The 57,671-nt window shown below is 63.2% G+C and carries 53 protein-coding genes (2 of these 53 only partly in view); 10 read left to right on the top strand and 43 right to left on the bottom strand.

Annotated features, from left to right (window positions below):
- The 29 genes from BMY52_RS10475 to prmB all read right to left on the bottom strand — a co-directional run.
- Positions 1-66, bottom strand: the beginning of a protein-coding gene (locus BMY52_RS10475) for a hypothetical protein (protein ID WP_177169931.1). The gene continues 141 nt to the left of window position 1, outside the view; only the first 66 of its 207 coding nucleotides appear in the window; its start codon is at positions 64-66; its stop codon lies off the left edge, out of view.
- Positions 67-152: 86 nt separating this feature from the next.
- Positions 153-428, bottom strand: a complete 276-nt coding sequence (locus BMY52_RS10470) for a hypothetical protein (RefSeq protein WP_090254150.1) — start codon at positions 426-428, stop codon at positions 153-155.
- A 250-nt stretch (positions 429-678) separates the two neighbouring features.
- A complete protein-coding gene (gene arsS / locus BMY52_RS10465; RefSeq protein WP_090254149.1) occupies positions 679-1,638 on the bottom strand; it encodes an arsenosugar biosynthesis radical SAM (seleno)protein ArsS in 960 nt (319 codons plus the stop codon).
- 31 nt (positions 1,639-1,669) lie between these two features.
- Positions 1,670-2,290 carry a TIGR04282 family arsenosugar biosynthesis glycosyltransferase gene (locus BMY52_RS10460; RefSeq protein WP_090254178.1) on the bottom strand — a complete coding sequence of 207 codons (621 nt, stop codon included), beginning with the start codon at positions 2,288-2,290 and terminating at the stop codon, positions 1,670-1,672.
- Between the two features lie 11 nt (positions 2,291-2,301).
- A complete protein-coding gene (locus BMY52_RS10455; RefSeq protein WP_245740781.1) occupies positions 2,302-2,979 on the bottom strand; it encodes a TIGR04283 family arsenosugar biosynthesis glycosyltransferase in 678 nt (225 codons plus the stop codon).
- Between the two features lie 142 nt (positions 2,980-3,121).
- Positions 3,122-3,463, bottom strand: coding sequence for a type II toxin-antitoxin system RelE/ParE family toxin (locus BMY52_RS10450; RefSeq protein ID WP_090254147.1), 342 nt, complete (start codon positions 3,461-3,463; stop codon positions 3,122-3,124).
- Positions 3,463-3,738 carry a type II toxin-antitoxin system Phd/YefM family antitoxin gene (locus BMY52_RS10445; RefSeq protein ID WP_090254146.1) on the bottom strand — a complete coding sequence of 92 codons (276 nt, stop codon included), beginning with the start codon at positions 3,736-3,738 and terminating at the stop codon, positions 3,463-3,465. The genes BMY52_RS10450 and BMY52_RS10445 overlap by 1 nt, the downstream gene beginning before the upstream one ends.
- A 305-nt stretch (positions 3,739-4,043) precedes the next feature.
- Entirely contained in the window at positions 4,044-6,212 is a 2,169-nt protein-coding gene (locus BMY52_RS10440; RefSeq protein ID WP_090254145.1) for a malate synthase G, read from the bottom strand.
- A gap of 33 nt (positions 6,213-6,245) precedes the next feature.
- Positions 6,246-6,797, bottom strand: coding sequence for a L,D-transpeptidase (locus tag BMY52_RS10435; protein WP_245740780.1), 552 nt, complete (start codon positions 6,795-6,797; stop codon positions 6,246-6,248).
- A gap of 112 nt (positions 6,798-6,909) precedes the next feature.
- Positions 6,910-8,418 carry an amidophosphoribosyltransferase gene (gene purF, locus BMY52_RS10430; protein ID WP_090254144.1) on the bottom strand — a complete coding sequence of 503 codons (1,509 nt, stop codon included), beginning with the start codon at positions 8,416-8,418 and terminating at the stop codon, positions 6,910-6,912.
- 50 nt (positions 8,419-8,468) lie between these two features.
- A complete protein-coding gene (locus BMY52_RS10425) occupies positions 8,469-8,963 on the bottom strand; it encodes a CvpA family protein (RefSeq protein ID WP_090254142.1) in 495 nt (164 codons plus the stop codon).
- Positions 8,964-9,046: 83 nt separating this feature from the next.
- Positions 9,047-9,622, bottom strand: coding sequence for an SPOR domain-containing protein (locus tag BMY52_RS10420; RefSeq protein ID WP_245740775.1), 576 nt, complete (start codon positions 9,620-9,622; stop codon positions 9,047-9,049).
- A 91-nt stretch (positions 9,623-9,713) separates the two neighbouring features.
- The gene (locus BMY52_RS10415) at positions 9,714-10,184 is read right to left on the bottom strand and encodes a Dps family protein (RefSeq protein ID WP_090254139.1); all 471 of its coding nucleotides are present in this window, start codon (positions 10,182-10,184) and stop codon (positions 9,714-9,716) included.
- Positions 10,185-10,266: 82 nt separating this feature from the next.
- Complete coding sequence (gene folC, locus BMY52_RS10410) at positions 10,267-11,580, bottom strand: bifunctional tetrahydrofolate synthase/dihydrofolate synthase (protein WP_090254138.1); 1,314 nt, start codon at positions 11,578-11,580, stop codon at positions 10,267-10,269.
- Complete coding sequence (gene accD, locus BMY52_RS10405; RefSeq protein WP_090254136.1) at positions 11,577-12,563, bottom strand: acetyl-CoA carboxylase, carboxyltransferase subunit beta; 987 nt, start codon at positions 12,561-12,563, stop codon at positions 11,577-11,579. Before accD ends, folC begins: the two co-directional genes overlap by 4 nt.
- Positions 12,564-12,636: 73 nt before the next feature.
- Complete coding sequence (trpA, locus tag BMY52_RS10400; RefSeq protein WP_090254135.1) at positions 12,637-13,452, bottom strand: tryptophan synthase subunit alpha; 816 nt, start codon at positions 13,450-13,452, stop codon at positions 12,637-12,639.
- Positions 13,449-14,669: a tryptophan synthase subunit beta gene (gene trpB / locus BMY52_RS10395; RefSeq protein ID WP_090254133.1), complete on the bottom strand. Its 1,221-nt coding sequence runs from the start codon at positions 14,667-14,669 to the stop codon at positions 13,449-13,451. Before trpB ends, trpA begins: the two co-directional genes overlap by 4 nt.
- Positions 14,644-15,288, bottom strand: coding sequence for a phosphoribosylanthranilate isomerase (locus BMY52_RS10390; RefSeq protein WP_090254131.1), 645 nt, complete (start codon positions 15,286-15,288; stop codon positions 14,644-14,646). The genes trpB and BMY52_RS10390 overlap by 26 nt, the downstream gene beginning before the upstream one ends.
- Positions 15,289-15,398: 110 nt before the next feature.
- A complete protein-coding gene (gene truA, locus BMY52_RS10385; protein WP_090254130.1) occupies positions 15,399-16,193 on the bottom strand; it encodes a tRNA pseudouridine(38-40) synthase TruA in 795 nt (264 codons plus the stop codon).
- Positions 16,194-16,234: 41 nt separating this feature from the next.
- A complete protein-coding gene (locus tag BMY52_RS10380) occupies positions 16,235-16,834 on the bottom strand; it encodes an energy-coupling factor transporter transmembrane component T family protein (RefSeq protein ID WP_338018681.1) in 600 nt (199 codons plus the stop codon).
- Positions 16,835-17,018: 184 nt separating this feature from the next.
- Positions 17,019-20,012 (bottom strand): FimV/HubP family polar landmark protein, encoded by a 2,994-nt coding sequence (locus BMY52_RS10375; protein WP_245740774.1) that lies wholly within the window; start codon positions 20,010-20,012, stop codon positions 17,019-17,021.
- A gap of 132 nt (positions 20,013-20,144) precedes the next feature.
- Positions 20,145-21,167, bottom strand: a complete 1,023-nt coding sequence (locus BMY52_RS10370) for an aspartate-semialdehyde dehydrogenase (RefSeq protein ID WP_090254124.1) — start codon at positions 21,165-21,167, stop codon at positions 20,145-20,147.
- 54 nt (positions 21,168-21,221) lie between these two features.
- On the bottom strand, positions 21,222-22,301 hold the full coding sequence (leuB, locus tag BMY52_RS10365) for a 3-isopropylmalate dehydrogenase (protein WP_090254122.1): 1,080 nt from the start codon (positions 22,299-22,301) through the stop codon (positions 21,222-21,224).
- A 96-nt stretch (positions 22,302-22,397) separates the two neighbouring features.
- Positions 22,398-23,039 carry a 3-isopropylmalate dehydratase small subunit gene (leuD, locus tag BMY52_RS10360; RefSeq protein WP_090254120.1) on the bottom strand — a complete coding sequence of 214 codons (642 nt, stop codon included), beginning with the start codon at positions 23,037-23,039 and terminating at the stop codon, positions 22,398-22,400.
- A 13-nt stretch (positions 23,040-23,052) separates the two neighbouring features.
- A complete protein-coding gene (leuC, locus tag BMY52_RS10355) occupies positions 23,053-24,459 on the bottom strand; it encodes a 3-isopropylmalate dehydratase large subunit (RefSeq protein WP_090254117.1) in 1,407 nt (468 codons plus the stop codon).
- A gap of 80 nt (positions 24,460-24,539) precedes the next feature.
- Positions 24,540-25,721 carry an MFS transporter gene (locus BMY52_RS10350; protein WP_090254114.1) on the bottom strand — a complete coding sequence of 394 codons (1,182 nt, stop codon included), beginning with the start codon at positions 25,719-25,721 and terminating at the stop codon, positions 24,540-24,542.
- Positions 25,722-25,857: 136 nt separating this feature from the next.
- Positions 25,858-26,922 carry a chorismate synthase gene (gene aroC, locus BMY52_RS10345; RefSeq protein ID WP_090254112.1) on the bottom strand — a complete coding sequence of 355 codons (1,065 nt, stop codon included), beginning with the start codon at positions 26,920-26,922 and terminating at the stop codon, positions 25,858-25,860.
- A 78-nt stretch (positions 26,923-27,000) separates the two neighbouring features.
- The gene (gene hemN / locus BMY52_RS10340; protein ID WP_090254111.1) at positions 27,001-28,389 is read right to left on the bottom strand and encodes an oxygen-independent coproporphyrinogen III oxidase; all 1,389 of its coding nucleotides are present in this window, start codon (positions 28,387-28,389) and stop codon (positions 27,001-27,003) included.
- Positions 28,390-28,550: 161 nt separating this feature from the next.
- Positions 28,551-29,450, bottom strand: coding sequence for a 50S ribosomal protein L3 N(5)-glutamine methyltransferase (gene prmB, locus BMY52_RS10335; protein WP_245740773.1), 900 nt, complete (start codon positions 29,448-29,450; stop codon positions 28,551-28,553).
- A 42-nt stretch (positions 29,451-29,492) separates the two neighbouring features.
- Between prmB and asd the strand changes: the two genes are divergently transcribed.
- Positions 29,493-30,386, top strand: coding sequence for an archaetidylserine decarboxylase (gene asd, locus BMY52_RS10330; RefSeq protein ID WP_090254108.1), 894 nt, complete (start codon positions 29,493-29,495; stop codon positions 30,384-30,386).
- On the opposite strand, the gene epmA is transcribed toward asd, so the two are convergent.
- Both epmA and efp read right to left on the bottom strand, forming a co-directional pair.
- On the bottom strand, positions 30,383-31,333 hold the full coding sequence (epmA, locus tag BMY52_RS10325) for an EF-P lysine aminoacylase EpmA (protein WP_090254106.1): 951 nt from the start codon (positions 31,331-31,333) through the stop codon (positions 30,383-30,385). The genes asd and epmA overlap by 4 nt on opposite strands.
- The gene (gene efp / locus BMY52_RS10320; RefSeq protein WP_025281169.1) at positions 31,330-31,893 is read right to left on the bottom strand and encodes an elongation factor P; all 564 of its coding nucleotides are present in this window, start codon (positions 31,891-31,893) and stop codon (positions 31,330-31,332) included. Before efp ends, epmA begins: the two co-directional genes overlap by 4 nt.
- 154 nt (positions 31,894-32,047) lie before the next feature.
- Here efp and epmB point away from each other — a divergent pair, with 154 nt between their 5' ends.
- From epmB to BMY52_RS10305, 3 genes are all read left to right on the top strand, one after another.
- Positions 32,048-33,055, top strand: coding sequence for an EF-P beta-lysylation protein EpmB (gene epmB, locus BMY52_RS10315; RefSeq protein WP_090254104.1), 1,008 nt, complete (start codon positions 32,048-32,050; stop codon positions 33,053-33,055).
- Between the two features lie 164 nt (positions 33,056-33,219).
- Positions 33,220-34,983 carry a hypothetical protein gene (locus BMY52_RS10310; RefSeq protein ID WP_090254102.1) on the top strand — a complete coding sequence of 588 codons (1,764 nt, stop codon included), beginning with the start codon at positions 33,220-33,222 and terminating at the stop codon, positions 34,981-34,983.
- Between the two features lie 115 nt (positions 34,984-35,098).
- Positions 35,099-37,195 (top strand): EAL domain-containing response regulator, encoded by a 2,097-nt coding sequence (locus BMY52_RS10305; protein ID WP_090254173.1) that lies wholly within the window; start codon positions 35,099-35,101, stop codon positions 37,193-37,195.
- Between the two features lie 113 nt (positions 37,196-37,308).
- On the opposite strand, the gene htpX is transcribed toward BMY52_RS10305, so the two are convergent.
- The 10 genes from htpX to BMY52_RS15855 form a co-directional block, all read right to left on the bottom strand.
- Positions 37,309-38,199: a protease HtpX gene (gene htpX / locus BMY52_RS10300; RefSeq protein ID WP_090254100.1), complete on the bottom strand. Its 891-nt coding sequence runs from the start codon at positions 38,197-38,199 to the stop codon at positions 37,309-37,311.
- A 184-nt stretch (positions 38,200-38,383) separates the two neighbouring features.
- Positions 38,384-40,630: a DNA topoisomerase IV subunit A gene (parC, locus tag BMY52_RS10295; protein ID WP_090254098.1), complete on the bottom strand. Its 2,247-nt coding sequence runs from the start codon at positions 40,628-40,630 to the stop codon at positions 38,384-38,386.
- 13 nt (positions 40,631-40,643) lie between these two features.
- Positions 40,644-40,877: a hypothetical protein gene (locus BMY52_RS10290; RefSeq protein ID WP_143050467.1), complete on the bottom strand. Its 234-nt coding sequence runs from the start codon at positions 40,875-40,877 to the stop codon at positions 40,644-40,646.
- Between the two features lie 246 nt (positions 40,878-41,123).
- A complete protein-coding gene (gene parE / locus BMY52_RS10285) occupies positions 41,124-43,019 on the bottom strand; it encodes a DNA topoisomerase IV subunit B (RefSeq protein WP_090254094.1) in 1,896 nt (631 codons plus the stop codon).
- A 119-nt stretch (positions 43,020-43,138) separates the two neighbouring features.
- Positions 43,139-44,002: a thioredoxin gene (trxA, locus tag BMY52_RS10280; RefSeq protein ID WP_090254093.1), complete on the bottom strand. Its 864-nt coding sequence runs from the start codon at positions 44,000-44,002 to the stop codon at positions 43,139-43,141.
- A 115-nt stretch (positions 44,003-44,117) separates the two neighbouring features.
- The gene (locus BMY52_RS10275; RefSeq protein WP_090254091.1) at positions 44,118-44,852 is read right to left on the bottom strand and encodes a DsbC family protein; all 735 of its coding nucleotides are present in this window, start codon (positions 44,850-44,852) and stop codon (positions 44,118-44,120) included.
- A gap of 108 nt (positions 44,853-44,960) precedes the next feature.
- Positions 44,961-45,857, bottom strand: coding sequence for a site-specific tyrosine recombinase XerD (xerD, locus tag BMY52_RS10270; protein ID WP_090254089.1), 897 nt, complete (start codon positions 45,855-45,857; stop codon positions 44,961-44,963).
- Complete coding sequence (locus BMY52_RS10265; RefSeq protein WP_090254088.1) at positions 45,854-46,738, bottom strand: slipin family protein; 885 nt, start codon at positions 46,736-46,738, stop codon at positions 45,854-45,856. The genes xerD and BMY52_RS10265 overlap by 4 nt, the downstream gene beginning before the upstream one ends.
- On the bottom strand, positions 46,735-48,216 hold the full coding sequence (locus tag BMY52_RS10260; RefSeq protein WP_090254086.1) for an NfeD family protein: 1,482 nt from the start codon (positions 48,214-48,216) through the stop codon (positions 46,735-46,737). The genes BMY52_RS10265 and BMY52_RS10260 overlap by 4 nt, the downstream gene beginning before the upstream one ends.
- 82 nt (positions 48,217-48,298) lie before the next feature.
- Positions 48,299-48,706 (bottom strand): PilZ domain-containing protein, encoded by a 408-nt coding sequence (locus tag BMY52_RS15855; RefSeq protein ID WP_143050466.1) that lies wholly within the window; start codon positions 48,704-48,706, stop codon positions 48,299-48,301.
- Between the two features lie 125 nt (positions 48,707-48,831).
- Between BMY52_RS15855 and BMY52_RS10250 the strand changes: the two genes are divergently transcribed.
- Positions 48,832-49,353 (top strand): RDD family protein, encoded by a 522-nt coding sequence (locus BMY52_RS10250; protein WP_090254084.1) that lies wholly within the window; start codon positions 48,832-48,834, stop codon positions 49,351-49,353.
- On the opposite strand, the gene lptG is transcribed toward BMY52_RS10250, so the two are convergent.
- Together lptG and lptF are read right to left on the bottom strand one after the other, a co-directional pair.
- Positions 49,350-50,411 carry an LPS export ABC transporter permease LptG gene (lptG, locus tag BMY52_RS10245; protein ID WP_090254082.1) on the bottom strand — a complete coding sequence of 354 codons (1,062 nt, stop codon included), beginning with the start codon at positions 50,409-50,411 and terminating at the stop codon, positions 49,350-49,352. The two genes, BMY52_RS10250 and lptG, sit on opposite strands and share 4 nt — an antisense overlap.
- A complete protein-coding gene (gene lptF, locus BMY52_RS10240; protein WP_090254080.1) occupies positions 50,408-51,517 on the bottom strand; it encodes an LPS export ABC transporter permease LptF in 1,110 nt (369 codons plus the stop codon). Before lptF ends, lptG begins: the two co-directional genes overlap by 4 nt.
- Positions 51,518-51,676: 159 nt before the next feature.
- Here lptF and BMY52_RS10235 point away from each other — a divergent pair, with 159 nt between their 5' ends.
- The 5 genes from BMY52_RS10235 to BMY52_RS10215 form a co-directional block, all read left to right on the top strand.
- Positions 51,677-53,170: a leucyl aminopeptidase gene (locus tag BMY52_RS10235; protein ID WP_090254078.1), complete on the top strand. Its 1,494-nt coding sequence runs from the start codon at positions 51,677-51,679 to the stop codon at positions 53,168-53,170.
- Between the two features lie 159 nt (positions 53,171-53,329).
- Entirely contained in the window at positions 53,330-53,749 is a 420-nt protein-coding gene (locus tag BMY52_RS10230; protein ID WP_090254076.1) for a DNA polymerase III subunit chi, read from the top strand.
- Positions 53,750-53,812: 63 nt separating this feature from the next.
- Positions 53,813-56,575: a valine--tRNA ligase gene (locus BMY52_RS10225; protein WP_090254074.1), complete on the top strand. Its 2,763-nt coding sequence runs from the start codon at positions 53,813-53,815 to the stop codon at positions 56,573-56,575.
- Positions 56,576-56,941: 366 nt separating this feature from the next.
- Positions 56,942-57,244: a N(2)-fixation sustaining protein CowN gene (gene cowN / locus BMY52_RS10220; protein ID WP_090254072.1), complete on the top strand. Its 303-nt coding sequence runs from the start codon at positions 56,942-56,944 to the stop codon at positions 57,242-57,244.
- A gap of 119 nt (positions 57,245-57,363) precedes the next feature.
- Positions 57,364-57,671: the start of an EAL and HDOD domain-containing protein gene (locus BMY52_RS10215; RefSeq protein WP_090254070.1), read on the top strand. Its footprint extends 937 nt past the window's final position; 308 of the gene's 1,245 nt are visible here — the first part of the coding sequence; its start codon is at positions 57,364-57,366; its stop codon lies beyond the right edge, outside the window.

Genomic DNA, 57,671 nt, shown 5'->3' with positions numbered 1-57,671 from the left:
TTTCACCTGCAGCGTGGTTGGGTGGGACGACGGCACGTCATCCTGCTCAAACATCTGGGCGAGCATCTCCGGATCATTGTGCAGGGTGAATACCAGATCACCGGCCTCGCCGAGGGTGACCCGGCAATGTTGGCCGGCTCGGCGGAGCTGGACTATGCGGCTGAACGGGGCGAACCCACCGGTTGGTCCTCCACCTTGCCCACAAAGGCCTGCAGGTGCGGATCATAGACCGAACCCACCACCACGTTGCCCGTTGAGGCACGCGCGTCGCTGGGTGGCGTGGTCAGGGTGGTCTGGTATGCCGCGCCCGCCGGCACATAGGTCTGCAACAGATGATCCCACTCGGAGCTAATGGCCTGGCCCGTGGTGGCGATGATCATCGTGGCGGTGCCGGCAATGAGGCTGTTTTTCAAGGTCAGGGTTTTCATGGTCATTCTCCTTCCAATCGCGGTTTCGGATCTCATCCCAAGGCGGTGTTGCCGTGTACCTTGAGCTTGATTTCAGAATAGGCCGCGTCACCCCTGACCAACATTCGGATGAATACCTACAGTGTTAATACTTAGGGACGCCGCCCATGACTGAGACGTCCGTTCAGTTGATGCGTGGAGCGCCTTGCCGATGCAGACCACCTGCTCATGGACCAAGGCCTGGGGTGTCCGGTGGGTCCTGACGACCCGGTCAGAGCGCCCCGCCGCAACTGGAACCCTGGCCGGCCGTGCACCCATAGCAATGATCCGCAACCGTGATGGATGCGCCCTCCAGGTCCCGGTGGATCACCTCCCGCAGATGGGTACGCTGCCGTGTGCCAGCCCCCAGGGGAAGGCGCAGCATCTGGTTGAAATCGCAATCGTACACGTAGCCCTGCCAGTCCACGCTGAGCAGGTTTCGGCACATGAGGCCTGCCAGGTTCTCATCCCGATAGGCGTCCTTCAGGAGCATCATGTAGGCCTCGTACTGACCGTTCTTGCGAAGCTGCTTTGCAAAACGGTGAATGGGCATGTTGGTGATGGCAAACAACCCGTTGAATACGATGCCATGGTCCCGCGCCAGGTGATCCTTGTAGTCGGCTTCCAACTGCGCCTGCGGGGGCGGCAGATCAGGCCCCAGCGGGTTATAGACCAGGTTGAGCACCAGGTCGCTGCCGGGTTGTCCGTAGCCCGCGGCGTTCAGTTGCCGCAGGCCTGCCAGGCTCTGCTCGAAGACACCCTCGCCGCGCTGGGTGTCCACATGATCCTGGGTGTAGCAAGGCAGGGAGGCCACCACCTCCACCTGGTGGGCCGCCAGAAAGGCCGCCAGATCGTCCTGGCCCGGCTGCTCCAGCACCGTGAGATTGCAACGGTCCATCACATGCACCCCCATCCCCCGCGCCTGCTCCACCAGGTAGTGAAACTGAGGGTTCAACTCCGGCGCACCGCCAGTAAGGTCGAGGGTGTGAATCCCGGCACCGCGAAGATAATCAAGCACCAGATCGGCAGTGGTGCGATCCATCTTCTCCCGACGATTGGGCCCTGCATTCACATGGCAATGAAAGCAGGTCAGGTTACAGACATAGCCCACGTTGACCTGCAGGGTTTCCAGCCGCCCACGCCGGATGGCCGGGAAGGTGGTGGATTGCGTTTTTTGCAGAATGGCGCTCATGGAATCTCCTTCGTGGCCGGCCCTGCGGCGGTCAAGTCGTGCATTCCTCCCAGTGCCCTGGGAGATGGCGCAGATCATCGGGCTCGTCGATGTCCCACAATGCGGGTTGCTCACTCAGGGACCACCCCAATGCGTGAATGCGTTCACGGGTCTGTTGGGCGACCCGGGGGGTGCTCCAATCGATCCCCTCGAAGAGGGTCGAATGAAAACGACTCAGGGCCAACGCCGCATAGCCCCCGTCGGCCACGGGGGTCATGACGGCATCATGGGTGACCAGGGCCACTGCCATGGCACGCAGACGATCCTGGGTGAGCCCGGGACAGTCGGTGCCCATGACGATCACCCCTTGTCCGCGGGACAGCACCCGCGCGGCACCCCGGGCGAGGCGCGCACCCAGATCGCCCTCTCCCTGAGGTCCGGTGGCCAGGCGCGGGGGCATCGGGATATCGGCCCAGGCACCGGCCCCATCCGGCGTTCTCAACAGGGTCACCGGGCCAAGGCTGGCGCCCAGGGCCTCGTGGATGGCATGGTTCAGAAGACGCTCGGCCAGCACCGCCGCCCCCTGGGGGCCCAGCGCCGGGATGAGACGGGTCTTGGCCAGACCGGCACGGGGAGCCTTGGCAAAGATCAGGATATGCGTTTCGGGGGGCATGGCGTCCTGTCTCATCCCTGGTCATTGTAGCGTTGTGCCAGGGTGTGGGCTGGCGTACCGCGCCAGTATGACCAACGCAGGTGCCACATGAGCAGGATGGTCCGCCACACCCCGTTCTGTTCCCAGCGTCGTCCCGAGGTGGTCACTCGCATCCGCAGGCAACGGGGGGTCGTGATCCGCCCGAGTCGGCGACTGATCTCGATGTCTTCCATCAAGGGCTGATCCGGAAAGCCGCCCACCGCATCGAAGAATTCACGCCGCATGAACAGGGCCTGATCGCCGGTGGCAATCCCGGTGAGACGCGAGCGTTGGTTCATGAGTGCCGCCACCAGGGGGAGCAGCACACGGCTGCGCCCACGAATACGGACATTGAAACGTCCCCAGCCGGAACGGCCCTTCAGGGCATCGAGTACCCGAGCGTCGGCGCCCATGGGCAGGTGGGTATCGGCGTGCAGGAACAAGAGGACCGGTGCCCGGGTCGCCGCTGCGCCGGCATTCATTTGACGGGCCCGCCCGGGTGCCGAGATGATGATCGGCAGTCCAAGGCCCTCGGCCACGGCCACCGTGTCATCCAGGCTCCCGCCGTCCACCAGGAGGATTTCGGTGTCCTCGGCCACTGCGGCACCCAGGTTTCGGGCCAGGGACGGCAGATTGGCGGCCTCATTCAGGACCGGCACGATCACGGCCAACGCCTGCCCGGTCACAATGGGTCCTCGTGGCGCGCTGGTGCATCCTCCGCCCGGCGATTGATGGGATAGCTGTGAGCGGGGTCCTGCTGGCGTTCATCGCGGCCGTGGTGACCCTGGGCGTGCTTTATCGGGATGCTGCGGGTCAAGCACCCAGAAGCCGGCGAGCCAGCACGGACTGCATGTCCCGGCGACCATCGGCGATCAAGTAAATAACGACCCGGTCGCCCAGGACGCGATAGATCACACGGTAGGGTTTGAACCCCGTCTGGCGGTAATCCTTGATGCCCAGCGCCATGAGCTCCTTCGGATAGCTCCCGCGCTCCGGAAACTCGACGAGCCCCTCCACCACCTCCAGCAAGCGGTTGAGCACATGGTTCGCGTGGTCCGGGCCATCGAACTCGCAGATGTAGTCGTAAATGGACTCCAAGTCCTGCTCTGCGCCTTGCGCAAGCAGAACCGCGTAGCGCGTCGGCCTGTCGGCCATCAGACCGCGGTCCGCTTCGCACGCAGACGCGCCACCACATCGCCGACCGGCTTAAGGCGACCGGCCTCGACGTCCTGCTGGCCGAGCGCCAGGATCTTCAGAAGGGCTAAGGTCTCCTGCGTTTCCTCGAAGGAGGCAACGTCCTGCAGCACAGCCTTGGCTTCCCCGTTCTGCGTGATGACCAAGGGTTCCCGGTTTTCGGCAAGGTGGGTCAGTACCTCGGCGGCATTGGCCTTGAGGTAGCTGATGGGCTTGACTTGGGATGAGTAGCGCACGGCTCTGCTCCTGAAATAATCGGACCTAATATAGTCTTTTATCAGTCTCCTCACAACCTGCTGCGTAGCGGCGCACTCAGCCAGCCAAGACCCACACGGTCTTGCTCCGGTCGCAGCCTGGGCCAGTCCCCTCCAAGCTCATCGCCGGGGCGGAGGACGGCGATCAGGGTCTGGATTACATGTATCTCACCCATTACGGGTATCTCACCCATCACGGGCGAGTGGCCGATCTACCGCCCCTTTGTCTGTCACCGTATGAGGGCAAGACCGGGCAAAGGCGCGGTCCTTGCGCACTCCGGGACCTGTCAGCCCCGTGCCTTGGCCTCGATCCGGCGCCGGTGCAGCACCGGCTCCGTGTAGCCGTTGGGTTGCTCGCGACCCTTGAAGACCAGATCACAGGCCGCCTGGAAGGCCACCGAAGCATTGAAGTCGGCCGACATGGCGTGATAGGTGGGGTCAGCGGCGTTCTGCTCGTCCACCACCTGGGCCATGCGCTTGAGGGTCTCCACCACTTGGGCCTCACTGCAGATACCGTGGTGCAGCCAGTTGGCGATATGCTGGCTGGAGATGCGCAGGGTGGCCCGGTCCTCCATGAGGCCCACGTTGTTGATGTCGGGCACCTTGGAACAGCCCACACCATGATCGATCCAGCGCACCACATAACCCAGAATGCCCTGGGCGTTGTTGTCCAGCTCCTGCTGAATCTCCTCGGCGCTCCAGTGGGGATCGGCCTCCACCGGGATGGTGAGGATATCCTCCAGCCGGGCGCGGCGTTGGCCCGCCAGCTGGGCCTGCACATCCGCCACCTTCACCTGGTGGTAATGCAGGGCGTGCAGCGTGGCCGCCGTGGGCGATGGCACCCAGGCGGTGTTGGCGCCCGATTTGGGATGCCCCACCTTTTGCTTGAGCATGTCGGCCATCAGGTCCGGCATGGCCCACATGCCCTTGCCGATCTGGGCGTGTCCCTTGAGGCCACAGGCCAGACCCACATCCACGTTCCAGTCCTCATAGGCCTGCAACCAGCGGGAGTTCTTCATGGCGGCCTTGCGGATCATGGGGCCGGCCTCCATGGAGGTATGCATCTCGTCCCCGGTGCGATCCAGGAAGCCGGTATTGATGAAGACAATGCGCTCCTTCACCTCACGGATACAGGCCTTGAGGTTCAAGGTGGTGCGCCGTTCCTCGTCCATCACCCCCACCTTCAGGGTGTTGCGGGGCATGCCCAGGGCATCCTCGATCTGCCCGAACAGCTCATTGGTGAAGGCCACCTCTTCGGGACCGTGCATCTTGGGCTTGACGATATACACCGAACCGGTGCGGGAGTTGCGCAGCCCGGTGGTCTTGTTCAGGTCGTGCAGGGCGATCAGGCTGGTGATCATCCCGTCCAGGATGCCCTCGGGGACCGGCTGTCCCTCCTTGTCACGCACGGCATCGATGGTCATGAGGTGCCCCACGTTGCGCACGAACATGAGCGAGCGACCCTGCATCACCAGGCGGCCGCCTTCGGGCGTGGTGTATTCCCGGTCCGGGTGCATGGACCGCTCCACACTGCGTCCACCCTTATCGAAGGTGGTGGACAAGTCAGCCTTCATGAGGCCCAGCCAGTTACGGTAGACCTCCACCTTGTCCTCAGCGTCCACCGCAGCCACCGAGTCCTCGCAGTCCATGATGGCGGTCAATGCTGCCTCCATGAGCACATCCTTGATGCCGGCGGAATCGGTCTTGCCGATGGGATGCGCGGCATCGAACTGGATCTCGAAGTGGATGCCGTTGTGCTCCAGGAGCAGCGCCTTGGGGGCCGAGGCCTCACCCTGGTAGCCCTTGAACTGCCCCGGGACCTTCAGGCCGGTCTCGCTGCCGTCGGCGCAGGTGACCCGAAGCACGCCGTCCACCACGGCATAGCCCTTGGAACCGACATGGCTGCCCTGTTGCAGGGGGGCCGCATCGTCCAGGAAATGCCGGGCGAACTCCACCACCTTGGCGCCACGCCGCGGGTTGAACTCTGACCCGCGCTCGCAGCCATCCGCATCGGCAATGGCGTCGGTGCCGTAGAGGGCATCATACAGGCTGCCCCAACGGGCGTTGGCGGCATTCAGGGCATAGCGGGCATTCATGACCGGCACCACCAACTGCGGTCCGGCCTGACTGGCCACTTCGGCATCCACATGGGCCGTGGTGACCTGGAAGTCCTCGCCTTCGGGCAGCAGGTAGCCGGACTCCCGCAGGAAGTCCTGATAGGCCTGCATATCCACGGGGCCAGGATGCGCCTTGTGCCAGTCGTCAATGGACGCCTGTAGGGCGTCGCGCTTCTCCAGCAATGCACGGTTCCTGGGGGCCAGATCATGAACCATCCGGTCCAGGCCACCCCAGAAGGCCTCGGCAGAGACGTTCGTGCCCGGCAGGGCCTCCCGGTTGATGAAATCGTGCAGTTGGGCGGCAACCTGCAACTGACCCGCCGTGACGTACTCGCTCATATGCTGTCCTCTGCTTGCTTAAGGCTGGGGCTTTCAGGGTGACGACTGGATGACCACCAGCGTCCCCTCGGGCATGGTGTCGAACAGTTCTATCACATCCGCATTGGTCATGCGCACGCAGCCCTCCGAGGCGGGCTGACCGATCAGACCTTCCTCGTCGGTGCCATGAATATAAATATAGCGGGAGAAGGAATCGATCCCCTCCCCTCGGTTCACGCCGTCCTCCAGCCCTTCCAGCCAGAGAATGCGGGTGGTGACGAAGTCCTGGGGAGTACGCTCAGGCGCGGTGACAATCGGCGTGATCTGACCCGTGTTCTCGCGGGCCCGGAACACCGTGCCCCTGGGCGCGCCGTCGCCAAACTTGCTGTGGATCCGATGCACGCCCAGTGGGGTGCGCAGGCTGCCATCCTCATTGCCAATGCCAAAGCGGGAGGTGGAAATCGGATATTCCCGCTGAATCTCTCCCTGCCGGATCAGGTAGAGCCGCTGTTCATCAATGCGCACCACGGCGACCGGATCGGCCACGAAGAATTCGGGGAAATCCGACTGCAGTCGCTTGAGGACAGGTTGATACCACGGCGCCATCTCATGCTCCCTATCGAAGGTTTCCACATACCAGCCCGCGCCCGCCATCGGGCCAAAGGCAAGCAGACACAGAGCCAGGATGGCCATGATGCGGAGGCGATTCAACACGGCATCAGGCGTTGTTATACAGATCCAGGTTGGCGTATTCGCGTTCCTTTTTCTTCTTGGCCAGATCATTGCGACGCTCTTCCAGATGGGCCAGGTAATCACGACTGACCTGGGTGACATATTCCCCCGTGAACACCGAACAATCAAAATTTTCCAGACGCGGATTGCCCTTGCGCACGGCGCCCACCAGATCTTCCAGATCCTGATAGATCAGACGGTCGGCGGCCACCGCCTCACAGACCTCGTCCTCGCTGCGCCCATGAGCAATGAGTTCCTGTGCGGCCGGCATGTCGATGCCATACACGTTGGGATACCGTACCGGCGGCGCGGCGGAGGCAAAGTAGACCTTACGGGCCCCGGACTCCCGGGCCATCATGACGATCTCGCGGGAGGTGGTGCCGCGCACGATGGAGTCATCCACCAGCAGCACATTCTTGCCCTTGAACTCCAGGCCAATGGCATTGAGTTTCTGGCGTACCGACTTACGTCGCTGGGTCTGACCCGGCATGATGAAGGTGCGGCCGATGTAGCGGTTCTTGATGAAGCCTTCCCGATACTTCACGTTCAGTTCATGGGCCATCTCGATGGCTACGGTGCGCCCGGTGTCCGGTATGGGGATGATCACATCGATGTCGTGGTCCGGCCATTCCCGCAGGATCTTCTTGCCCAGTCGCGTTCCCATGCGCATGCGTGCCCGATGCACGACCACATCGTCGATGACCGAGTCGGGGCGGGCAAAATACACATACTCGAAGATGCAGGGTGAAAGTGTGGCCTGTTCGGCGCAATGACGGGTGTGTACCGTACCATCCATCTCGATGTAGACCGCTTCCCCCGGATCCAGATCCCGCACCAGGTCAAAACCCAGGGTGTCCAGGGCCACGCTTTCCGAGGCCACCATGTATTCGGGTCCTTCCGGGGTTTCCCGCCGCCCGAATACGACCGGACGGATACCATGGGGATCCCTGAAGCCCAGCACCCCCCGACCTGCCACCATGGCCACCACGGCATAGGCCCCCTGGCAGCGACGATGCACGCCTCGCACGGCGTTGAAGATCTCATCCTGAGTCACCGCCAGGCCATCATGACGAATCAGCTCCTGGGCCAGCACGTTCAGCAGGATTTCGGAATCCGACTCGGTATTGATATGGCGTCGATCCTCAAGGAAGAGTTCGCGCTTGAGGTCACTGGCGTTGGTGAGGTTGCCGTTGTGCCCCAGGGTGATGCCGTACGGGGAGTTCACGTAAAATGGCTGGGCCTCGGCAGATGACGCGCTGCCGGCGGTGGGGTAACGCACATGACCAATCCCCATAGGGCCGGTCAGGTTGCGCATATGCTGCTCATGGAAGACATCCCTGACCAAGCCGTTGTCCTTGCGCAAATGCAGGTGGCCTTCCAGGTCACAGGTCACGATGCCGGCCGCATCCTGCCCCCGGTGCTGCAATACCAACAGGGCGTCGTACAGCGCCTGATTGACAGGGCTGCGACCGACGATTCCGACGATTCCGCACATGGGAAGGCCTCTTGAAGATTCAAAAAGAGCGGGGGAACCCGATCCGGGGGTCAATCCCCAAAGGAGAAGTTCTCTGCGATATCCTGGGGCAGGAAGTCACGCATCCATAGCGCGATACGTTCAAATTGGGGTAATAGCTGGCTTTCCTGCCACCAGGGTTCCTGGGGCACGACGGTCAGGCCCGCCATCAGCACCACCACGGCCACGATGGCCACGCCACGCGCCAGGCCGAAAACGGCGCCGATGCTTCGATCCGTGCCGGACAAACCGGTCTTTTTTACCAACTGGCCCGCCAGCATATTCACCACCCCACCCATGATCAGGGTGAGAATGAAGAGGATGGCAAAGGCGATCCCCACCAACAACGTCGGATCTTCGATTCCCAGGGGGAGGTATTCGGATAAAGGTGCCGAGTAGGTCAGCGACACCAGGAAAGCCAGCACCCAAGTGGCCACCGAAATGGCCTCCTTGATGAACCCCCGAAACAGGCTGATCACCGCCGAGATGGCGATGATGGCCACGATAACCAAATCGATCCAGATCATTGTCGTAATGATTGCAGAAGCATGACCGGGATTTTAACAAAGATCGACGGCACGAATGGCCCTTTGCCCGAAAAATAACCCGGTCACGGATGGGTGACAACGATGCCCGCCAGCGCCTGCTCCTGCTGGAGCCGCGTTTTGAGGCCCTGGGCAGCTCGCCGCTCCAGTTCCGGGCCCACCTTCACACGAAAGAGCGATCGCCCTTCCGCCTCAGTGCGTTCCACGAAGGCCGGGAATCCGGCCTGTCTGAGGCGCTCCGTCTCGGCCCGGGCGTTGGATTCCTGACTGAAACTGCCCACCTGCACCACCCAGCCACCGGACACTGGCGTGCTGCCAGGCTGGGGACGGGCTGACGGGCGGGATTCCGTCGCCGGTGCCTCCGGCTGCGACGCGGCATTATCCGGCAAGGGACGTGCCTGAGGCTCACGCACCGAGTCGGGCGCCGGGGCCTGAAGCATCCTCGGCGTGGACACCTCGGGTGCCACGGTGCGGGGCGCCGCGGCAGACGGGCGGTCAAACACCGGCTCCGGGGGTATGGCCCGTTTGGCATCCAGACGGGCCTCTCGTCCGGCGCCATCCAGCAGCATGGGCAGGAAGATCACAGCCAGGGCCACCAGCACGGTAGCGCCCAACAGGCGTTGTTTCAGGGGTGCTTCCACGGGTTGGCCATCATCTCACAAGCCCTGGGCCGGCACCCTGTCCTTCAGGCAAGGGAGCCGGCCCGTGGGCGCTGCCGCCAGAAACGGCGTGTTACTGGTTCAGGGCCCGCAACATCCAGGCGGTCTTTTCATGAACCCGCATGCGATCCGACACCAACGCGGCGGTGGATTCGTCGTCGGCCGCTTGCGCCACCTTGAGCACCTCACGGCAGCATTTGACCACCTTCTCGTGACTGTCGGTGAGGATGTCCACCATTTCCCGACCCGCAGGCACGTTCTCCACCTCTTCGATGGAACTCAGGGAGGCCAACTGCTTGTAGGTGCCTGGTGCCACCACATCCAGGGTGCGGATACGCTCGGCAATATCATCCACGGCGGTTGCCAGCTCTGTGTAGTGTTCCTCGAACATCAGATGCAGTTCGCGGAACTGCGGCCCCACCACGTTCCAGTGGAAGTTGTGGGTCTGCAGGTACAGGGTGTAGGAGTCAGCCAGCAGGCGCTTGAGGCCCTCGGCAATGCTGAGTCTGTCCTGTTCGTTGATACCGATATCGATCTTGCTCACTGCGTTGTGCTCCTTCGTTCTGCTTAATGGACGGACAAAATGGGTGAGTCGAGCACCCTCACACCCAAGAGGTATGGGCGATTCAGGCGCTCTTCAAGGTCGTATCGACCCAGGGGAACGGTGCCTGTAGCACTGCGGCCACGGTATGAAAGGACCCGAACACGATAATGCGGTCCGCCGGCCCCGCCTGCAACAGGGCAGCCTGACAGGCCTCCACAACGCTGGACGCGATATGCACCGGGGCCTCACCCTCCAGGTGGGCGGCCAACGCTTCAGGTGCCAAGGCCCGGGGCAGGTCCAGCGCCCCCAGATACCAGGCGTCCATCAGTGGCCTCAAGGGCTCCAGGATCCCCGGAACATCCTTGTCGGCCATGACCGCCATCACCGCCAGGGTGCGACCCTCCACAGGCGCATCCGCCAAGTGTGCCCCCAGGGTACAGGCACCCTGGGGATTGTGGGCCACATCCACCCATACTGCCGGCGCCTGCCGGAGGCACTGATACCGCCCCATCAGTTGCGCCTGGGCGATCCCCTCGCGCACCGCCTGCTCGGTCAGGGGGACCTGATCCTCCAGCAGCAAGGCGGCGGTGAGGGCCGTAGCTGCATTACCACGCTGAATCGAACCGGCCAGGCCCGGTGGCGGCAGCGACGGCAGCGTCATTCCCATACCGTGATAATCCCACACCCCATCGTCGCTCACGGGGCCCACGTGAAAGTCGCTCCCGGCCAGGGCCAGGGGGGTGTTCAGGTTCGCCGCATGCTCCAGCAGGCGAGACGGGGGGTTCATATCACCACAGACCGCCGGCTGTTCGCTACGAAAGATACCTGCCTTCTCAAAACCGATGGCTTCCCTGTCCTCCCCGAGCCAGCTTTGATGATCGATACCCACCGAGGTCACCACGGCCACATGGGCATCCAGGATATTCACCGCATCCAGGCGACCACCCAGCCCCACTTCCAGCAGGATCACATCCATGGCCTGGCGGCGGAAAAGCCACAGGGCAGCGAGGGTGCCAAACTCGAAGTAGCTCAGACTGATCGTATCCCGAGCCCGATCGACGGCAGCAAAGGCCTCGCACAGAAGCCCATCCTCCACGGGAACCCCTGCCAGACGGATGCGCTCGTTGTAGCGCAATAAATGGGGAGAGGTGTAAACGCCCACACGATAACCCGCCGCCCGGTAGATGGCCTCCAGGAACGCCACGGTGGATCCCTTGCCATTGGTGCCCCCCACGGTGATCACCGGGGCGGAAGCAGGCCGCAGCCCCATCAGGTCCGCTACGCGCCCTACCCGGTCCAGCCCCAGATCAATGGGACGGATATGAAACCGCTCCTGCCAGTCCAGCCAGTCTGCCAGGCTATCAAAACGCGGCGGGGGTACGTCGGTTTCGCTCATGAACTGGCCGGCCCCTGTCCCGCCTTCTCCGGCTCCAGGGAGGCATCGCCCAGGCCCTCGGGGGGTTGCTGAGCCGCCTGCTCTGAAACCGGTTCCTCGTCGAAGGCCTCGGCCTCGGGGAGCGGCTGGCCGGGCCGGTGTGTCAGCAGGCAAAGGAGCGATGACAGACGGTTACGCATCTCACGTCGGTCAATGATCATGTCGATGGCACCGTGTTCCAGCAGGAACTCGGAGCGCTGAAAGCCTTCCGGCAGGGTTTCGCGTACCGTCTGCTTGATCACCCGCGGACCGGCAAAACCGATCAGGGCTCCGGGTTCCGCGGCGTTGATGTCCCCAAGCATGGCCAGACTGGCGGACACACCCCCCATGGTGGGATCCGTCATCACCGAGACGTAGGGCAAACCTGCCGCGCGCAACCGCGCCAGGGCGGCACTGGTCTTGGACATCTGCATCAGCGAAAACAGGGCCTCCTGCATGCGCGCCCCGCCACTGGCCGAAAAACACACCATGGGAATGCCTTGCTCCACAGCGGTGTTCACACCGCGCACAAAGCGCTCGCCCACCACCGAGCCCATGGATCCCCCCATGAAATTGAAGTTGAAGGCCGCGGCCACCACGGGCACGTCCCGTACCGTACCCTGCATGACCACCAGGGCATCCTTCTCGCCCGTGGTCTTCTGGGCCGCCTGGAGACGATCCTTGTAGCGCTTGCTGTCACGGAAGCGCAGCATGTCCACGGGCTCGATCTGGGCACCGATTTCCTCGCGCTCGCCGGCGTCCAGGAAGGTCTCCAGGCGACGTCGCGCATTCATGCGCATGTGGAAGCCACACTTGGGGCAGACATCCAGGCTGCGCTCCACCTCAGGGCGGTACAAGGTCGCCGAACAGCCATCGCAGCGCAGCCAAAGGCCCTCGGGTACGGCACGCTTGTTGGTGGCCTCGGTGCGGATCCGGGAAGGGACGAGTTTTTCAAACCAGCTCATGGGCGTTGGTCATCCTGTTGGATCAATGATCGGCACGGTTGCGTGGCGACCGTGAAGACAATGGCGTGTTCCATCAGGCCTGCTGGGAGGCATCCATGGCCTGGCGCATCTCTCCCAGCAGGCTTGCCACGGCGGCACGACCCGCCGGCAGATCCTGGGTGTTGGCGGCCAGCAACTTGACCAGGGCACTGCCCACCACCACGGCGTCGGCCACACGGGCCACACAGGCAGCGGTGGAGGCATCACTGATACCAAAGCCCACGCCCACCGGCAGATCCGTGTGCTGGCGGATCAAGGAGAGCTTCTCCGCCACTGCGTCCACATCCAGGCTCGCAGCCCCGGTCACCCCCTTGAGGGATACATAGTAGACAAAACCGGAGGCCGCTCCGCAAATGGCTTTGATACGGGCCTCGTGACTGGTGGGCGCCAGCAGAAAGATGGGGTCGATGCCGTTCGCGGACAGGGTCTGCACCAGATCGCCGCCCTCCTCGGGGGGCAGATCCACGGTCAGCAGGCCATCCACGCCGGCCTCGGCCGCCTCTCGGGCAAAGGTCTCATAGCCCATGATTTCCACGGGATTGAGGTAGCCCATCAACACCACCGGCGTGGTGGTATTGTCACGGCGGAACTCACGCACCATGCCGAGCACACCGCGCAGGCTCACATGGTGCTTCAAGGCCCGCTCGCAAGCCTGCTGGATCACCGGGCCGTCGGCCATGGGATCGGAGAACGGCACTCCCAGCTCGAGGATGTCGGCACCGGCCTCTACCAGCTCATGCATCAGCGGCACGGTGTTGGCAGGCTCCGGATCACCGGCAGTCACGTAAGGGATCAAGGCCTTGCGGCCCTGGGACCTGAGAGATTCGAAACGGGCGGCAATGCGGCTCACAGTTCGATGCCCTCCATGCGGGCCACGGTATTGATGTCCTTGTCACCACGACCGGACAGGTTGACGATGATCCCGCCATCGGCGCGAACCTGGGGCGCCAGCTTGATCACCTGAGCAATGGCATGACTGGTTTCCAGGGCCGGGATGATGCCCTCGGTGCGCGTCAGGCGGTGGAAGGCAGACAAGGCCTCATCATCCGTGACGGAGACGTATTGCACCCGTCCGACATCCTTGAGCCAGGCATGCTCCGGACCTACACCGGGATAATCCAGACCGGCCGATACCGAATGGGTTTCGGTGATCTGACCGTCGACATCCTCCATCAGGTAGGTGCGATTGCCATGCAGCACGCCCGGTTTGCCAGCACACAGGGGGGCGGAGTGACGACCCGTCTCGATACCGTCTCCCGCCGCCTCGACCCCGTACATGGCCACATCGGCATCATTCAGGAAGGGGTGGAACAGACCGATGGCGTTGGAGCCACCCCCTACGCAGGCCACCAGGGCATCGGGCAGTTCGCCGGTGGCCTCGAGATACTGGGCCCGGGCCTCGCGACCAATCACCGACTGGAAATCCCTCACCATGGCCGGATAGGGGTGCGGACCGGCCACGGTGCCAATGATGTAGAAGGTATTGTCGACGTTGGTCACCCAGTCGCGCATGGCCTCGTTGAGGGCATCCTTGAGGGTGCGTGAACCGGAGGACACGGGCACCACCCTGGCCCCCAGCAGGCGCATGCGATACACGTTGGGCGACTGGCGCTGGATGTCATCAGCGCCCATGTAGACCACGCATTCCAGCCCCAGGCGCGCCGCCACGGTCGCCGTGGCCACACCGTGCTGTCCGGCACCCGTCTCGGCAATGATGCGGGTCTTGCCCATGCGCTTGGCCAGTAGTGCCTGGCCGATGGTGTTGTTCACCTTGTGGGCGCCGGTGTGATTCAGGTCCTCGCGCTTGAGGTAGACCCGGGCGCCACCCAGTTCACGGGTGAGCCGTTCTGCCAGATACAGGGGGCTTGGGCGACCCACGTATTGAGCCAGGTCGCGATCCAGTTCAGCCAGGAACTCCGGGTCCTTGAGATAACGTTGATAGGCCTCCCGGAGTTCTTCCAGGGGCTCCATCAGGGTCTCGGAGACAAACTGGCCACCATAGGGCCCAAAATGCCCACGGGCATCCGGGAAGGCGCGCCAGTCAGGCGTCTGTTGGGGTTTGCTCACGGTCGACACGTCGTACCTCGCTGATGAATCGGATCATGCGTCGGGCATCCTTCACGCCCGGTGACGACTCCACGCCACTGCTCACATCCACGGCCCAGGGACGGGTTTGTCTGACCGCCTCGGCCACGTTGTCCGGATGCAGCCCGCCGGCCAGCACCAATGACCGTTGAATTCCCGTGGGCCATCGGCCCCAGTCGAAAGCCTGCCCGGTGCCACCGGCCTGCCCGGCGCCATGACTGTCCAGCAAAAAACCCTGGGCTCCGACATAACGCCCCATGAAGGCATCCGGCGTCTCGGGCCCGGCCATGGGGACCGCCTTGAGATAGGTGCAGCCAAAGGACTCGCAATAATCCGGCGGTTCGCTGCCATGAAACTGCAGCACATCCAGGGGCACATGGGCCATCACCTGTCGCACCTGTTCGGCATCCGCATCCATGAACAATCCCACTCGCGTCACGAAGGGGGGAACGGCCCGCGCCACAGTCAATGCCCGCGCCGCATCGATGGCCCGAGGGCTGCGATCGTAAAAGACCAGACCGATGGCATCGCAGCCGGCCTGGGCCGCCGCCCGGGCATCCTCGGCGCAGGTAATGCCACAGATCTTGATACGGGTACGCATGACTGCCTGGGTTGCTGAACAGGACCCACAAGGTTACCAGAAATCCTGTCCCGGGATCAGCCGTGGCCACGGAGGGATCGCCTGGGACAGGCATATGACCATGACCGCGCTCAGGCGTACTCAGGGACGATGGCAGGCGGATGCAGGTCGAAGTGATCTTCGTAACCCACCTGCACCAGATAAAGACCATCCGGCGGGGCCGTGACGCTCGCCTGGGAGCGGTCGCGCGCCGCCAGCACCTCAGCGATCCAGTCGGGCGGATACTCTCCTCGACCGATGGCCATCAAGACCCCGGCGATATTGCGCACCATGTGGTGCAGGAAGGCATTGGCACGAATATCCATATGGATGAAATCGCCGCGCCGATGCACCGACACCTCCTGTACCGTGCGTATGGGTGTGCGGGCCTGGCATCCCTTCGCACGAAAACTGGAGAAATCCTGCTCACCCAGCAAGTGCGGCACGGCCTCAGCCATCAGGGCTGCATCCAGAGGTCTGTGAATCCACGTGACCCTTCGGCGCAGGATGGCGGGACGGGTCAGGCGATTGAGAAAGATGTAGCGATAACGACGCCACCGCGCCGAGAAACGGGCATGAAAGTCCGCAGGCATGGGCCGCACCCATTGAAAGCTCAGTTCCGGGGATAAATGGCTGTTACCCCCCAGCAGCCAGGCTCGCGGATCGCGCACCGCCCGGGTGTCGAAATGGATGATCTGCCCCGTGGCGTGTACACCTGCATCCGTGCGTCCGGCACAGGTGACGTGGATGGGCTCGTCCGCCACCCGGGAGAGGGCTTTTTCTACCTGGGCCTGCAGGGTGCGGGCCTCTCTTTGGGTCTGCCAGCCACGAAATCCGGAGCCATCATATTCGATGCCTATGGCCAGGCGCTGCAAGGTCTCAGTCATGGGTCACCGTGGTCAAGAAAAATCAGAGCCATCCGCTCGCATCAAGGTCCGGCGGCCAGCAAGACCAGGGGCAGGATCACCAGGGCCATGCCGAGCCAGTCCCGCCATCCTGGTGCCGCCATGGGGGTCAGATGAATGGGTTCCAGCGGCGCTTGATGCGCCTGGTTGAGCACTCCCTGGAAAAGACCGGCAGCACGCTCGCCCAAACCTTGCAATCGCGCACCCAGACTCCGTGGTGCCCCCTGAACACTGCCCCGTGCCTCCCGGGCCAGCAGTCCGACATGGGGCAGGGCCTCCAGGGTCAGCACCAACCGCACCGCAAATCGCTCTCGCGGAAACCCCAGGAGAGCCAGGGGCCGGGTGAGCCAGAGCAGACCCTTTACCAGCTCATCCCGCCGGGTCGTCTCCAGTAACCAGACCACCGCACCCACGGCCAGTACCAGGACCAAACTGCGCTGCAGCCCCAGCACCAGCCCCTCCCGGCTGGGCAATAGCTCTCCGGCCAGGGGAAGCAGTGGCGTCCCGGGAGTGAACCAGCCAAACACCAGAATGATGGATACAAAAAACCACTTGAGCCGCCCCACCATGGTCACGAAACGGTCAATTCCTTGCCCACCCAGGTACCAAAGACCAAGCGCCACCCAAACACATCCACCGGCCAGTACCGCCGGAACGGCTCGGGCGACGCAGAGGATGAACAGGATAACGCCGAGTATCTTGATGGCTGGATGCATGAATCACGATGAAAAACACCCGCCGGTTGTTCAGTGCCAACCGGCGGGTGTTCTCCCAGGGGCTGAAAAGAGGTGCCGGATCGCCGGCGGCTTACTGAATCTGACGCATCAGCTCCTCTGCCTCGCGTCGCTGCCCTTCGTCACCGTCACTGACCACTTCCTCCAGTGTGGCACGGGCCCCCTCAGCATCACCCATCTCGATGTAGGCTCGGGCCAGATCCAGCTTGGTGCTGATCTCGTCGCCCAGGCTGAAGTCTTCATCCTCGGCACTGCCCAGTTCATCCATGGTGCGAGCAGCATCATCCGCGTCAAAGGTGTCATCCAGCCATCGGGTATCGACATCGGAATCCAGATCCTCACCCGTCGCCTTGGGCGCGGCGGACTCGCCCTTGTCCATGGCCTCCTTGTCCATGGCCTCCATGTCATCCAGATCGAAGTTCAGGTCGTCGGCATCCAGTTGCAGGGTCGAGTCCTGGTCATCCGTGCCATCGGTCGTTGAATGCCCGACATCACGGTCCCGGGTCTGGGGTTCATCCAGCTCCGAAAAGGGCTCATCCATCTGCAACGTGGCGGTATCATCCGCCAAACCGGACGGCGCCCGCTTCGGCTCATCAGCCCCGGTATCCTCTCCCTGGTCCAACCCCGCCCCGGGCACACCTTCACCCAGGTCCTTGGCCCACTCCTCGTCCAGGAAGCCACTGTCGTCCAGGTCAAACTCCAGCGTGGCATCATCGGCATCCGAGCCCGAGGTGCGAGCAGGGACTTCAGGCATGTCCGGGGTGGGCGAGGCCGTCCGTGACGGAGGCGGCACCCGAGTGGGCGCCTCGTCTGAAACCTCCTTGCTGGCACCGGTGGGCGCCCCCCCCCCAATGTCCTCGGGAAGATCCAGATCCAGATCCCCGATACCGGAGACTTGCGTGTAATCCCCAGCGTCCTCCCCGTCTCCCAGACCCATATCGTCCAGGTCATCGCGAATCTCGAAGTCCACTTCGGAGAGCGACCCTTCCAGCTCCGCGGTATCCAGGTCGAAGTCACTGGTATCGGGGCGCTCGGGAGCGGGCTGGCCCGATGTGGCCACACCGCGGAACAAGGGATTGTCAGGGCTGATCTCCTGCCCCATGAGCACCACGCGATCCCATAGCTTGCTGGGACGTTCACCCAGGGACTGGCGCATGTCCGCCGCCACCCCCTCAAAGGCTTCCCGATTCTTGCCGGCGAAATAGGCCTCGGCCAGCTTGAAACGATAATCCAGGCGGTCCGGATCCTGTTTCACGGCATTCTCCAGCAGGTCTTCCGCCTGCTGGTAGAGCCCGTAGGCCAGATACACATCCGCCTCGGCCACCGTATCATCGTTTGAGACCTCATCCCGATGGCGTGGCCCTCCATCATCCACTGCTTCAGCGGTGGCTCCACCGGAAACGGTGAATTCCATGGTATCCGTCAGTTCAGCAGCATCCCCCATGGGCCTCTTCGGCGAAGGCAACTGGGTCTCCATGGTGTCCATCATTGCCGTGGACATATCCTCACCGGAGTCCGGCTCAACACCGAAGGCAGGACGCCCCTGACCGGCTTCATCCCGGGCCGTGCCAGTGGCGCCCGCCGCCGCAGCGCCACCCGCTGCCGCAGCGGCCAGCCCCTGACCCGATGCGCCCGCTTCGCCCTTGAGGGTGGCATCCGCCACCGGGGCAGCGGCCTCTTCGCCATCGTCCTGGTCACGCAAGCGACGAATCATCAACCAGAGCAGGGCGAGAATCAGCAAGAGACCAAAGCCCGCCCCCATGAGCAGCGCCGGGTTATTCAACAACTGGGTCAGCGCGGTGGGCCGCGGCTCCGACTCAGCGGGTGCAGGGGGCGCCGGGGTGGCCTCGGGCGCTGGGCTCACATCCGGACCTGAATCCGACGGAGGCACCACCGACTCGGGAGCTGTTGGCAGGGGCTGGGTGGGCAAGGCCGGAGGCAGGTAGTCCGGCTCGCGACCCTCCATACGGGCCAGTTGATTCTGCAGGTCCGCCAACTGCTGATTGGTGAGGGTCAGCAGGCGGGTCTGCCTTTCCAGCAAGCCTTCCAGTTCCTCTACCCGGTTACGCAGCTCATCCGCCTCCTGGCGGCGGGACTCGGTGGTTTCCCGCAACAGGGCCAGTTCCTGCTGCAGGCGTTGGGCCTCATCATCGGTGGCGACATCGCCCACGATCTCCAGGCGGGCATCATCCCCCGCCGATGCGTCCGGCGCCGGTTCCGCGGAGGTTTCGGGAGCCGCCTCACCGGATGGCGACGCGGGCTCATCGGTGACAGCCACCTGGGGTTCAGGCTGTTCGGTGGCTCGCTCCCGGTATTCCCTCCATAGCCGGTTCTGGCGCATCACCTCCTGACGCGCTTCGCCGGGCGCCAGGCGAGTGATTTCATCACGCTCCGGCACGCGCAGCACCTGGCCGCTGCGCAGGTTATTGATATTGTTGTCCTCGAAGGCCTCGGGGTTGGCCCTGAGCAGGGCCAGCATCATCTGTTCGACGCTCACATCTGTATTGGGACGCAGCCGCTCCCCCAGTTGCCACAGGGTGTCGCCCCGACTGACCCGATAAGTGGAGGGGCCGGTATCGCGGGGCGCTTCGGCGCGCGTCACGCCCGGTGGCGAAGTTTCGCGCCCGGGGGCCGGTGCCGAGGGGGCCGGGGTGGGCTGGCGCGTCTGTTCAAAGCGCGTGGGCGGATCCAGGAGGATAGTGTATTCGCGCACCAGGCGGCCGCTGGGCCAGCTGGCCTCAATAAGGAAGTTGAGGAAGGGTTCGCGGATGGGGTTGCGGGAGGTCACCCGGATGACATGGCGACCGTCACGGGTCGTCATCGGCTCGAAATCGAGTTCGGTCAGCCGGTGGTCACGGTCGATGCCCATGCGCGTGAACAGTGCGTCGGGGGCCAGTCGCACCACCAGATCGTCCACCTCGCCCGGCTCCACCGAGACCAGTTCGATCTCCGCCCGGAGGGGTTGGTTGAGCGCGGATCGGGGCTCGATTTCCCCCAGCCCCAGTCCCAGGCTCGCCCCCGGAACGATCAGGGCCCATACGGCGGTTCCCAAAGCCACTCTGCGCACAGCATCATCCCCTCTTTAACACGACCGGGGACCGTCCTGTTCATCCGGCCCGGCCGCCGTTCCCCCGGTTGAGCCTCCACGTGCAGCGGCCCGGGCGCTGCACCCGGTCCGCTGACTCAGGACAGGCTCGCGTTATAGGTAATCTTTTATCAAAACTTCGGCGATTTGGATACTGTTGAGGGCGGCACCCTTGCGCACGTTATCCGCAACCACCCACATATTCAGCCCCCTGGGATGGGAGATATCCTCGCGGATGCGGCCCACAAAGACCGGATCCCGATTGGCCCCCTCGGTGACCGCGGTGGGGTAACCGCCATCGGCACGCTCGTCCAGCACTTCCACGCCCGGCGCGTTTGCCAGCAGTTCGCGCGCCTTCTCGGCACTGATCTTGTCCCGGGTCTCGATATGCACGGCCTCGGAATGACCGTAGAACACCGGCACACGCACGGTGGTGGGATTCACCTGAATCGAGTCGTCCTCGAAGATCTTGCGGGTCTCCCAGACCATCTTCATCTCTTCCTTGGTGTAGCCATTCTCCAGGAAGACATCGATGTGCGGCAGGCAATTGAAGGCGATCTGCTTGGGATACACCTGGCATTCCACCGGTTGGCCGTTGAGCAGGCGTGCCGACTGACCGGCCAGTTCCTCGATGGCCTCCTTGCCGGTGCCTGACACCGCCTGGTAAGTGGCCACGTTGATGCGCTCGATACCCACGGCGTCGTGCAGGGGCTTGAGCGCCACCAGCATCTGAATGGTGGAGCAATTGGGGTTGGCGATGATGCCCCGATGGGTGTGCTGGGCCACGGCATGAGGGTTCACCTCCGGCACCACCAGCGGAATATCGTCGTCATAGCGGAACTGAGAGGTGTTGTCGATCACCACACAGCCGGCCGCAGCCGCCTTGGGCGCATATTCCTTGGAGACGGAGGCGCCGGGCGAGAACAGACCGATCTGCACCTTGGAGAAATCGAACTCGGCCAGGTCCTGCACCACCAGTTGACGGTCACCGAAACTTACCCGGGAACCGGCAGAACGGCTGCTGGCCACCGCATACACCTGCCCGACGGGGAAATTCCGTTCGGCCAGGATGGACAGCATGGTCTCGCCAACGGCGCCAGTCGCGCCGACAACGGCCACATCATAGGTTTTGCTCATCTTTGTAAATCCTTGGATCAAATACTGATTGATGGGTGCGTGGGTGACAAGGGATCAGTCGGACAGGGCGGCCACCACCGCCTGCCCCATCGTCTGGGTGTCCACCTTGTCGCAACCTTGAGTCCAGATATCCGGCGTGCGCAGGCCATCATCCAGCACCCGACCCACAGCCGCCTCGACACGGGCCGCCTGGGCCTCTTCATTGAGACTGTAGCGCAGCATCATGGCCACCGACAGCAGCGTGGCCAGCGGATTGGCCAGGCCCTGCCCGGCAATATCGGGAGCCGAGCCATGAATGGGCTCGTACAGACCCTTTCCATGGGCATCCAGGGAGGCGGAAGGCAGCATGCCGATGGAGCCGGTGAGCATGGCGGCCGCGTCGGAGAGGATGTCGCCGAACATGTTCTCGGTGACGATCACGTCGAACTGCTTGGGCGCGCGCACCAACTGCATGGCGGCATTGTCCACGTACATGTGGGACAGCGCCACATCCGGGTAATCCTTGGCCACCCGCTCCACCACTTCGCGCCACAGTTGTGAGACCTCCAGCACATTGGCCTTGTCCACGGAACACAGGCGCCGATCCCGCTTCATGGCGATATCAAAGCCACTGCGGGCGATGCGTTCAATCTCCGGCTCGGAATAGATGATGGTGTTATAGCCTTGGCGCACGCCATCCTCGCGGGTATCGATGCCCCGAGGCTTGCCAAAATAGGCTCCACCGGTGAGTTCCCGCAGGATCATGATGTCCAGGCCACCGACAATCTCCGGCTTGAGGGCGGAGGCCGAAGCCAATTGCGGGTAGAGGATGGCCGGGCGCAGGTTGGAGAAGAGTTCCAGCTGTGCACGGATGGCCAACAGGCCGCGCTCAGGGCGCTTCTCCCAGGGCAGTTCGTCATAGCGAGGGCCACCCACGGCACCCAGCAGCAATCCATCGGCCTCACGGGCCAGCTTCAGGGTCTGTTCCGGCAGGGGCTCACCGGCAGCATCGTAGCCGGCGCCACCAATGGGGGCCTTTTCCAGCTCGGCATCCAGGCCGAAGCGCTCGCGCAGGGCGTTGAGCAGGCGGGTCGCCTCGGTAACGATCTCGGGGCCGATGCCATCACCGGGCATGACAAGGATTTTATGGGTCATGGGATACTCGGAATTACAACAGGAGTTGATTGAACACTGGGCCAGCCGGAGCCGCCCTCCAGGGCAGGCGGCCCCTCGACGTGCGTGAATCGTTTATCAGGCCGGAAACAACCAGGGCGCCTCGGCACCGCGCTTTTGTTCGTAGGCCCGGATGTCATCGGCATGTTGCAGGGTGAGACCGATATCATCCAGCCCATTGAGCAGACAATGGCGCCGGAAGGGATCCACCTGAAAGGAGAAGCGCTCACCCGAAGGGGTCTCCACGGTCTGGGCCTCCAGGTCCACGGTCAACTGATAGCCGGGCTCGGCCAGCACCTCATTGAAGAGTTGATCGACGATGGCCTCGTCCAGCACCAGCGGCAGGAGTCCGTTCTTGAAACTGTTGCTGAAGAAGATATCCGCATAGCTCGGGGCGATCACGGCCCGAAAACCATAATCGGTCAAGGCCCACACCGCGTGCTCGCGGGAGGAACCGCAGCCGAAATTCTTGCGGGCCAGGAGCACCTGTGCGCCCTGATAGCGGGGATCGTTCAGCACGAAGTCCGGGTTCTGGCGACGCTGACTGTGATCCATCCCCGGCTCGCCCGGGTCGAGATAACGCCAGTCATCGAACAGCGTGGGACCAAAGCCCGTGCGCTTGACGGATTTCAGATACTGCTTGGGGATGATGGCGTCGGTGTCCACATTGGAGCGGTCCAGCGGCGCCACCTTGGCGGTCAGTCTTTGAAATTTTTCCATGGGGTCACCTCATTCAGTTCATGTCGCGGACATCGACGAAATGCCCGGCCACCGCAGCGGCGGCCGCCATGGCGGGGCTCACCAGGTGGGTGCGCCCACCCAGGCCCTGGCGACCCTCGAAATTGCGATTGGAGGTGGAGGCGCAACGTTCACCGGGCTCCAGGCGGTCGGCGTTCATGGCCAGACACATGGAGCAACCCGGGTCGCGCCATTCGAAGCCGGCCTCCAGGAACACCTTGTCCAGGCCTTCCTGTTCCGCCTGCTGCTTCACCAGGCCCGAGCCCGGCACCACCATGGCCAGTTTGACGTTCTCGGCCACCCGACGCCCCTTGACCACCTGGGCTGCAGCGCGGATGTCTTCCAGACGACCGTTGGTGCAGGAACCGATGAACACCTTGTCCACCTGGATATCGGTCACGGGCATGCCGGCCTGCAGGCCCATGTATTCCAGCGCCCGTTCCATGCCCCGGGTCTTGACTGCGTCGCCGGACAGGGCCGGGTCGGGCACCCGACCGCCGATCGGGGCCACCATCTCCGGAGAGGTCCCCCAGCTCACCTGGGGCTGGATGCCGGCGGCATCGATGTGCACCACGTGGTCAAACTTCGCATCCGGATCGGATTTCAGCTCCCGCCAGGCAGCCACGGCCTGCTCCCAGTGTTCGCCACGGGGGGCATAGGGGCGATCCTTCACATAATCGATGGTGGTCTGGTCCACGGCCACCATGCCGGCCCGGGCTCCCGCCTCAATGGCCATGTTGCATACGGTCATGCGCCCCTCCATGGACAGATCACGAATCGCCTCGCCACCAAACTCGATGGCGCAACCCGTGCCACCAGCAGTACCGATCTCGCCGATGATGGCCAGCACGATGTCCTTGGCGGTGACACCGGGCCCCACCTTGCCGTCCACGGAGACCAGCATGTTCTTCATCTTCTTCTGCAGCAGACACTGGGTGGCCAGCACGTGCTCCACCTCCGAGGTGCCGATACCCACGGACAGGGCCCCGAAGGCCCCATGGGTGGAAGTATGGGAGTCACCGCAAACCACGGTCATGCCGGGCAATGTGGCGCCCTGCTCCGGACCAATCACATGCACGATGCCCTGACGCACGTCGCTCATGGGGAAGAAGGTGATGCCCAGGCTTGTGACGTTGTCCTGAAGCGTTTCCACCTGGATGCGGGAGACGGGATCGGCGATGCCCCGGTCCCGGTCCGTGGTGGGCACATTGTGATCCGGCACGGCCAGCACCGTATTGGTACGCCAGGGCTGACGTCCAGCCAGACGCAGGCCTTCGAAGGCCTGGGGCGACGTCACCTCATGTACCAGATGCCGGTCGATGTAAAGCAGAGCCGTGTCATCGTCCTCGCGGCGTACCACGTGGGCATCCCAGAGTTTGTCGTAGAGTGTCTTTCCGGTCATGAATGAATACCTCAATTGCCTCTGGCAAGGGGACAGAGGCCGGGATTGAATAATCGCTGCCTTATCTTATCAGACCACGGCTAAAACCCGTTCGTCCGGGAGGTGGGGGATGATATCAGTGCAGACTGGCGCGAGCCGCTTCCCAGCAGGGCTGCCACAAACCCCGTGGTTGCCAGTCCCGAGGCCATCACATACACCCACAAGGGACCCAGGCCATCCCAGATGTAACCACTGGCCAGGGCTCCCATGGCGCCTCCCAGACCAAAGCTGAGGGAGGAATACAGGGCCTGACCCCGACCCTGCTGACGCCCGACGAAGAACTGGTGGATCAGTGAGATGGCTGCCGCGTGGTACAGGCCATAGCTGGCCGCGTGCATGCATTGAATGACCACCAGCAGCGGCAGGCTGTCCACGAAACCCGCCAACAGCCCCCAGCGCACCGCGGTAATCAGCAGAGCCAGAGCGAGCAGACGCCAGGCGCCAAAACGCGGCAGCCAGCGATGCATCATCAGGAATACACCCACCTCCGCCAGCACCCCAAGTGCCCAGAGATAACCGGCCACCGTGCGGGTGTAGCCATGCTCCTCCAGATACAGGGTAAAGAACGCATAATAGGGGCCGTGACTGGCCTGCATCATGAAACAGGCCACCAAAAGCAGGATCACCGCCGGGATCTTCAGGGTGGTCCACAGGGTTTCCGGCTCGGGCCCGGAATGGTCTACCCCCCCATCTCGCACCCGCAGGGTGCTGAGCCACAGGGCGCCCAGCAGTGTCAGAACGATCCAGGGCAACCAGGACACACCCACAGTCTCGAATACCGCCCCCAGGCTGCCTACGGAGAGCACGAAGCCGATGGAACCCCAGAGCCGGATGCGGCTGTAGGCGTGGGTGCTCTTGCCCAGGTGATTCATGGTGGTGGCTTCGAACTGGGGCAGCGCGGCGTTCCAGAAGAAACTGAACAGGGCCATGGTGACCGCCACCCACCAGTAGCCGGAGTGAAACAGCAAACCGGCAAAGCAGATCATGGCCATACCGGCAGCAATGCGCACCACCAGCGTGCGTTTGCCGGTGTGGTCCGCCAGCCAGCCCCAGACATTGGGGGCGATGATCTTGGTGGCCAGGATGATGGCCATGAGTTCGCCGATCTGCCCAGCGCCAAAGCCCTGCTCCTTCAGGTACAGGCCCCAGTAGGGCATGAAGGCGCCGATGCTGGCGAAATAGAAAAAATAGAAGCTGGAGAGTTTCCAGTACGAAGCAGGCATGGTGTTTCCGGAATCAAGGCGGTTGGGGCGAGGGCGGCGAACAGGGCGTCGTGCCCGCCGCTCCCCCCATCCCCGGCCCTTCTCCCCTGAGGGGAGAAGGGAGGTCGCTGTTGATCAGAGGGGGCAACTGGAACCCCTAACGCCCCCCCACCTGCCCCCGATGCCGCAGCGCATGATCCATCAGCACGATGGCCAGCATGGCCTCGGCGATGGGGGTGGCGCGGATGCCCACGCAGGGGTCGTGGCGCCCGGTGGTGATCACCTCCACTGGCTCGCCATGCACATCCAGGGATCGTCCCGGCAAGCGGATGCTCGAGGTGGGCTTCAAGGCCATGCTCACGCGAATGTCCTGACTCGAGGAGATCCCGCCCAGCACACCGCCGGCATGGTTGGAGACAAATCCTTCCGAGGTCATCTCATCCCGGTGTTCGGTGCCTTTTTGCTCCACACAGGCAAAACCATCACCCACCTCCACCGCCTTGACCGCATTGATGCCCATCATGGCATGGGCGATGTCGGCGTCCAGCCGGTCGAATACCGGCTCGCCCCAACCGGCTGGCAGCCCCGAGGCCTCCACGTTGATGCGGGCACCGATGGAATCCCCCTCCTTGCGCAGGGCATCCATATAGGCCTCCAGCTCCGGCACCTTGGCGGCATCGGGACAGAAGAAGGGGTTGGTGTCCACCACGGACCAGTCCACGGTCTCGATACGGATCGGCCCCAGTTGCGCCAGATAACCCCGCACCTGCACCCCGAAGTGCTCACGCAGATACTTCTTGGCAATGCCACCGGCGGCCACCCGCATGGCGGTCTCCCGGGCCGAACTGCGACCCCCGCCCCGGTAATCCCGCAGGCCATATTTCTTGAAGTAGGTGTAATCCGCATGACCGGGCCGGAAGCGCTCGGCGATCTCCGAATAGTCCTTGGAGCGCTGGTCTGCGTTCTCGATCAAAAGCCCAATCGGCGTCCCGGTGGTCACACCCTCAAAGACGCCGGAGAGGATCTTCACCTGATCCGGCTCCCTGCGCTGGGTGGTATGCCGGGAGGTCCCCGGACGACGCCGATCCAGGTCCCCCTGCAGATCGGCCTCGCTCAATGGCAGACCGGGTGGGCAGCCATCGACGATACAGCCGATGGCCGGGCCGTGGCTCTCGCCAAAGCTGGTCACAGTAAACAGCTTGCCTATGGTGTTTCCGGACATGGATGCTCGGGCCCCGTGGGATGGACCCTCCCCCGCCAGGCGGGAGAGGGTTTGGGGTAAGGGCAGAGGGCGGCGGGATCAGATCACGCGGGAGAAGCGCTGTTCCGTGGCCTCACGCAGATAACGGTCAAAGGTCATGCAGATGTTACGGATCAGCAGACGACCGGCGGGCTGCACGGTGATGGCGCTGCCGGAGATCTTGATCAGACCATCATCTTCCATGGCCTTGAGCTCCTTGAGTTCACGGGCGAAGTAATCCCTGAACTTGATGCCGTGCACCTTTTCCACGTCCTCGAAGGCCAGTTCGAAGTGGCAGATCAGACGGGTGATCACATCGCGGCGCAGCACATCGTCGGCGTCCAGCTCCACCCCGCGGAAGACCGCCAGCCTGCCCTCATCGATGCACTGGAAGTACTTTTCCAGGTCATGGTGGTTCTGGCTGTAGCTGTTACCTACCACGCCCACGCTGGTGGAACCCAGGCCCACCAGGTCACAGTTGGAGTGGGTGGAATACCCCTGGAAGTTACGGTAGAGGGTGTGGTCCCGCTGGGCCACTGCCAGTTCGTCGTCGGGCTTGGCGAAGTGGTCCATGCCGATGTACACGTAACCGGCCTCCGTGAGCTGCTGGATGGTCTGCTGCAGCATGGCCAGCTTCTCCCCGGGGCTGGGCAGGGCCTCCTCGTCGATGCGGCGCTGGGGCTTGAAGCGATCCGGCAGGTGGGCGTAGTTGAACACCGAGATCCGGGCCGGATCCACCTTGATGATCTTGTCGATGGTGTCCCCAAAGGTCTTGCGATCCTGATGGGGCAGGCCGTAGATCAGGTCCACGCTGGTGGAACGGAAGCCCAGGCTTCTGGCCTCTTCCAGCACGCCCAGCACCAGCGACTCGCTCTGCACGCGGTTCACGGACTTTTGCACTCTCTCGTCAAAGTCCTGCACACCCAGGCTGATGCGGTTGAAGCCCAGCTTGCGCAGCAGGCCCAGGGTGCTGTCGTCCACTTCCCGCGGGTCGATCTCGATGGAGTACTCGCCGGTATCGTCATCCAGCAAACCAAAGTGCTCGGCCGTCTTGCCCATGAGTTCGGTCATCTCGTCGTGGGAGATGAAGGTGGGCGTGCCACCACCCCAGTGCAGCTGGGTCACCGGCCGGGACTTGTCGAACAGCGCCCCCTGCATGGCCATTTCCTTGTACAGACGATCCAGATAGGGCTTGGCCTTGGTGCGATCCTTGGTGACCACCTTGTTGCAGGCGCAGTAGAAGCACACCGTATCGCAGAAGGGGATGTGGAAGTACAGCGACAGCGGTCGCCCGCTGGCATTGGTTTCCTTGGCCATCTCCGCGTAGCGCTCCGCCCCGAAGCCTTCGTGGAACTGTACCGCCGTGGGATAGGACGTGTAGCGGGGACCCGCCGTGTTATAACGGTTGATCAGGTCCAGATCGAAATCGATGGTCTGCGACAAGCTCATGGCGGCTAGGTACCCGGGGATAGAGTGTTGATCATGTATTGTAACCGTTCATCATAAACATGCCGAACTCGATTGGCACGCCCAACCGGTCATTTGCGTGACTTGTGCCATGTGGGAGCCATGCGGGATCCACTGGTGCACCCCGCCGGACAGGCCTCACCTCAGAGCGACTGCACCTGCTCGGCAGTGAGCAGGAAGACCCCCTGCCCCCCGTGCTCGAACTCCAGCCAGGTGAACGGCACATCCGGCAGGCGGGCCTCCAGGGCCGGGGCGCTATTCCCCACCTCCACCACCAGGATGCCACCGGCATTCAGGTGCCGACCGGCGTCTTTCAGGATACGCAGCGTGGCTTCCAGGCCATCGGGACCGGACGAAAGTCCCAGTTCCGGTTCATGGCGAAATTCCGGGGTCAGCGCCGCCATGTCAGCAGCGTCCACATAGGGCGGATTACTCACGATGATGTCGTAACACCGCGACCCAAGCCCCGCCATCAGGTCCGACTCCAGGGCCTCCACGCGATCCTCGAGCCCATGCAGCCGGATATTCTCCCGGGCCACGGCCAGGGCATCCGGGGACACATCACTCAGATCCACCCGGGCATCCGGGAACACATGGGCGCAGGCGATGCCAATGCAGCCGCTGCCGGTGCACAGGTCCAGCACCCGCCCCGCCCGGCCGGGGTCGACCCAGGGCGCAAACCCCTGACCGATCAGCTCTGCCAGGGGCGAACGCGGTACCAGCACCCGCTCGTCCACCTTGAATTCCATCCCCATGAAAAAGGCCCGGCCGGTGAGGTAGGCAGCCGGCTTGCGGGTCTCCACCCGCTGGTGTAACAGAGCTGCCACCTGACGACGTTCCTCCCGGGTAAGGCGACAATCCAGCCAGGCACCCGAGAGGTCATGGGGGAGATGCAGGGCGTGGAAGACCAGCCAGGCGGCCTCGTCCAGGGCATTGTCGGTGCCATGACCGAAGGTGAGACCGGCGGCCGTGAACCGGCTCATGCCGAAGCGGATGTAATCACGCACCGTGACCAGGTCGTCGGTGTCAAAGGAGATGTCCATGAGATTCATGCGGGTGATGGAGGGCTGTGGGATAATACTCCCATGAGCGATCAAGAGGCCAACTGGCAGGACTGGCTCAAGGCCCTGCCCCTGTATCTGCTGCCCCACCACGCCCTCTCGCGGGGGGTGTACCGATTATCACGCTGGGAGACCCGCCTGAAGGACCCGGTGGCACGCTGGTTCATTCGTCAATACGGGCTCAACATGGCCGAGGCCCTGGATCCGGAGCCCGCCCACTACGCCAGTTTCAATGCCCTGTTCACCCGGGCCCTGCATCCTGACGCCCGCCCCCTGGACACGCATCCGGATGCCCTGCTCAGCCCTGCGGATAGCCGTGTCAGCCAGTTTGGCCGCCTGCGCGACGGGCGCATGATCCAGGCCAAGGGACATGACTATTCGGCTCAGGAACTCCTGGGAGGCTGCCCGGAGCGAGCGGCGCCGTTCATGAATGGGAATTTCATCACCCAGTACCTGTCCCCCAGCGACTATCACCGGGTACACATGCCCTGGGATGGCGTGCTTCGGGAAACCGTCTACGTGCCCGGCCGGCTGTTCTCGGTGGCCCCCTTCACCACCCGCACCATTCCGCGGCTGTTCGCCCGCAACGAGCGCCTGGTCTGCCTCTTCGACACCGACATGGGCCCCTTGGCCATGGTGCTGGTGGGGGCCATCAATGTGGCCTCCATCGAGACTGTCTGGTCCGGTGAGGTCACGCCCCGCCTACCACGGAAGCTGGAAGTGAAGGACCACCGATCCGAAACGGTGAGTCTGTCCCGGGGCGATGAGATGGGCCGTTTCAACCTGGGCTCAACGGTCATCCTGCTGCTGCCGGAGGGCGCCGTCGAGTGGTCTGATGAACTGACCGGTGGACGCAAGCTGAAGATGGGTGAGGCCCTGGGCTGGATGAAGCCAGTGGGCATGCGCTCGAATCCCTAGGCCCGCTCCCAATCGAAGGCGAGCACATCGCGGAGAGTCTCCACGCCAAACAGACACATCGCCAGACGATCCACCCCCAGGGCCACACCGGCACAGTCCGGCAAACCGGCCTCCAGGGCCTCGATCAGCCGCTCATCCAGCGGCACCGGTGACAGGCCCTGCTGCGCCCGACGGTCCCGATCCGCCTGGAAACGGCGACGCTGCTCCGCCGCATCCCCCAGTTCGTGAAAGCCGTTGGCCAGCTCCATGGCCCCCCAATACACCTCAAAACGCTCGGCCAAGGGGGGCTCTCCGGGGCGCACCCGCGCCAGGGCCGCCTGACTGGCCGGATAGTCGTGAACAAGGGTCAGGGTGTTCGCCGGAAAGGCCTCACAGACCACCATGGACATCAGCAGATCCAGCCAGCCATCCCGATCCAGGCTGCCCTGCACATCCAGCCCCAGGGACCGGGCGCGGCGGGATAATTCCATCTCCCCCGCCTGGAACGGATCCACGCCAGCGTGGCGGAGCATGGCCTCGCGGTAGGTCAGCACCTGCGCGGGGGCCGCGAGCCGGTCGCCGGCCACCTGGCGGATCAGGGCTTCCACCTCGGCCATCAGCGCATGATGGTCAAAGCCCACCCGGTACCACTCCAACAGGGTGAATTCCGGGTTGTGACGGCGCCCTGCCTCCTCCCCCCGGAACACACGGGCGATCTGGTAGATATCCCCGCTTCCCGCCGCCAGCAGCCGTTTCATGGGAAATTCGGGAGAGCTATGGAGCCAGCGCCGGCCGCCCCCCATAGGTACCGAGAGGCTCTGGATGGCAGGGTCGGTGGCGCCGGCGGTGGACAGGTACGGGGTTTCCACCTCCAGCACCCCACGGCAGGCGAAGAAGGCGCGGATGTCTGCCAGCAGGCGTGCCCGTTGGCGTAACCGCTCCAGCGCGGCAGCCGGCGCCCAGGTCATGCCCGCGACACGTACTCGCCGCTACGGGTATCCACGCGGATCACATCGCCCTCGTTGACGAACAAAGGCACCTTGACCACCGCGCCGGTCTCCAGGGTGGCCGGCTTGGTGCCGCCGGTGGCGGTATCGCCGCGGATGCCCGGGTCGCACTGGGTAATGGTGAGTTCCACGAAGTTGGGCGGCGCCACCGACAACGGGGAATTGTTCCACAGGGTCACCACACAGGTGTCCTGTTCCTTGAGCCACTTCATGGCATCCGCCACGGCGGTCTCCCCGGCAGCGTACTGCTCGAAGTTATCGGGCACCATGAAATGCCAGAACTCGCCATCGTTATAGAGGTACTGCATCTCCGTGTCCATGACGTCGGCGGCTTCCACCGACTCGCCGGACTTGAAGGTCTTGTCCAGTACCCGGCCGGTCTTGAGATTGCGGATCTTTACGCGGCTGAAGGCCTGCCCCTTGCCAGGCTTGACGAACTCGTTCTCCACGATGGTACAGGGGTCGCCGTCCATCAGGATCTTGAGCCCGCTCTTGAATTCATTGGTGCTGTAGGTTGCCATACTCGAAGCTCTCCGGGTCGAGCCCCTCGGGCTCGCATTGGGGTAAGGGAAAACCGTGGATGCCGGACGCATCCGGGGCGAAACTGGCACCGGGCCCGGGAAACGCGGCAAAATGACCGACTGTCCCGTGTCCGCCCTCTGGGTAAAGCCGCCAATGATAACGCGATTGACTGCCGACCGTCAGGCTTGCGCCTGGCAGACGGCACTGGCCCAAGCCATCACCGATCCCGAGGTTTTGATCCGACGCCTGGACCTGGATGCAGGATTGCTGCCCACGGCCCGGATGGCGGCGCAGCAGTTTCGCCTGAAGGTGCCGGAGAGCTACGTGGCCCGCATGCAGTCGGGCAACCCGAACGACCCCCTGCTGCGCCAGGTATTGCCCATGGGAAACGAGCTTCAGCAAGCGCCCGGATTCGTGAAAGACCCGGTGGGGGACCTTGATGCCATGGCCGCCCCGGGCGTCATCCAGAAATACGCGGGCCGGGCCTTGCTGATCGCCACCGGGGCCTGCGCCATTCACTGCCGTTACTGCTTTCGCCGCCATTACCCCTATGGGCAGGCCTCGGCCGGGCGCAACCACTGGCCACACACACTGGCCTGGCTGCGCGCGCGGCCGGACATCCATGAGGTCATTCTCAGCGGCGGCGACCCGCTGATGCTGACCGACGGGGAACTGGCGGCCATGGCAAGGGATCTTGCCCGAATCAACCACCTGCGCACCCTGCGGCTGCACACCCGGCTACCGGTGATCCTTCCCGAACGCATTGGCGCGGATCTCATTCAATGGATTGCTGATACCCGTCTGCGAGTGGTGATGGTGATCCACGCCAACCACGCCCAGGAACTCGATCCGTCCACCCGTAACGCCTTCGCGGCCCTGGCTCAGGCCGGTGTGCGAATTTTCAATCAGGCCGTTCTCTTGCGTGGCGTCAATGACAACGTCGCTGCCCTGCGTGATCTTGGCGAGGCCCTGTTCGACTCGGGCGTGCAGCCTTATTACCTGCACCTGCTGGACCCGGTGTGCGGGGCCACGCATTTCGCGGTGGAAGATGTCGTTGCCGTTGAACTCATGCAGGCATTGGCGGCCGATCAGCCCGGCTACCTGCTACCCCGGCTGGTCCGGGAAATCCCTGGGGCCGCCGGAAAGTCCCCGGTGATCTGATCCCACTCATATCCCCCCCATACGAACCCTACCCCACACACTTATTTGTAAATATTCTCGACGTGCGCTATAAAATAAGTGAACTACGTCACACTTTTTAATGTCTCTGTATGCACTCAAGAGACACGCTGGAGCACGCCGCCATGCTGGTCGGGACCCCATCAATGCACCTGGACACCGAGCCATTCCCCACGCAGCCACGCAAGGTCAAGCGCTGGCTCAAGAGCCTGCCCCTGGCCAACACCGGCGAAACCACCCGACTGTTTTACCAGGGCCTGACGGCATTCAACCAGTCGCAGGTCTCCCCCTACGACCGCCTGGAAATCCTCGAACTGCTGCGCCCGACCCGTAAACTGATCGGTGATCAGCTGGCCCGACACTTCATCAGTCGCGCCCTGCCGCTACCCGCCCGCAGCCAGCGCATTGCGAACATCAACACCGACCTTCTTCACGAGGTCGCCACCGGCTACCTCAAGGTGGTACAGGCGGGCAGTTCCGGCACGAATGCTCTGGCCCCGCGCCACCTGGCCCTGGCCATTCATCGGGCCATGCGCGCCCTGGCGGAAAGCCACTTTCACGCCGGGCGTCTGTACCAACCCACGCCCGAGGGGTTGTGGGAACAGGCCCACTGGCTCTACCACCTGGCTGAACAAAAACAACTCGCCACCCAGGAAATCAAGGATCCCCATCTGGATGTTCAGCGGCGTTGCACGGTGGCGCAAACCTACAAGCAGATGAGCCTCTACAGCCTGGCGGAACCGCTCACCCTGCATCAGGGAGATGCCGACGCCGTGGCCCGCTACCTGGAGAAAGCCGCTGATGCCTGTGCCATCACCGCATCCCCGGTGGCGGACAATGCCGGCTACCTCTACGTGGTGGCCCCAGGCGCTGATGAGCCACCGGCCCATATTCATGAGTCCGAGGCCAGCCGGCATGAAACCGTGCGTTACCTCAACCTGCTCCCGTTGATCCGTCAGATACGGGAAGGGATGCGCAGCAACAGTCAGGATACCCTCGGCCCGCTCCACGCAGACACCGCAGCCCGCGTCCTTCAGGCGTGGACCAACAGCGCCCGACGTCGCTTCAGCCGCATGTCACGCGATGGCCACATTGACGTCATGCTGGGCATCAATGCCATCCACTCCGTGATCCGCGAGGCCGTGAACCCTGAACTCCGTCCACTCGGGCAGGAGCAAGAGCGGGACATGGCCTTTGAGGAACTGTCCCTGGAAAGGATGTCTGACAACCCACGCGACCAGGGCGAGGGCATTACCGTGCGCTACCTGGCAGACCTGCCCCAGGATGTGAGTTCCAGCGTCTGGGACGCCATTGCCAAAGGCAATCTGGTGACTGACCGCACCACGGCAGACCATTCAGCGCCGCCGCCCACCCAGGAGAACAACCCCACACCCAGTCCCTGGGAGGTCCTCGACGCCAGCGCCGGTGGCTTCCGGCTGGGCTGGCGGGGCGACATGAGCGTGCGCGTGCAGGTAGGTGAGCTCATCGCCCTGCGGGACTCCACCTCGGGACGCGGACAGTGGCGCCCCGGCATGGTCCGCTGGATACGCAATCACAGCGATTCCAGCCTGGAAGTGGGCGTCAAGATGCTGGCTCCCAAGGCCATGCCGGCAGAGATCAGCCCGATGCGGCATGGTCGCCCCCTGGGGCGCCCTGTCCCGAGCCTGCTGCTGCCGCGGGTCAAGGTACTGGAACAACGTGCCACCCTGATCTGCCGGGCTGGCCTGTTCGAGACGAACGAACGGGTGTCCGTCACCCTGGCAGGCCGCACCCGTGAGATCACCCTCTCTGCCATCGAAACCCAGTCCAGTCTGTTCACTCAATTCCAATTCCTCCCGGCACCGTCCAGAGGGGACGCTGACCGCGAAACGACAGACCGGGAAGAGGCACTCTGGCCAGACATCCTCTAGCGTATCCAGCCCGCTCGTTGGTGACCGCTCAGGCATTGTCTGTATAATCGCCGGACAACATGGGGGATCGGCGTAACCGTCGATCATGTTTCCCGCCCGAGCAGGCCCGGATCGCATGGAAAATATCATCCGCCTTCTGATCATCGATGATGATCTCAACGACGCCGAGATGATGGTCAGCACCCTCAAGTCCGCCGGATTTGCGGTCAGACCGGAACGCGCGGAAGACGAGGAAGAACTCCACGAAAAGCTTCGCAGTCACACCCCGGACGTGATCATCTGCACCCTGAACCACCCCAGCCTGACCCTGGCGAAGGTGGTGAAGGCCAACAAGAGCATGGGTCGCCATGCCCCCATCGTGGCCGTGGCCACGTCCCCGGATGTGGACGTGGTGGACTGCATGGAAATGGGCGCCCACGACATGGTGCAGAAAAACCGCCTGGACCACCTGCGTTACGTGGTCACACGGGCCGCCGAGTTCCAGCGGCAATGGCGCCGCCTGAAGACTTACGAGTCTGGCCTCAGGGACACGGAAAGACGCTGCAAGACCCTCCTGGACAGCTCCCGTGACGCCATTGCCTACGTCCATGAGGGCATGCACACCTACGCCAACACCTCTTACCTGGAGTTGTTCGGCTACTCTCACCTGGACGACATCGAGGGCATTCCCCTCATGGACATGGTCTCTCGGGAAAACCAACAGGCACTCAAGGACTTCCTGCGCGCCTATGAGCGCAACCGGGGGCAGGACCAGGAGACCTCCGACCCCAAGCCCCTGGATCTGCAGATCCGCACCGCAGGCGGTGAATCCCTGGCTGTGCAGATGGAATTCAGCCCCGCCACCATCGATGGTGAGCCCTGCACCCAGATCCTCATCCGTAACCGCACCAGCAACACCCGGGAGCTGGAAAAGCAGCTCAACTACCTGGCCCAGCGAGATCTCATTACCGGCCTGTACAATCGCCAGTATTTCATGGAGCGCTTGCAGGATGCCTTTAGCAAGGCCACCCAGGGCAACGGCAACGCCTCACTGATCGAACTTCGTATCGACCGCTTTTCCAGCATCCGCGATACGGTGGGGGTGGCCGGCGGTGATCTGGTGCTGGGAGATATCGGCAAGCTGCTGGAGGAAGTCTGTGCGGAGGATGATATCGTTGCGCGCTTCGACGGCGAGGCCTTCGCCATTCTTACCCGGCAATGGGAAAGCGAGACGCTGGAACGCTTCACCCATGGCATCCTGGAAACCATCGCCAATCACATCTGCGATGTGGAGGGCCGCTCCCTGACCTGCACCGCCTCCATGGGTGTGGCCCAGATCGATGAAAATGCCCCCGATATGAATGAGTTGCTCTCCCGTGCCCAAAAGGCCTGTCAGCAGGCCGCCCGGGAAGGTAACGGCCACCACGTGGTCATCTATCGCCCCAAGGAACGGGAGATGACCCAAAAGCAACTGGACGAGACCTGGACCGCCCGCATCAGCGAGGCGATCCGGGACAACCGCCTCCACCTTCTGTATCAGCCCGTGGTGAGTCTGCACGGCGAGAGCGGCGAGCGTTACGAGGTGTTCATGCGGCTGCTGGATGAGAATGGTGAAGCCATCAGCCCTGCCCATTTCATGCCCAGCGCCGAGCGCACTGACATGGCCAAGGCCCTGGACCGCTGGGTGATCAACCATGCAGTACAGCGCTTGGCGGCACAACGCAAGGACGGCCACGAGACCCTCTTTTTCATCAAGATCACCGCCGGCTCACTTCACGATCCGGGCATGCTGCCCTGGATCATGGAGCGCCTCAAGGAATACCGCATTCCCGCAGAATGCGTGGTGTTTGAGCTCAAGGAGAATACGGTGGTGGCCTATCTGAAACAGGCCAAGGAATTTGCCAAAGCGCTCAAGAGTGTCCACTGCCAACTGGCTCTGGAAGATTTCGGCAACGGCCTGAATCCCTTCCAGGTGCTTAACCACTTCCCGGCGGACTACCTCAAGGTGGATGCCTCATTCACCAAGAATCTGCACAGCAGCGAAGAGAACCAGAAGGCCATGCGCCAGATCACGGACACGGCCCACTCACAGAACCGCCTGATCCTCGCCCAGCAGGTGGAAGACGCCAACAGCCTGTCCATCCTGTGGGGGTTGGGGATCAATTACATCCAGGGCAACTTCCTGCAGCCGCCCTCTGAAAACCTGGAATACGACTTCTCGACCATGGGTTAAAGCCCCCTCTCCCCTCATCCCCGACCCTTCTCCCCCAAGGGGAGAAGGGAGTTCTAGCCCGTCTCCCCTTGGGGGAGAAGGGGGGGGTGGGGTGAGGGGCGAACGCGCCGATCTCAGCGCCCGGACTTCAGCGCCATGATCCGCTCTTCCAGGGGCGGATGCGTCATGAACAGGCGCTTGAGGCCCTGGGTCACACCACCGCCCCGAATACCGAACGCCTGCATCTGATCCGGCATCTGCGACGGCTGACCCTGGGCGGCACGCAGACGTTCCAGGGCCGAGATCATCTTGTCCCGACTGGAAAGACTGGCACCACCGGTGTCGGCGCGGAACTCCCGTTGGCGGGAGAACCACATCACGATGATGGAGGCCAGGATGGCCAGGACGATCTCCGCAACGATGGTGGCAATCCAGAAGGCAGGCCCGTGGCCCTCTTCGTTCTTGAACACCACCCGATCCACGAAATGCCCGATCACCCGAGCCAGGAAGATCACGAAGGTGTTCACCACCCCCTGGATCAGGGCCAGCGTCACCATGTCACCATTGGCCACGTGACTCACTTCGTGACCCAAAACGGCTTCCACCTCATCCTGCCCCATGTTTTGCATCAGGCCCGTGCTCACCGCAACGAGGGCGTTATTCTTGCTCATGCCGGTGGCAAAGGCGTTGGGGTCGGGGGAGTCGAAAACACCCACCTCGGGCATGCCGATCCCGGCCTGCTTGGCCTGACGACGCACGGTATCCACCAGCCACTGTTCGGTAGGGTTGCCGGGCTGTTCAATCACCTTGACACCCATGGTCTTCTTGGCCATCCATTTGGAGATGGCCAGGGAGATGAACGAGCCACCGAAACCAAACACCAGCGCGAAGATCAGCAGGGCATTCAGATTCAGGCCAGTGCCTGACTCATCCAGGATCTGTTCCACGCCCAGAATCCGCAGGGTGATACTGAGCACCACGATAATGGCCAGGTTAGTGGCCAGGAAAAGGGCGATACGCTTCATGTTCTCTCCGTCAATGAGAAGATTGCCGATTCTAACCGGCTTATTAGATGGGGTTTCCAGTTAAAAATTCAAGCGCGCCCCACAAGCAGGAAAAGGGGACAGACCCCTTTTTCTCAGCTACCAGGCGGGAAAAGGGTCAAAGAGGAAAGAGAAAAAGGGGTCTGTCCCCTTTTCCTGCTTTTCCTCAATTAGGCCTGAGGATGTCCACTTTCTGGAAGCCTCGGGGCAGCTTGGTGCCGCGTCGGCCGCGTTCTCCCAGGTATTCCCGCCATTCATCCGGCTTGAGGGTCTTGAACTTCTTGCCGGCCACCACGGTGAGGCTGTCACCGGCGTCCAATAGGGTCAGGTCTGCCAGGAACTCCTCACCGGCCTTGAGGCGGGCAGCGGGGACGTTGATGATCTTGTTGCCCTTGCCCCGGGGCATGCAGGGCAGCTCCGAGAGGGGGAGAAGCAACAGATAACCGTCGGTGGTGGCCGCCGCCAGATACTGGTGCTGAGGGTCGCGCACCCGCATGGGGTGACGCACGCTGGCCCCCTGGGGCACGGTGATCACCGCCTTGCCAGCGCGATTACGGGAGATCATATCCTCCAGGCGGCAGATGAAGCCGTAACCGTGATCGGTGGACATCAGATACAGGTCCTCCCCTGCCCCCATCATCACCCCCACGAAGCGTGCCCCATCGGGTGGCGACAGCCGCCCCGAGATCGGCTCACCCTGCCCTCGAGCTGATGGCAGGGTATGCGCGGCCAGGGCGTAGGTGCGCCCCGTGGAATCCAGGAATACGGCCTGCTGGTTGCTTCGCCCCTGTGTATCGGATTGATAGGCATCGCCAGACTTGTAATTCAGCCCCTGGGCATCCACCTCATGCCCCTTGGCGGCGCGCACCCATCCCATCTTCGATAGCACCACGGTGAGGGGTTCGGCGGGGACCAGAGCAGACTCATCCAGGGCCTGGGCCGCAGCACGCTCAACGATGGGCGAGCGGCGATCATCGCCGAATTTCTCTGCATCCGCTTCGATCTCGTCACGCACCAGACCACGCAGCCTGGCATCGGCACCCAGTACCGACTGCAGATGATCCCGCTCCTGCTCCAGCTCATCCTGCTCGCCGCGGATCTTCATCTCCTCCAGGCGGGCCAGGTGGCGCAGCTTGAGTTCCAGGATGGCCTCAGCCTGGATGTCCGTGAGACCAAAGCGCTCCACGAGCACAGGCTTGGGCGCGTCATGCTCACGGATGATACGGATCACCTCATCGATATTCAGGTAGGCGATCAGCAGGCCTTCCAGGACGTGCAGACGCTTGAGCACCTTGTCCAGGCGCCACTGCAGGCGACGGCGCACCGTCTCGACCCTGAATTCCAGCCACTCGGCCAGCAGCACCGGCAGACTTTTCACCTGGGGCCGGCCATCCAGACCAATCAGGTTCAGATTGACCCGGTAACTGCGCTCCAGGTCGGTGGTGGCGAACAGGTGGGCCATCAGGCCCTCCAGATCCACACGGTTGGAGCGGGGTGTGATCACCAGACGGGTGGGATGCTCATGGTCCGACTCGTCCCGCAGGTCTTCCACCATGGGCAGTTTCTTGGCATTCATCTGCCCTGCGATCTGCTCAAGCACCTTGGCCCCGGACACCTGGAATGGCAGTGCCGTGACGATGATGTCACCATTCTCCCGCTCAAAGCGGGCACGCATGCGCAGGCTGCCATGACCGGTGCGATACAGGGCCATGAGTTCCCGGCGTGGTGTAATGATCTCCGCCTCGGTGGGGAAATCCGGACCCTGAATGTGCTCGCAGATCTGCTCCAGCCCGGCATCCGGGTTTTCCAGCAGGCAGATGCAGGCACGCGCCACCTCACGAAGATTGTGGGGTGGGATGTCGGTGGCCATCCCCACGGCAATTCCCGAGCCGCCATTCAACAGGACGTTGGGCAATCGGGCCGGCAGCACCTTGGGTTCTTCCATGGTGCCATCGAAGTTGGGTACCCAATCCGCCGTGCCCTGCCCCAGCTCCGAGAGGAGCAACTGGGCGTAGGGGGACAGGCGCGCCTCAGTGTAGCGCATGGCGGCAAAGGACTTGGGATCATCCGGGGAGCCCCAGTTGCCCTGCCCGTCCACAAACGGATAACGGGATGAGAAAGGCTGCGCCAGCAGCACCATGGCCTCATAACAGGCGGAATCCCCATGGGGATGGTACTTGCCGAGCACATCGCCCACGGTACGGGCGGACTTCTTGTGTTTGGACAGGGCCGACAGGCCCAGCTCACTCATGGCATAGATCAGCCGCCGCTGCACGGGCTTGAGGCCATCGCCCACGTGGGGCAGTGCACGATCCAGGATGACGTACATGGAATAGTCCAGGTACGCCTTTTCCGTAAAGGTGCGCAGCGGCTGCTGTTCAACGCCGTCCAGGTTCAGTTCGAGATGGCTCATGGATCAGCGGAACTCAGTCATCGGTTTTGGCATCCCGCATGTAGATCCAGCCCATGGGCGCCATCATCAGATACCCGCCAACGATCATGACCACAGCGTAGCCGGGAAAACGCCACTCAGGCGGATAGAAGCTGCCCACGCCGCCGGAGGCCAGCTCCAGAATACCGGTCATGGCGATGATGATGCCCGCGAAGCTGAGCAGGATCAGCCCCAGGCGCGTTCCGAATCCAACCATTGGTTTTGCCACGTGTATACCTGTCGATTCCTGAAGTTAAGCCCCTCTCCTTGTTCGAGGAAAGGGGGTTGGAATGAGGGAAAAACCCCGGCACAGTGCCCGCCGTGCCCCTCATCCCCGCCCTTCTCCCCGCGGGGGAGAAGGGAGTTTAACCCCTCATCTCCGAACACATTCTCACCGCAGGTAAGAAGGGAGTTCAGCCCCTCTCCCCTCCGGGGAGAGGGGCTGGGGTGAGGGGAGAGGGGCTTCTGGCCCCGCTCAATCCACTTCTGCCAGATGTCCCTTGGACTCCAGCCAGCCTCGGCGGTCGGAGGCGCGCTTCTTGGCCAGCAGCATGTCCAGCAGGGCGAGGGTGTCATCGCCGGCCTCAAGCGTCAGTTGGACCAGCCGGCGGGTATCCGGGGCCATGGTGGTCTCGCGCAGCTGCAACGGGTTCATCTCGCCCAACCCCTTGAACCGCGTCACTGCCACCTTGCCCTTCTTCTTCTCGGCCGCAATGCGCTGCAGGATGCCCTGTTTCTCGTCCTCGTCCAGGGCGTAGAAGATCTCCTTGCCCACATCCACCCGGAACAGCGGCGGCATGGCCACGTACACCCGCCCCTGCTCCACCAACGGCCGGAAATGCCGCACGAACAGGGCACACAAAAGTGTCGCAATGTGCAGGCCATCGGAGTCCGCGTCCGCCAGGATGCAGATCTTGCCGTAACGCAGATCCTTGAGATCTTCGGCGCCTGGATTCACGCCAATGGCCACGGTGATGTCGTGGATCTCCTGGGAGGCAAGTATCTGGTCCGGATCCACCTCCCAGGCATTCAGGATCTTGCCCCGTAGGGGCATGATGGCCTGGAACTCCCGGTCCCGGGCCTGCTTGGCGGAGCCACCGGCGGAATCCCCTTCCACCAGGAACAGCTCGGTGCGACCCAGATCCTGGGCGGCGCAATCGGCCAGTTTGCCTGGCAGGGTGGGCCCCTGGGTGACCTTCTTACGGACCACCTTCTTGCCGGCCCGCATACGCTTCTGGGCGCTGTTAATGGCCAGCTCGGCGATGCGCTCCCCGGCCCCCGGGTGTTGGTTCAGCCAGAGGCTGAAGCTGTCCTTGACCACGCCGGAGATAAACGGAGCTGCCTCGCGGGACGACAAACGCTCCTTGGTCTGGCCGGCAAACTGGGGCTCAAGCATCTTGAAGGAGAGGATATAGGCCACATTCTCCCAGACGTCTTCCGGGGCCAGTTTCACGCCCCGGGGCACCAGGTTGCGAAATTCGCAGAATTCGCGCACTGCCTCGGTCAGGCCGGTGCGCAGACCATTCACATGGGTGCCCCCCTGGGCCGTGGGGATGAGATTGACATAGCTCTCGGCCACGCCCTCGCCCCCCTCAGGCAACCACACCACCGCCCAGTCCACCGCATCGGTCTCGCCGCTGACGCTCCCCATGAAGGGCTCATCGGGCACTTGCTCGGCGCCGTCCAGGGATTCCACCAGGTAATCCCGCAGGCCCGCCTCGTAGCACCAGTCGCAGCGCTCGCCGGTGATCTCGTCGAAGAAGGACACCGCAAGCCCAGGGCACAACACGGCCTTGGCCCGCAGGATGTGCTTGAGACGGGGCACGGAAAACCGGGGGGTATCAAAATACTGGCCGTTGGGCCAGAAGCGCAGGCAGGTGCCGGTATTGCGCTTGCCCACCTCGCCCACCACCTTCAGGTCGGTGACCTTGTGGCCGTCGGCAAAGCGCATGTGGTGTTCCTTGCCGTCACGCCGGATGGTGACTTCCAGCCTTTCCGACAGGGCATTCACCACCGACACGCCCACACCATGCAGACCACCCGAGAAGCGGTAGCTCTTGTTGGAAAACTTGCCGCCGGCATGCAGCGTGCCCAGGATCACCTCCACCCCAGGGCGTTTTTCCTTGGGATGCAGGTCCACGGGCATGCCGCGACCGTTATCGGTGACCGATACGGAACCATCCGCGTGCAGGATCACGTCCATGCGATTGGCGTGACCCGCGATGGCCTCGTCCACGGAGTTGTCGATCACCTCCTGGGCCATGTGGTTGGGCCGGGAGGTATCGGTGTACATCCCGGGGCGCTTGCGCACCGGGTCGAGTCCGGAGAGGACTTCGATATCGGATGAGGTATAGGAAGATGAGGCGCTCATGCGCGTGCAATCGTCGTCTGCCAGGGCGCGGGTACTGTATGGGACATCATCGTGGGTGGCAAGTCCGGCACCCGGCCGCCTCCCCTGACCCGGGATGGAAACAGTGGTTCAAGCCCGGCTCAGAACATCAGCGCCATCATCTTGCGACGATAGTCATTCACCAGCGGATGCCGGGCTCCCAGCAACTCGAACGCCGCCAGCAGCCCCTTGTGGCCCGCATCCTCGCCATACTGGCGATGTTTTTTCATGAGCTGCATGAGCATGGCCAGACCCGGCTCGTATTCGCCTTCCAGAAGCCTCGCGGCCCCCACCCGGTGCAGTGCCTCCGGGTCGTCCGGGTGCTCGTCCAGGCGGGCCTCCAGGGCGGGGAGCTCTGCCAGATCGCCGCGCGCCCGGGCCAGCCGAAGCTCAGCGTCCACGCGCCGACCCGCATCCTCCTGGTGAAGATGCACGGGCACCGTTTTCATCACGGCCTCTGCCTCATCCACGCGGCCCAGCATCAGCAGGGCACGCGCCTGATCGATCTTGAGCGCCTCATCCTCCGGGTTGGCCTCGCGTGCAATCTCCAGTTGGGCCAAGGCGGCGTTGGCATCCCCCGCTTTCAGCGCTTCCCGTGCAGCCCCACGTGCCTCGGAACCCGGCCCAGGCAGGTGCTTCTCCAGCAACTGACGGATCGTGGACTCCGGCTGCACCCCCATGAACTGATCCACCGGTTCGCCATCGCGGAAGACCAATACGGTTGGGAGGCTGCGCACGCCATATTGAAGGGCCAGTTCCTGTTGCTGGTCGCTGTTCACCTTGGCGAGCACAAACCCACCGGCATATTCCTCGACCAGCTTGGCCAGGATGGGCATGAGCATCTGGCAGGGCTGACACCAATCCGCCCAGAAATCCACCAGTACCGGGCGCTGTTGCGAGCCCTCGATGACGACGGCGTGAAAGTTGTCCTGGGTGACATCAATAAGGGTCGGGGAAGTGCTCATGAGTGGACCTTGTACTGAACTTGTCTTGTACCAAATGGGTGTGCCCCCGGCCGAGGGCCGGCGGATGCCTTTTTACTCTCGGGGCAAACATTCAGATTTCAAGTCACTGGCGGGATCAACGACCACCGGATACGTGCTGAATCATCTGGACAATCTCACCCGCTGGACGGTAACCGGGAATCATGTCGCCACTCTCCAACACAATGGCCGGCGTGCCATTCACGCCCATCATCTGCCCCGCCCGCAGGTGTTCACGCACCGGCGTTTCACACGCATCCCGGTTGATGGAGTCACCGGACTTGGCCTGATCCATCGCCTGAGCGCGATCATCGGCACACCAGATGGACACCATCTTCTCGTAGGTCTCGGAGCCTTCACCAGCGCGGGGGAACATCAGGTAACGAACGGTCACACCCTGCTCATTCAGATCGGCCACCTCATCGTGCAAACGTCGGCAGTAGGGGCAGTCCACATCGGTGAAGACAGTGATGGCATGACGGGCCTCACCCTCGGCCGGAAAAACCACCATGCTGTCTTCGCTCAGGTCTTTCAGGATTTCCTGACGCCCCTGGGAACGGGCCGATGCGGTGAGATTCTGGCGTGTGTCCAGTTCCACCATCTCCCCCTCCAGCACGTAACGGCCATCCCCGCTCATATAGAAGATCTGCGCACCAAAGCGCACTTCGTACAGGTTCTCGATGGGGGTTTCACTCACGTTGCTGACCTGGGCGTTAGGCGCCAGGGTTTCGATGCGCTCGCGCAACTCGCGGGGAACATCGGCGTCGGCATGGGAAAGGCCCGGCAGGGCCAGCAGGACGATCATGACAAGGACAATGCGGTAGCTGGGCATGGTTCAACTCTTGGAATGTAGTAGGCCGCGGTCGCGGTGTCACCGGACTGAAACGCGGGTCATATTACTAGGGGCGCTGATCAAAAGACCATCCCGGAAGGCTTGGGTTCAGCCCCGGGGATGATGCGTCGCATGCAACGTCTTGAGCCGCTCCCGGGCCACGTGGGTGTAGATCTGCGTGGTGGAGAGGCTGGAATGCCCCAGCAGCATCTGTACGACCCGCAGATCGGCGCCATGGTTGAGCAGGTGTGTGGCAAAGGCGTGTCGCAGGGTGTGAGGCGACAGAGGCTTGTGAATGCCCGCCGTCTGGGCACGACGGCGGATCATGTACCAGAAGGCCTGGCGGGTCATCCCCGCCCCACGGCGAGTCACGAACAGGGCTTCGGACTGTCCATGCCCCTGCATCAACCCCGGGCGGGATTCGGCCAGGTAACGCTCCAGCCAGTCCAGGGCCTCCTCCCCCAGGGGCACCAGGCGCTCCTTGCCCCCTTTGCCCTGGGTGCGTACCACACCATGGTTCAGACTCACCTGCCCGAGCCGCAAGCCCACCAACTCCGAGACACGCAGCCCCGTGGCATACAGCAGTTCCAGCATGGCCCGGTCACGCAGGCCCGTGGTGTCCTCCGTGTCCGGCGCCGCCAGGAGGGCATCCACTTCTGCCTCCGTGAGGCTATCCGGCAGGGGGCGACCCAGTCGTGGTGCGTCGATACGTACCGTGGGATCCTCACGGATCTGCCCGACTTGCAGCAAGTGCCCATAGAAACGCCGCAGGGTGGAGAGCAGACGCGCCATGCTCCGAGGCCGAGCCCCCTGCTCGAGGCGCTGCGCCAGGTAAGCCAGCAACAGATGACGGTCTGCCCCAGCCAGATCACCCCCCTGCCCGTCCAACCAGCGCTCCAGACCGGACAGGTCCGAACGATAGGCGGCCAGGGTATGCTCGCTCAGGCCATGTTCCATCCACATCGCGTCGAGAAACCGGTCGATCACCGGCGACGCCTGGGTCATTTATCATCCTTGGGGCGGCGCGGCAGCGTCGTATCCTCCGCCGGTCCTTCGTCGGCAGCCACGGTGGTCTGGGCAGCCTCTTCCAACGTCTTGGCCGGCCGGGAGGGCTTGCCTGCGCCGCCCCCCTGGGGACCGGAATCATCGCTCCCCATGAAGGCCTTGAGCATGTCGAAGGGGAACGGGAAGACGATGGTGGAGGCGTTATCCGTGGCCATGTCGCTCATGGTTTGCAGATAGCGCAATTGCAGCGCCTGAGGGTTGCCCGACATGATGTCAGCCGCCTCGGTGAGCTTGACCGCCGCCTGCAATTCACCCTGGGCGTGGATGACCTTGGCTCGCCGTTCACGTTCGGCCTCGGCCTGGCGGGCAATGGCGCGGATCATGCTCTCGTTGAGATCCACGTGCTTGATCTCCACGTTGGCCACCTTGATGCCCCAGCTATCAGTCTGCTGGTCCAGGATGGTCTGGATATCGTCATTGAGCTTGTCCCGTTCCGAGAGCATCTCATCCAGGTCATGCTTCCCCAGCACCGAACGCAGGGTGGTCTGGGCCAGCTGACTGGTGGCGTTATTGAAGTCCTCCACCTGGATGATCGCCTTTTCCGGATCCACCACCCGGAAATAGAGCACCGCGTTGACCCTTACCGTCACGTTGTCCTGGGAGATGACGTCCTGGCTGGGCACATCCAGGGTGATCACGCGCAGATCCACGCGAACCATCTGTTGAATCCCGGGGATGACGATGATCAGGCCGGGGCCCTTCACCGCCTGGAAGCGCCCCAAGAAGAAGATCACGCCACGTTCATACTCAGGCAGGATCCGTATCGACAGGATCAGCAGGCCCAGAATCAGGGCCAGGGGGGCCAGAAGGGCTGTTATCATGTTGCAACTCCTGTAGAAGTTTCTTGATCAGACACGGGCTCGACGGTCAGCGTCAGGCCGTTCATGCCGGTCACGCGGACTGCATCGCCCTTGGAGATGGGCATCTGAGACTGGGCCAGCCAGGATTCGCTATGCAGCCAGACCCGACCGGATCCCTTGGTGAAATCCTTCAAGGCCTCCCCCCGGGCCCCGATCAACTCCTCTCGACCGGTGGTCACCTGCCTCCCGCGCAATTTCATCAGCTTGCTGAGCACCCAGATGAAGAACACCGCGGACACCAGGGCCGTGCCACCAATCAGGGGGATGGAGATATGCAGGTTGGTCCCGTCCACCATGATGATGGAGCCGACCACGAAAGCGGCGACACCTCCGATACCCAGTATTCCGAAGCTGGGCAGAAAAGCCTCGGCAATCATGAAGCCAATCCCCAGAACGATCAGCGCCAGACCCGCATAGTTGATGGGCAGAACCTGAAAGGCATACAGGGCCAGGACCAGACTGATGGCCCCCACCACACCCGGGAAAATGCTGCCTGGATTGGCCAGTTCGAAGATGATGCCGTAAATGCCCACCAGCATGAGGATGTAGGCAATGTTCGGGTTGGTGATCACCGACAACAGGCGGGTTCGCCAGTCGGGTTCGATTTCCACCAGTTCCAGGTTTTCGGTATTGAGTTCCCGCTCACCCACGTCCATCTTCACCGTGCGACCATGAATCTGCCCCAGCAGATCCCGGATATCCTCCGCCACCACATCGATCACGTTCTTTTCCAGGGCATCGGTGGCGGTCAGGTTCACGGCCTCGCGCACCGCCGCCTCGGCCCAGTCGGCGTTGCGTCCGCGCAACTCGGCCAAACCCCGGATGTAGGCCGCGGCATCTTCCAGCACCTTGCGTTCCATGGCGGTCGAGCCGCGGCGGGGCTCCGAAGGATCGGCCTCTCCCTCATCGGTGGTTTCCGCATCGCCATCGGCGGCCTCATTGGCACCGTTGTCCTCCCCGTTATCGGATTCGCCCTGATCTTCATCGGGCATGCCGGGCGGACCTCCCATCTGCACCGGTGTGGCCGAACCCAGGTTGGTGGCCGGGGTCATGGCCGCCACATGGCTGGCATACAAAAGGTAGGTACCGGCGCTGGCGGCACGGGCCCCCGAGGGCGTGACATAGGTGGCCACGGGCACCGGGGAAGAAAGGATGGCCTTGATCATGTCCCGCATGGAGGTATCGAGCCCCCCCGGGGTATCCATGCGGACCACCACGAGTTCGGCATTCATCTCCCGGGCCGATTGCAGTCCGCGTGCGAAGTAATCGCTGGTCGCCGGGCCGATGGCACCCTCCACATCCAGCACCACGCCCACCCCCCGTTCATCGTTGTTGCCGTTCTCCTGGGCATGACTGAACAGGGCCCATCCGGCGCCCACGAGCAACAGCAGGCACCAGATCAGGATTCGGTGGGCAAAGGGCGTTGCGAGTCGTTTCATGGGACCGGCCTAGCCTTCAAGCGTTGGGGCCAACAGGCATCAGGGGATTCTGACCATGGGAACCGGCGCAAGGTTTCCTTCCCTACGGCCCGCTGTCCATCAGGGCGGCCAGATCACGGCTGAGCAATGCCTCATCGCCCAGATTCAACTCCACCAGGCGACGCAGATGCTGGGCACTTTCCAGATCCATCTGGGTGACCCGCAGCCCCAGGTCATGGCCATCCATGCGCACCACCTGCACCATCACCAGAATGTTGTTCTCCGAATCCAGCGGCACCCGCAGATAACCATAGTCGCCCATCCTGCGGGGTGGCAGCAGGGTGGGGGTTCGCACCAGCACACCCTGCAGCGACAGATCCACCAGTTCCACGCGAATTTCATCGGGGCTGTCGAAGGTGAGAAAGGCCACACCCTCGAAGGTCACCCGATGGAAATGCCGCCTGCCGTATTGCTCTTCCTCTGCCATGGTTTGCCTCACCATCGTGGCCATTGCGCTGATCCTGTCAGCATTCGTTTACCGAGTATAGGATTGTGCGCTGCGTTTGTAAGGGCCGGTTCTCCTTACCGGGGGGATCAGTATAATGGCCGCTCCTCACGCTTTACCCAGGCTCCCCCATGACCGAAACCGCGAAACCCTCCTCGCACAAACCTGTTGGACTGCTGCGCCGCATGGCCTGCTGGATGTATGACGGCCTGCTGGCGCTGTCGGCGCTGATGCTCACCACCCTGTTGGTGACCGTGGTCACCGGCCTGACCGTGGATCATCCCCTGTATCCCGCCTACGTGCTGCTCATCCTCGGGGTGGCGTTTTTTTATTTCGGCTGGTTCTGGACTCACAGCGGCATCACCCTGGCCATGCAGACCTGGCGCGTGCGCCTGGTGAATTTTCAGGGCCAGCCAGCCACCTGGGTGCAGGCCTTGCGCCGCTTTGTACTGGCCATGAGTCAGTGGATTTTCCTGCTGGGAGGCCTGCACGCCTGGCGTCAGGGCTGGTGGCCCGTGGCCCTGGTGGTGGCGCTGATCGTGGTGGCCGGCCTGATCTGGACCCTGCGCCACCCGCAAAAATTCATGCTCCACGACCGTTGGTCGGGCACACGCCTGATCCGACTGCCTGACCACAAGGCCGGACAGGTCTAGCGCACCCGCCGGATGGCCCACAGGGCAATCAACAAAAAGACGGCCATGGGCAACGCCGCCGCCAGCAGCGGCGGCATGCCGTACACCAACCCCATGTGATTCAGCATCCGATTCAGCAGGTGGAACCCCACGCCGATCAGGATGCCGATGAACAGGCGCTGCCCCGCCCCACCGGTGCGCAGCGAACCAAAGATGAAGGGAACGGCCAGCAGCAGCATCACCAGGCTGGACAGGGGCGTGGTGAAGCGTGTCCAGAAGGCCAGTTCATAGGGCGCCGATTCCAGGTTGTTATCACGCAGATAGCCGATATAGCGCGCCAGGGTCCAGGCGGACATCTGCCGCGGCTCCACCACAATCACGTCGAACAGTTCCGGGGCCAGCAAACGGTCCCACTGTTCAGTATCGGCACGTCCCACCTCCACACCCGCCACCGAGACATGACTGCGCACCACGTCCTCCATATGCCATTGTCCGTCCTGGTAGTGGGCACTGGCGATGCGGATGGACTCGGTCATGCGCTGCGCGTCATCAAACCGGTAAACCCGCAGATCGTGCAGCCGCAACCCCGGCATGATCACCCGCACGTTCAGGTAGTCATTCCCATCCCGGGCCCACAATCCGATACCGCCCACCTGAATCTGGTCAGAATGGGAGAAGGTGCGCATGTTCTGGGCCTGACGCTCGCTGGCCGGGGCCACCACCTCGCCCAATAGCACTGCCGCCAGCATCAGGACCACACCCGCCTGCAGCGCTGCGGTGATGATGCGGGAAACTGACACCCCCGCCGCACGCATGGCCGTGAGCTCGCTGTTCTCGGCCACCGTACCCAGGCTGAGCAAGGCACCGATGAGCACCGAGGTGGGGAACAACTCGTAGAGTCGGCGCGGTACCGTCAACCCCGTGTACAGCAGGGCCTGAATCCAGCCGTAGGCCCCCTCCCCGACATCGTCGATCTCGGCAATGAAGGCAAAACCCACATCCAGGGCGGTGAGCACCAGCAGCGCCAGCAGCGTACCGCCGATCACCTGTCGGGCAATGTAGAGGCGCAGGATGTTCATGCCAGTTTCGCCCGTCGCCAGCCGCGAAGCATCCAGTAGGTGCCGTACTGTCGCCACAGCAGCACCAACGCAACGGCCAGCAGGCTCAGGTGTACCCACCACATACCCAGCCAGGCCGGGGTCTGACCGTCAGCAAACCAGTCCTTGGACATCATCTGCATCTGCGCATAGACAACGTAGATCCCCACCCCGGCAGCCAGCTTGGCGAACCGCCCCTGACGCGGCGAGGTGTAAGACAGCGGCAGGGCCAGAACGGCCAGCAGCAACATGGACAACGGCGCAGCCAGGCGCCATTGCAGTTCTGCCCGGTGCTCCAGGCGGTCGGATCCCCACAGCTGGGCAGTGGGCACATTATCCGTTCGATTGCGCACCGTCACGGCCCTGGGATCGGGCATGCGCACCCCATGAGTGGCGAATTGAATGATGCGAAAATCCGCATCTCCCGGGCTGCCTTCGTAGCGATGACCGTCGCGCAGCACCAGAAAGCGCTGACCACTGCCGGGGTCGATCTGCTGCTCGGCGCGGCGGGCGACCACCACCTCGGTGTCCTCACCCTGGCGCCGCTGAATGAAGACGTTATGCATCACCTCACGGTCATCGGAGAACGATTCCACGAAGAACACCGTGCCCCCCACACTACCGGCCTGCAGAAAGCGTCCGGGCGTGATTCCCATGAGATCCGAACGCTGCGCCGTCTCGGCGCGAATCTCATCCACCTGCAAGGTGGTCCAGGGGCCCACATACAGCGAGAGCGCTGCCAGCAGCACGCTCAGCGGCAGGGTAATCGACATCACGGTACCGAACAGCCGCCCATAGCCCACGCCGCAGGCCTTCAGCGCGGCCATCTCACTGTCCTTGTACAATCGTCCCAGAGTCAGCATCACCGCCAGGAACAGGGATACCGGCAGCAGCAGGATCAGGGCCCGGAACGAGCCCAGGACGAGAATCATCGGCAACACATCCGCGGGGATGCGCCCCTCGGCCACTTCACCCAGCAGACGGGCCAGCATGCCGCCCAGGATGATCAGCAGCAACACCAAGATCACCGCCATCTGCGTGAACAGCATCTCGCGGATCAGGTAACGGTCCAATACCTTCAACGGCATCTCGAGTCACCCCGGTGCGGGGCGCGTTAACGGTGGAGGAGGATCCCCTATACTACTAGCCCCGGCACCGGGTAGGCCAACAACGCGCTGACCTGCCCAGTGACCCACGGCCCGGATTGCTGCATCATCGGGCTTTCTCAGTCTCTCTCGAGGAATGGCATGGAATTCTCAGTCGCAAGCGGTCAACCCCAGTCACAACACAGCCCCTGCATCGTTGCAGGGGTCTTCGAGCGCCGCAAGCTCTCCAACGCCGCCAAGGCCCTGGACCAGGCCACTGACGGCGCCATCAGCGCCCTGCTCAAGCGTGGCGACATGGATGGAGAACTGGGCCAGACTCTGTGGCTGCACCACGTGCCCGGAGAGCTTGCCGAGCGGATACTGCTGGTGGGCTGTGGCAAGGAGCGGGACCTGAGCGAGGCCGCCTTCCGCAAGCTGACCTCCCACATGATCGCCACCCTCAAGCAAAGCGGCGCCGCCACTGCCCACAATCATCTCACCGATCTGCCGGTCAAGGGCCGTGACCTGCCCTGGAAGATCTTCCAGAGCGTGCTGGTGGTGGAAGACTCCCTCTACCGCTTCGACGAGCTCAAGAGCAACAAGAAGAAGAACAAGACGGCCCTCAAGCAGATGGTGCTCAACGTGGAGGCGGAAGATGAACTGGACACCGCCGGGAAGATCCTGAAACGGGCCTGTGCCACCGCCAGCGGCATGCAACTGACTCGGGACCTGGGTAACCGCCCGGGTAATGTGTGCACCCCCGTGTATCTGGCAGACCAGGCCAAGGCCCTCAAAAAGGCCCACAAGGATCTGAAGGTGGACATCCTGGACGAAGAGGCCATGGAGAAGGAAGGCATGGGTGCCCTGCTGTCCGTCTCCCGGGGCTCCGAACAACCAGCCCGCCTGATCGTCATGGACTACCGCGGGGGCAAGAAGAATGACAAGCCGGTGGTCCTGGTGGGCAAGGGCATCACCTTCGATACCGGCGGCATCTCCATCAAGCCCGGCGAGGCCATGGATGAGATGAAATACGACATGGGCGGGGCCGCCGCCGTCATGGGCGCCATGAAGGCCTGCGCCGAGCTCAAGCTGCCCATGAACGTGATCGGCGTGATCGCCGCCGCCGAGAACATGCCCGATGGCCGCGCCACCAAGCCCGGCGACATCGTTACCACCCTGTCGGGACAGACCGTGGAGATCCTCAACACCGACGCCGAGGGGCGCCTGGTGCTGTGCGATGCACTGACCTACGTGGAGCGTTTCGACCCCGAGGCGGTGGTGGACATGGCCACTCTCACCGGCGCCTGCATCATCGCCCTGGGCCACCAGGCCACCGCCGTACTGGGCAACAGCGCCTCCCTGACCAACGACCTGCTCACCGCCAGCCGCCAGACCCTGGACCGGGCCTGGGAACTGCCGCTCTGGGATGAATACCAGGAGCAGCTCAACAGCAATTTCGCCGACATGGCCAACATCGGTGGCCGCCCGGCAGGCACCATCACCGCCGCCTGCTTCCTGTCTCGGTTCACCAAGAAATACAAGTGGGCCCACCTGGATATCGCCGGAGTGGCCTGGAAGAGCGGCAAGGAGAAGGGGGCGACGGGGCGGCCAGTACCGCTGGTGATGCAGTTCCTGTTCAACCGGGTGAAGGAATGAATACGGCCCTCACCCCAACCCCTCTCCCGCAAGCGGGAGAGGGGCTAAAGCCTCCTTTCCCTCACCAAAGAGAAGCTTGAAGCCCCCTTCTCCCCTGAGGGGAGAAGGGCTGGGGATGAGGGGAGCGGCGGGCACCCAATCCAAAAAACTCACCACACCATGACAAGAGTCGACTTCTACCTCCTAAAGGGCACCCACCCCCAGCAGCGGCTCACCACCGTCTGCCGTCTGGTGCACAAGGCCTTCGGCCTTGGGCATCGGGTGCATATCCACACCCGCTCGCAAAACGAGGCCCGGGCCTTGGACGACCTGCTGTGGACCTTCAAGGACGATGCCTTCATCCCCCACGGCATCAACCCTGACGATGCGCGAGTGCCCGTGAGCATCGGCCCCAATGCCCCGGAGGCTGCCCAGGTGCTGGTAAACCTGGCGCCCGAGGTGCCCGGGCAGTTCGAGCGCTTCGAGCGCGTGGCCGAGGTGGTCAACGAGGACCCCGCCATCCGCGACAGCGGCCGGGCGCGGTTCCGGCACTACCGGGAACAAGGCTGCGACCTGCATCACCACCCCTTAGGCAGGTGACCGGCACCCCAAAAAAAGATTAGTATAATCCGTCACTTTCGCCCCACATCCGATACAGGCCCCATGGAAAAGACCTACGACCCCCGCGCCATCGAACAAACCGTCTACCAGGAATGGGAAACCCATGGCTGGTTCGCCGCCAGTGGCGAGGGGGACCCGTACTGCATCATGCTGCCGCCCCCCAACGTGACCGGCACCCTGCACATGGGGCATGCCTTCCAGGACACCCTGATGGACACCCTCATCCGCTATCACCGGATGTGCGGCGACAACACCCTGTGGCAAGGGGGCACCGACCACGCCGGCATCGCCACCCAGATGGTGGTGGAACGCCAACTGGCCCGGGAGGGGCAGTCCCGTCACGACCTGGGCCGCGACGCCTTCCTGGACAAGGTGTGGCAATGGCGTGAGCACTCCGGCCATCAGATCCAGCAGCAGATGCGCCGCCTGGGCACCTCCATCGACTGGAGCCGGGAACGCTTCACCATGGACGATGGCCTCTCCGAGGCCGTGGCCGAGGTGTTCGTGCAACTGTTCGATGAGGGCCTCATCTACCGCGGCAAGCGCCTGGTGAACTGGGACCCGGTGCTGCACACCGCCGTGTCCGACCTGGAAGTGCTCTCCGAGGAAGAACAGGGCAAGCTCTGGCACATGCGCTACCCCCTGGCCGATGGCTCGGGCCACCTGGTGGTGGCCACCACCCGCCCGGAGACCATGCTGGGCGACACCGCCGTGGCCGTGAACCCGGACGACGAGCGCTACCGGCACCTCGTCGGCAAGGAAGTGGAACTGCCGCTGACGGGCCGGCGCATCCCGGTGATCGCCGATGACTACGTGGATCCGGAATTCGGCTCCGGCTGCGTGAAGATCACCCCCGCCCACGACTTCAACGACTACGCCGTGGGCACCCGGCACGACCTGCCCATGATCAACATCTTCACCATCGACGCCAAGATCAACGACGAGGCCCCCGAGGCCTACCGGGGACTGGACCGCTTCGAGGCCCGCGAGCGGGTGATTCAGGACCTGGACGCCCAGGGCCTGATGGAGCGCATCGACGATCACAAGCTCATGGTGCCCCGGGGCGATCGCAGCGGCGCCGTCATCGAACCCTTCCTCACGGACCAGTGGTACGTGAAGGCGGGCCCCCTGGCCGAGCCGGCCATCCGGGCGGTGGAAGAGGGCCGCATCCGGTTCGTGCCGGAGAACTGGAACAAGACCTACTTCGAGTGGATGCGCAACATCGAGGACTGGTGCATCTCCCGGCAGATCTGGTGGGGCCATCGCATCCCCGCCTGGTACGACGACGCCGGCACTATCTACGTGGCCCGCAGTGAAAACGAAGTCCGCGAAAAATACAACCTGGATGCCCAGGTGAACCTGACCCGCGATCCTGACGTGCTGGACACCTGGTTCAGCTCCGCCCTGTGGCCCTTCTCCACCCTGGGCTGGCCCGAAAAGACCCCGGAGCTCAAGACCTTCTACCCCACCTCGGTGCTGGTGACCGGTTTTGACATCATCTTCTTCTGGGTGGCCCGCATGATCATGATGGGCCTCAAGTTCATGGACGATGTCCCCTTCAAGGAGGTGTATGTCACCGGCCTGATCCGGGATGCCGAAGGCCAGAAGATGTCCAAGTCCAAGGGCAATGTGCTCGACCCCATCGACCTCATCGACGGCATCACCCTGGATGACCTGCTGGCCAAGCGCACCCAGGGGCTGATGCAGCCGCAGATGGAAAAGCGCATCGCCAAGGCCACAAAGAAGCAATTCCCCGATGGCATCCCCGCCTTTGGCACCGATGCCCTGCGCTTCACCCTGGCGGCCCTGGCCTCCAGCGGCCGTGACATCAAGTTCGACCTGGGCCGCATCGAGGGCTACCGCAACTTCTGCAACAAGCTGTGGAACGCGGCCCGCTACGTGCTCATGAACACCGAGGGGCAGGACACCGGCGTGAACGGCGGTGAGGTGGAGTTCTCCCTGGCGGACCGCTGGATCACCTCCCGACTCCAGGTCACCATTACCGAGGTCCACCGCCACCTGGCGGAGTACCGTTTCGACCTGGCCGCCCGCGCCCTGTACGAATTCACCTGGCACGACTACTGCGACTGGTATCTGGAGCTGTGCAAGCCGGTACTCACCGGCGAGGACAGCAGCGAGGCCGCCCGCCGCGGCACCCGCCAGACCCTGGTCCAGGTACTGGAGACCCTGCTGCGACTGATGCACCCCATCATGCCCTTCATCACCGAGGCCATCTGGCGTCAGGTGGCCCCGCTGGCCGGGCGCGAGGGTGCCACCATCATGCACCAGCCCTATCCCCAGGTGGACGAGAGCGCACGGGATGCCCAGGCGGACAAGGAGATCGAGTGGATGAAGAACTTCATCCTGGGCATGCGCCGCATCCGCGCCGAGATGGACATCAGCCCCGGCAAACCCCTGCCCGTGCTGCTGCACAACTGGCAACCGGAGGATCAAACCCGCTTCCAGTCCAGCCGCGCCTTCATCGAATTCCTGGGCAAGCCCGAGTCCGTGCAATGGCTGCACGGCGAAGAGCCCCCGGAGTCGGCCATGGCCCTGGTGGGCGAGATGCACCTGCTCATCCCCCTGGCCGGCCTGATCGACAAGGAGGCAGAGATCGCCCGATTGGAAAAGGAAGTGGCCAAGGTGCAGAAGAACCTTACCCAATGCCGCGGCCGCCTGGAAAACCCAAGCTTCGTGGACCGCGCCCCCGCCGAGGTGGTGGAGAAGGAACGCACCCGAGTGGCGGAGATGGGCGCCAGCCTGCGGGAACTGGAAGGGCAGTTGGAGAAGATCCGGCGGTTGTGAGGCTTGTCGGAGGCATCGTGCCCACCGCTTCCCCCTCATCCCCAACCCTTCTCCCCTGAGGGGAGAAGGGAGTTTTGACTCCCCCCTCTGGCTGGAGAAGGGAGTTTTGACTCCCCGCTCTGGCTGGAGAAGGGAGTTTTGACTCCCCCTCTGGCGGGAGAAGGGGCCTTTAGCCCCTCTCCCGCTTGCGGGAGAGGGGTTGGGGTGAGGGCCCGAGCACCCCTCTTGTCACTTTCCCTACAATGCCGAGTCTCGCCCTCCACCGCATCGCCTAATTTTACAAAAAAACAAGCACTTGAAAACAAAACCCTCCTGGCCCACTCCTTGCTATACATTCAGCACAACACCCAATCAAGGAGCCCCTTCGTGACCCACCCCAACCTTCACCCCGACGCCGCCAACGCCCGATACATCAGCTTCAAGGACCTGGACTGCGACGGCAACGCCCGCCTGGTCATGAGCCTGATCGAGGAGTTCACGGCCGACCCCGAACAAAAGTCCCCCTTCTGGGACTACTTCCTGGGCAAACGCAACCCGAAATCCGGCCCCAAGCCCGACGATCTGTTCCTGATTCACGCCAACATCAACCAGATCCGCGAACTGTTCGAGGAGTGTGGCGACGACGACGCCCAGGCCCTACTCACCTGGGTGGAGGAAGCCTGCTGCTGAAACCGACTTTTCAGCAAAACTCAGGCCCGCACAAAAGATACGAACGCTACCGTTTCGGTGCTAGACTGACTGGTCTCCTTCCCTGCCCACGCCTTCAAGGACCTGGTTCTCAGGAAGCGATGTCACCCCTCAGCACCCATGAAAAGGCCCGTACCATCCAGGTGGGGCGTCAGGCCATATTCGATCGCGACCTCAACGTGTTCGCTTACGAACTCCTCTACAGGGATGCTCAGGGGGACTGTCGCATCACTGACGTGGATCACGCCTCATCCATGACGCTGCTGAATGCCTTCATGGAGATGGGCCTGGATCGCGTGGCAGGCCCACACAAGGCCTTCATCAACCTCACACGGCATTTTTTCGTGAACATGCCACCGGTCCCCTTCGACCGCGAGCGGGTGGTGCTGGAGATCCTGGAAGATGTGGA

The organism is Ectothiorhodospira marina (assembly GCF_900109495.1).
Classification (GTDB): domain Bacteria; phylum Pseudomonadota; class Gammaproteobacteria; order Ectothiorhodospirales; family Ectothiorhodospiraceae; genus Ectothiorhodospira; species Ectothiorhodospira marina.
Note: the sequence above shows the minus strand (reverse complement) of the source record. Positions and strands in the feature narration are given on the sequence as shown.

What these genes read in the sequence shown, in the direction of transcription:
- truA (WP_090254130.1), bottom strand. Translation starts at nt 16,193, where the DNA reads ATGACTGAGACCTTGCAGCGCCTGGCCATAGGCATCGAATATGATGGC.
- BMY52_RS10450 (WP_090254147.1), bottom strand. Translation starts at nt 3,463, where the DNA reads ATGGCCGACAGGCCGACGCGCTACGCGGTTCTGCTTGCGCAAGGCGCA.
- BMY52_RS10425 (WP_090254142.1), bottom strand. Translation starts at nt 8,963, where the DNA reads ATGATCTGGATCGATTTGGTTATCGTGGCCATCATCGCCATCTCGGCG.
- epmB (WP_090254104.1), top strand. Translation starts at nt 32,048, where the DNA reads ATGATAACGCGATTGACTGCCGACCGTCAGGCTTGCGCCTGGCAGACG.
- aroC (WP_090254112.1), bottom strand. Translation starts at nt 26,922, where the DNA reads ATGTCCGGAAACACCATAGGCAAGCTGTTTACTGTGACCAGCTTTGGC.
- BMY52_RS10390 (WP_090254131.1), bottom strand. Translation starts at nt 15,288, where the DNA reads ATGCGTACCCGTATCAAGATCTGTGGCATTACCTGCGCCGAGGATGCC.
- BMY52_RS10440 (WP_090254145.1), bottom strand. Translation starts at nt 6,212, where the DNA reads ATGAGCGAGTACGTCACGGCGGGTCAGTTGCAGGTTGCCGCCCAACTG.
- parE (WP_090254094.1), bottom strand. Translation starts at nt 43,019, where the DNA reads ATGAGCGCCTCATCTTCCTATACCTCATCCGATATCGAAGTCCTCTCC.
- parC (WP_090254098.1), bottom strand. Translation starts at nt 40,630, where the DNA reads ATGAGCCATCTCGAACTGAACCTGGACGGCGTTGAACAGCAGCCGCTG.
- asd (WP_090254108.1), top strand. Translation starts at nt 29,493, where the DNA reads ATGAGCGATCAAGAGGCCAACTGGCAGGACTGGCTCAAGGCCCTGCCC.
- hemN (WP_090254111.1), bottom strand. Translation starts at nt 28,389, where the DNA reads ATGAGCTTGTCGCAGACCATCGATTTCGATCTGGACCTGATCAACCGT.
- BMY52_RS10250 (WP_090254084.1), top strand. Translation starts at nt 48,832, where the DNA reads ATGACCGAAACCGCGAAACCCTCCTCGCACAAACCTGTTGGACTGCTG.
- leuB (WP_090254122.1), bottom strand. Translation starts at nt 22,301, where the DNA reads ATGACCCATAAAATCCTTGTCATGCCCGGTGATGGCATCGGCCCCGAG.
- trxA (WP_090254093.1), bottom strand. Translation starts at nt 44,002, where the DNA reads ATGAGCACTTCCCCGACCCTTATTGATGTCACCCAGGACAACTTTCAC.
- leuC (WP_090254117.1), bottom strand. Translation starts at nt 24,459, where the DNA reads ATGACCGGAAAGACACTCTACGACAAACTCTGGGATGCCCACGTGGTA.
- BMY52_RS10305 (WP_090254173.1), top strand. Translation starts at nt 35,099, where the DNA reads ATGGAAAATATCATCCGCCTTCTGATCATCGATGATGATCTCAACGAC.
- BMY52_RS10225 (WP_090254074.1), top strand. Translation starts at nt 53,813, where the DNA reads ATGGAAAAGACCTACGACCCCCGCGCCATCGAACAAACCGTCTACCAG.
- arsS (WP_090254149.1), bottom strand. Translation starts at nt 1,638, where the DNA reads ATGAGCGCCATTCTGCAAAAAACGCAATCCACCACCTTCCCGGCCATC.
- epmA (WP_090254106.1), bottom strand. Translation starts at nt 31,333, where the DNA reads ATGACCTGGGCGCCGGCTGCCGCGCTGGAGCGGTTACGCCAACGGGCA.
- xerD (WP_090254089.1), bottom strand. Translation starts at nt 45,857, where the DNA reads ATGACCCAGGCGTCGCCGGTGATCGACCGGTTTCTCGACGCGATGTGG.
- htpX (WP_090254100.1), bottom strand. Translation starts at nt 38,199, where the DNA reads ATGAAGCGTATCGCCCTTTTCCTGGCCACTAACCTGGCCATTATCGTG.
- BMY52_RS10470 (WP_090254150.1), bottom strand. Translation starts at nt 428, where the DNA reads ATGAAAACCCTGACCTTGAAAAACAGCCTCATTGCCGGCACCGCCACG.
- leuD (WP_090254120.1), bottom strand. Translation starts at nt 23,039, where the DNA reads ATGGAAAAATTTCAAAGACTGACCGCCAAGGTGGCGCCGCTGGACCGC.
- lptF (WP_090254080.1), bottom strand. Translation starts at nt 51,517, where the DNA reads ATGCCGTTGAAGGTATTGGACCGTTACCTGATCCGCGAGATGCTGTTC.
- BMY52_RS10275 (WP_090254091.1), bottom strand. Translation starts at nt 44,852, where the DNA reads ATGCCCAGCTACCGCATTGTCCTTGTCATGATCGTCCTGCTGGCCCTG.
- efp (WP_025281169.1), bottom strand. Translation starts at nt 31,893, where the DNA reads ATGGCAACCTACAGCACCAATGAATTCAAGAGCGGGCTCAAGATCCTG.
- accD (WP_090254136.1), bottom strand. Translation starts at nt 12,563, where the DNA reads ATGAGCTGGTTTGAAAAACTCGTCCCTTCCCGGATCCGCACCGAGGCC.
- lptG (WP_090254082.1), bottom strand. Translation starts at nt 50,411, where the DNA reads ATGAACATCCTGCGCCTCTACATTGCCCGACAGGTGATCGGCGGTACG.
- folC (WP_090254138.1), bottom strand. Translation starts at nt 11,580, where the DNA reads ATGAGCGAAACCGACGTACCCCCGCCGCGTTTTGATAGCCTGGCAGAC.
- BMY52_RS10350 (WP_090254114.1), bottom strand. Translation starts at nt 25,721, where the DNA reads ATGCCTGCTTCGTACTGGAAACTCTCCAGCTTCTATTTTTTCTATTTC.
- BMY52_RS10235 (WP_090254078.1), top strand. Translation starts at nt 51,677, where the DNA reads ATGGAATTCTCAGTCGCAAGCGGTCAACCCCAGTCACAACACAGCCCC.
- BMY52_RS10265 (WP_090254088.1), bottom strand. Translation starts at nt 46,738, where the DNA reads ATGATAACAGCCCTTCTGGCCCCCCTGGCCCTGATTCTGGGCCTGCTG.
- BMY52_RS10435 (WP_245740780.1), bottom strand. Translation starts at nt 6,797, where the DNA reads ATGGCGCCGTGGTATCAACCTGTCCTCAAGCGACTGCAGTCGGATTTC.
- BMY52_RS10260 (WP_090254086.1), bottom strand. Translation starts at nt 48,216, where the DNA reads ATGAAACGACTCGCAACGCCCTTTGCCCACCGAATCCTGATCTGGTGC.
- BMY52_RS10230 (WP_090254076.1), top strand. Translation starts at nt 53,330, where the DNA reads ATGACAAGAGTCGACTTCTACCTCCTAAAGGGCACCCACCCCCAGCAG.
- BMY52_RS15855 (WP_143050466.1), bottom strand. Translation starts at nt 48,706, where the DNA reads ATGGCCACGATGGTGAGGCAAACCATGGCAGAGGAAGAGCAATACGGC.
- prmB (WP_245740773.1), bottom strand. Translation starts at nt 29,450, where the DNA reads ATGGACATCTCCTTTGACACCGACGACCTGGTCACGGTGCGTGATTAC.
- BMY52_RS10310 (WP_090254102.1), top strand. Translation starts at nt 33,220, where the DNA reads ATGCACCTGGACACCGAGCCATTCCCCACGCAGCCACGCAAGGTCAAG.
- purF (WP_090254144.1), bottom strand. Translation starts at nt 8,418, where the DNA reads ATGTGCGGAATCGTCGGAATCGTCGGTCGCAGCCCTGTCAATCAGGCG.
- BMY52_RS10460 (WP_090254178.1), bottom strand. Translation starts at nt 2,290, where the DNA reads ATGCCCCCCGAAACGCATATCCTGATCTTTGCCAAGGCTCCCCGTGCC.
- BMY52_RS10370 (WP_090254124.1), bottom strand. Translation starts at nt 21,167, where the DNA reads ATGAGCAAAACCTATGATGTGGCCGTTGTCGGCGCGACTGGCGCCGTT.